We start from the raw sequence: 57,671 nt of genomic DNA, 5'->3' as shown, positions 1-57,671 counted from the left end.
TCATTTGCGATATTAGTCACTACTGCCACTTTGGCATTTGAATAACCTAGCCCATTTTTTACCAGTCCACCTCGGGCTGTTTCAAACACAAATGAATCAATTGTCGGATCTTTTAATAAAGCCTTAGCACTATTCGGGCCTGTATTGTCACCAGAATCGATCAATTCTCCTTTGATAAAAGTACCATCACTACTTGTCATGCCCACATCTTTTCCATTTGATCTCAATATATGATCAATTGCTCTAACAGTAGTTGTTTTGCCGTTTGTACCTGTAACTGAAATTACTGGCGCTCTTGCCTGTAAAGTATCATTTCGTTTGTTAAACAAGTGATCTACAATACTTTTTCCTACTCTTCGAGGATGGCCTTTCACAGGATGTTCATGCATTCTTATTCCTGGGGCAGCATTGACTTCAATAATAGCCCCATTATCATCTTCATCCACGGGTTTCCCAATATCCTTAGCTACCAGATCAACACCGGCTATATCTAATCCAACTATTTTAGCTACCCTGATGGCTATCCGTATAGTTTTATCAGAAATCTCATCAGTAACATCCAAACTAATTCCACCCGTGCTAAGATTGGCACTTTCCCGTAAATATACTAGTTCATCTTGTTGGGGGATGTAATTCATAGTCATATTCTTACGAGCCAATACCATATTAACTACTGGATCCAATTGAATTTTTGATAGAGGTTTCTCATGACCAAAACCTCTAAGTGGATTTTGATTTTCAATATCTACTAGCTCTCTAATGGTATGTTGACCATCTCCCACTACATGGGCAGGGATTCTTTCAGCTCCGGCCACCAATTGATCCCCTACTACTACAAGACGGTAATGCTTTCCTTCAATATGCTGTTCCACAATCGCCTCATCCCCGTAGCTCATAGCTACTTTAAAGGCACTTCTAGTTTCCTGTTCTGAGTTGATATTTAATGTAACTCCTTTTCCCTGATTTCCATCTCTGGGTTTTATAACAATAGGGTATCCAATCTCCTGTACAATAGCTACTGCTTCTTCCTCAGTACTTGCTATTTTGCCATAAGGAACTGGTAAACCTAATTCATGCAAGGAGTTATTTGTTTTGGTTTTATCACAGGCTATATCCACTCCTATTACAGAAGTTTCATCAGTTACAGTAGCCTGGATTCTCTTTTGATACTTGCCTGTGCCCAGTTGGTACATACTAGCTTCATCCAGTTTGAGATAAGGAATCTCCTGTTCCTCGGCAGCTGATAAAATTGCTTCAGTACTAGGACCAATCTTCGTTTCGTTAACTATTTCTTGAATTTCGCTAACTATTTCCTCTACTTGAACGGGATTGTCATTTATGACGTTTTTCACAAGTTCAACGGACTGTTCTAGAGCATATTTGGCACCTTCTTCATTGATCTGTTCCACGATCACTTGATAGATCCCGTCTTCTTGAGTGGCTTTCGTTGTCCCATAATTGGTTCCAATGCCGGCTAAATTCATTAATTCTAAAGTTACATGCTCAATTATATGACCAAACAAAGTACCTTCTTCCAACCGTTCCAAAAATCCACCAGGATATCCTCTAGAACAGACATGCTCCTGCAAAGACGGTAAAATTTGGTGCAACCTACTATTAAAACAGGATACATTATTGGAGAAAACCCCTGCAAAATCACCTAAGTCTAATTCTGCTTCTAGAACCGGTTCATGACTGTATATGTTTTTGCCTGAAATTGTTTTAATATTAATAATTTCCAATATTTATCCTCCTTGCAAGGACAAATTTCTTTTTTTTAAATCAAAGCGTGAGCCTGGAGACAGTATATCCACGGTTACATTAGTAAGGGCTAAGGGGGAGTTATCATCTTCTTGTGAAATATTAGTTTCTTCAATCTCTTTTCCGTCTATAATTGTTACTGTTCCAGTACCCAAGATTTCTATTTGGTCATCTTTATCAACTACTATGGCTGTGTTTTCATCAATTCCCATACCAGTAACAACTGGATTTTGAGCAACAGCTGATAACAATCGTCCAATCCTACCACGTTCTGCAAAATGCTGATCCACTACTGCTCCTTTTAAAAAACCTAATCCATGGGCAAGGGCTACAGAATTTTTAGCAGGAGCTGACTCATCGATTCCTTCCATTATCATAGTATCTGTAATTGCTGCAGCCCCAGCACTAGTACCAGAAATTATTACCCCTTGTGAGTAGATTTCGTGTAACAGCCAGTCAATTCTAGTACCTCCAAGTAAACTTGTAATTCTTAATTGATCTCCTCCTGTAAAGAAGACTCCAGTAGAATTTTGTAATTTCTCCATAACTTCGGTTTTATTTGCATCTCTTCGCGAGTTCACATATAGAATTTCTACTGACTCGGCTCCTAAAGAATAAAACAGGTCTTGATAAGTTTCACCAGTTACTTGACCTTCCTTTGTAGCCGTAGGAATGACTGCTAACTTAGCTTTATCTTTTCCAGCCATTTCGATAAAAGATTTTAAAATTTCACAATCATTATTTTTATCTTCATTCCCCCCAATTATAATTAACTTTCCATGTTCTCTTGACATAGACATAGGCCTCCACTTTTTTAATAGATATTTATATTTTTTCCAAAACCAATAATCATATACAAATGAGCAAAAAAATAAGCACTTCAAAGAAGTGCTTATTTCATCTTTAATAATTTCTCACTATTTACTATTCCTGGTATTCGACCTCTTTTGGCAATAGGCTTACCATTAACCTCTTTAATATCCATTGTCATGTCATTAGCCTTAGACCTCGCTATATAACTACCTACACCAAAGGCATCAACACCTTCATCAATTAAACGGCTAATTTTATCTGGGTTCATTCCACCAGAGGCTAATATTTTAACATGATCAAATCCTTCTTGATTTAGTCTGGCTCTCACTTCTCTGACAAGCCCTGGTGTGACACCTCCTCGCTCTGAAGGAGTATCTAACCTAACACCTGCCAAATCATCATCTAAAGACCTAGCTACCCTAAGAGCTTCTTCGGCTTCATCTTTGAAGGTGTCAACTAAAATTATTCGAGGAGCTTCACCTGGCATTGCTTGATGATAAGCTTCTGCTACTCTCACTGTATCACCTACTATAAGGAATACTGCATGGGGAACAGTACCCATAGGTTTCTGATCTTTCAATTTAGCTCCTAAAATACAACTACACCCGTCAAAACCTCCCACAAGGGCAGCTCTTTCCATTACTGGTGCAACTGCTGGATGTAGATGACGTGCTCCGAAGCATACCAGTTGTTTATCTTCTCCAACAATTTCTCTACACTCCCTGGCCGCTTCTGCCCAGCCAGCTGAGGAGGCTAATATACCGAGCAAAGGTGTCTCATATATTCCTATTTCCTGATAAGGACCTTTAATCCTCATGATAACCTCTTTTTTATCGAAGGTTTCTCCTTCAGGAAGAGCCCAAATCTCTAAATTATGAGCGTCAGCCATCAGACCTAGTGCTTCTTCTGTTCCTGCCATTATACCGGGCCGTGATGGGAAAATCTCCACTGTCACTTCAGTATCACCATAATTCATGTGATTTAAAATTTCTTGGGTACGAACAAAATATATATCAGTTGTACCACCTTTAATAATTTCTTCGTGATTCGCTGACCACAATCTTCGGTTTGTTTTAGGATCCCATTTCTCTACATTATGTAGAGAATCCATTCTATCCATTAGCATTTCTCCTTTCTGATTGTTTATTTACATCCCATTCAATATCAGTATCTATTTTTTAGCTTCTCTTGAAATTTTTTTCTCGACTTAAGTTCATAATACCTTTTATAGATCAAGAAAATTGCAGGTATAGTAATCATTACAGCCAAAATCCAAAACCCATAGCGAGGAGCTTTTTCAACATCTTCTTTTGTATACAATGGGACTGAGACAATTTCCTCTTCTTCCAATAATAGGTCCAAAGATCCTACCTGCTCACCTTCTTCTATGGGAGCCTTTAAAAGTTGTTCTTCTAAATCAACTCTTTGTTCAATTTCAGTAGCCATTTTAGGTATTGGTAAACTCAAAGATTCTTCCACAATTAATTCAAGTTCTTGATTTGAGTTTTCTACTTCAGTAGAAGTTATAACGTCATTTTGTTCAAAAATTTCAACTTGTTCAAAGGCTTCAAAACCAAAATCTAGTAATTCTTTGGCATCCTCAAACAACCTATTTCTAGATGTTGACAATACAACGGCAATTAATGTCATGCCATCCCTTTCAGCAGCCGCAACAAAAGTTTGATTTGCCGATCTTGTATATCCAGTTTTTACACCCAATGCACCTGGATAATCAGCTAACAATTCATTTCTATTAACTAGCAGCCTGTCTTCATCTTCTTCCTCAGGCCAATCCAGAGTTATCCTACGAGTAGAAGCTACACTTCTAAATTTTGGGTTTTTCAAAGCTTCTCTAGCAATCACACCCAGGTCATAAGCAGTAGTTTTATGATTTTCTTCAGTTAAGCCATGAGGGTTTTTAAAATTAGTGTTCTTTGCCCCTAGCTCTTTTGCTCTACTATTCATCATATCAGCAAAGTTTTCTACTGAACCAGCTACGTATTCGGCAATAGCCACTGCAGCATCATTTGCTGATCTAACCATCAAGCCATATAGTAAATCTCGAGTAGTGATTTTTTCATCTAAATTGAGGTACATGCTAGAGCCATCAGTTCCAAAAGCATTTTCACTTACAACTACTTGCTCCCTCAGAGAGGCGTTTTCAATCAATAGTAAAGCTGTCATGATTTTAGTAGTACTAGCAGGGTGCATCTGTCGATGCATTTCTTGGTCATATAAAACCTTACCCGATTCAAATTCCATCAAAACTGCTGTTTCGGCTTCAATTTCAGGAGTCTCGAACTCCTGAGGATACAACTGTTTTGCGGTTACATCCGAAACCGTAAAGGTATTAATCATTAATAAAAAAATCAGTGTAATAATCACCTTTTTATTGCCAGATGTATCACTTTTCAAAAAATTCCCCTCCCTCTCTGTTACTAGTTTATTATAACGGAATTGAAAGTTAACTTTCAATAGTTAAAAGGAATAGAGTTACCAAACTAACAATAATTATATATAAAATATGTTGAAATCTGTACTTTTAATATTTGACATTTAGGGAGGGATTTTACAATGTTAGAAAGTTTCTTTTTAACTTTTTTGCTTGTATTTCTGGCCGAACTGGGGGATAAAACTCAACTCGCTACAATGTTGTTAGCCACACAAAAAAAAGCCCCCGTAGGCGTATTCCTGGGGGCTTCATGCGCTTTAATTTTATCAAGTTTACTAGGAGTGACTTTAGGTACTGTTTTAACTAAATTTTTACCTCCTAATATTTTAAAAATTGGATCTGGTGTAGCGTTTGTTGCCATCGGTATATTTCTAATATTTGGTCCTAATAATTAGTCAGTTAAAATCTTTTTTTGTAAATTGATTGTCATGATTTTGGGATAAATAGTTTCTGTCCTTCAAAGACCATGTCAGGATTTTTAATATCATTAGCTTTTGTGATATCCTCTGGGTCAAGCCCAAATCGATGAGCAATTTCATAAATTGTATCATTCTTTTGAACAACATATACCTTTAAAAAAGTTGTTTGATTGCTGCTTTTCAACTTTTCTTCTGATTGATTATATTCTAAATCTGTAACAAGCTGGTATTGATAGTCTTTAATCTTAATGATGACAAAGTTAATAAAGGCTTGCACGAATACCTCATTGTTGTTTTCTTCATGCTCACTTTCATTAAACTCTAGAATTACAAACTCAATTCGAGGATGAACGTAAACATTATCTTCTCTCTGCATGCCTTTAAATCGTACATCTTTTTGAAAATCAAACTGCATCTCGTTATCTTCAGTTTTCTGGTCGACCTGCTTTGTTGTTACTAGTTCTAATTGCCCTTTTATTGTGATCATATCTTTGTTAATCTCTTTTGTTAAATTTACAATTTGCGCATCTATTCCATCAGTGTTTTCTTGAAGATTTTCTGCAACTTCAAGAGGCACTCTTTTTTCTACTTGTTCAGAAATTTGCTTTGTTTTGGGAATAGTAAAATTGAGGGTTTCAAAATCAACTTCGGCATCAGTGTGTACAACTTCGCTGATAACTTCTTTCTCGATCACATTTTTTAAGCTGATAATAAGACTAATTTCAACATTAATTTCTAACTTTTGTTCCTTCTGATCAGAATATCCAATGGTTTCTATACGTGGGAAAACATCAGCAACCATTTCAGGCTTCAATGAAGGTAAGGAAATTTCTTGATAGAAGTCTTCAGTAAATGATTCTTTTATTCTTTCACCTGTTTCCTCTGCTATAAAAGCGCTCTGCCCTATTATCTTTCCTCCCAGAATTAATGTTTCATTTTCCTGATTAATTTGACTTAACTCAATTCCTGCATCAATTTGTTTGATTTCTTTTGGATTATATGATAAGAGATGGTCGCATTTTAACTGGAAGGATTTTTGTTCACTTTTAACTTGACTCAGATACGTTATACGTTCTCGGTTAGCCTCACCCAGGTCTTCAGCCATTTCTTTCACAATTTCAATGTCCATGGGACGGATTATCTGTAGGAAAATCTCCAAGTAAAATTTAAGTTTGATTACCGAACTGTCTTTTACTTGTTTGTAAATTTTATCTACTCTTACCAAAGGGATGATCTCATGATAATCTCTTACACCCTGTAAATTAATTGTTTTTCTAAAAGACGTAGATAAATATTCGGGTGAAAGATCATCGAGATAGGGAACTTCTCCCTCAAGCTCGCCGGCAATCTCCACCTTGTCCGGCATGGGACTTGCCGTTATATTTTTAACTTCAATATAATTAGGTTTAATTATGTCCCGGTCTGGGGAATCCGGTTGTATCTCTACTGTAACATCTTCCCACACAAAGCGCTCATTGACCACCATCCTGTCATATAACCTATTTGTTGTAATTTCTTTACCCTTAACCATACACCTCCTCCTTTCTTACTAATTCACTATAATTATATGTTATTATATAAATTTTTGTGTTTCTCGGGAAAAGTTTTGAAATTTTAATAAATGGGCACAGCCTAAATTTCCTTGACATATAGTGTATTAACAATTACCAAAGTCCAGTAGCAAAGAGGTTTTCTTGTAAACTAAAGGGGAGGGGAGAAATATGGCAAAAAAATGGACCAATGATGAAATCAAATTACTAAAAAAACTATATCCGAGGGCAAGCAAAACCGAATTAGAACAAACTTTCAATCGAAGTATGGCCGCTATCACTTTTAAAGCCAACAATCTCAATTTGAAAAGGCAAAAATACTGGACAAAAAAAGAAGAGGATCTGTTAAAAAAATATTACCCTGAAATTTCAGATGAGGAATTATCTGAACTATTAGAGAGAAGTGTGGCCAGTATTAGAAATAAAGCAAGTCGGCTAAACCTGAAAAAAAACACCAACCAAAATCCTTCCAAACCTTGGAGCAAAATGGAAGTCGAAAAATTAAAAAGGTTATATCCAACTACTGATAGTCGTGAGTTAGAACGTATTTTTAATAGATCAATGAACGCAATTAGAAATAAGGCCTTTCAATTAAATATAAAAAAAATGCCAAATAAAAAAGGTCCTAAATAGGACCTTTTTTATTTGGCAGCTAAATTCCATTGTTTATCATCTATCAAGGTTAACTCCACAGTTTTTGTCAAAACATCTGCATAATTAAAAGTGAATCTTTGGCTAAATGATGATTCGTCAACTCTTATTATAAATAATGATGGATAGGTGTTTTCAAGAATGCCTTCCTTTTCAATTACTTTTTTTCTGCCACCATTTGCTTTGAGCTTAATCTTCTTTCCTACACACTGCTCGAGGGAATCTTTAATTTCTCCAATGGCATTATAATCTGGCATAGTTTCACCCCTGTAATAATATAACATAGACAGGGGTTGCTTGTCAAGTATTATTTAATTGTAGCAACAAATCGCCATATTTGTCAAGGGTCTTTTCTTAAATAATTTACTTAGTGTATTTATCGGCAACTTTTGTTGCTCCATAAGATTCGGGTTTGATCTTGGGGGAAAATCCACTTCCCAAAACCATCCCCACAACTTCACGGATAAGTTCCTTAGTTTCTCCTTTTTCACCTATATCTAAGTGGATTTCTAAATTTAAATTATTATCTTTCACACTAGAATCTTTTAGTTTCTTAAAAAGTTCTCCAGCTACTTCCACACTTAGTGAAGTTTCATAAAATATCCTGTGCCTCAGAGAAGTGATATGGTCTTCCTGTTTTTTGGTGAAAAAATACCTAGCCCCTTTTCCTTCTCTATGAACTATAATAGCTGTCACAAAACAACATTGATCTTGAAGGTTATGAGAATCGGTTCCAATAATCAAGTTATACTTCTCTTCTGAAGAATCCAGGATATAATTTACTATGTCCCAATAAACTTCTGTTAAGTTTAACTCACCCCTAGATGGGCTTCGGTACATAGCTAAAAACCACTACCTTTCTAGTTTAAATTATTCACTGGAAGATCTTAAGAGTATTTAATTCTATTATAAATGATTTTGAAAATTTGAGCAAATTCATCTACAGTTAACTGCTCTCCCCTTATCCCGGCTGAAAATCCATTGTTTTCAAGTATTTGGGACAATTCGCTTTTTTCTCCCGTAAATATAGATAAAATATTATTCACCAGGGTTTTTCTCCTAGAATTAAAAGCCTGATTGACAAATTTAATAAAATCTTCCTGATAGTCATCATTAATTTTCGCTTCTGACCTTTTAGTTAACTTAACTACTTGGGATTCAACTCTTGGTTGAGGATAGAAAACTGTTTTAGGTACATTAAAAACACCTTCTACTTCATAGAAACAATCTAACAAAACCGTTACTGCTCCATAATTTTTACTGCCCGGAGAGGCAGTAAACCTATCAGCAACTTCCCTTTGTACCATTAAAACCATTACAGAAAGAGGAACTTTTTCTTTGGCTAGTTTCAAAACTAGAGGAGAAGCAATATAATAAGGTAAATTGGATACTGCTTTTAAATTTTTTGGATTAATTTGCTTACTTTTGCACTGTAGCTGTGCAGGACTAAACTCAATAAAATCAGAAATCAATTCTTGATAATCTAGCTTCAATGCATCATTATGAATAATGTTTACGTTATCACAGCTACCGACGGTCTCTTGTAAAATATCTATCATTCTTTGGTCCAGTTCTATAGCAAAAATCTCATTAACATAAAAAGACATATCCCGGGTCAGTGTTCCAAGACCCGGGCCTATTTCCAATACTATATCTTGCTCCTTTAATTCAGCAGCAGCAATAATCTTTTGAATAATATTACCGTCAACTAAAAAGTTCTGGCCTAAGCTTTTTTTAGGGTGAATCTCATAACGTTTAAGTAGTTGTGAAACTTCCTTAGGGGAAAATAAATTCAATTCAACTCACACTCCTGGTTTTAGCATAACCGCTCACTTATATTAATTGTCGTTTTCTAGAACTTTTACTTTGACATCGCCAACACCATGGGGCGCTAAACCAATTTTTTCAGCAGCTTGCTTCGATAAATCGATAATACGTCCACCAACATGTGGTCCTCTGTCATTGATGCGCACAATCACACTTTCTCCAGTAACGGGAAATTCAACGTGAACTAGTGAATTCATAGGTAAACTTGGATGAGCAGCTGTCAAATCATACATATCATAGATTTCGCCACTGAATGTTCTGTTCCCGTGAAATCTTGCCCCGTACCAAGATGCTTCTCCTGTTTCGGTTCCCTTAACTTCTATTACTTCTTTATCTTCAATATATGAATAACCCGGAGGTTCATAAGTCCCTTTTTCGATAATTTCTGTTTGCGGTAACTCTATCACATCGTAATTCTTCTCTTCATTGATAAGTTCATCTCCCAAATACTCCGAACGTATCTCTTTTATACGAGAACCTCTTTGTCCTTCTTGAATTTTTCTGGTTTTACCTTTTAAAAGTTGATCGTTTTCTCTAGTCTCTTCTCCATAAGGTAGAATCTCGACTTGTTCTTCGGTCTCGGTTCTCCATTCATTAATTTCTAATCTCCAATAAATATCTTGGTCACTGTTATCTGCTTTTAGCTCAGTAAGCTTTACTTCATCTTGATCATCGAGCTCTAAATCAATTTTTTCAATCAGGTTTTCCTGTTCGGGTTTACCTTTAACCGTCAGTTCATCCGTTTTTTCACCATCAATTACTACTTCTACTTGGTATTCCTGTTCCATAACTAGAGCTCCACTATCCATTTGCAAAAATAAGAGAAACAATCCAAACAAGAGACTTATTCTCATAGTTTTCATTTTAGTCCCCCCTAAATCCGGAATAAATCTTTGGCATTTTTTGTTGTAGTTGTTACTACATCTTCGAAGCTTTCTCCTTTTATGTCAGCGACTTCTTCTGCAACAAGTCTGGTAAAGGCTGGTTCATTTCTTTTTCCTCTAAAGGGAACAGGAGCCATATAAGGGCAATCAGTCTCAATCATGATTCTAGACAATGGAGCGTATTTAACAACATCCCTTAACTTGTCAGCTTTTTGAAAAGATATATTACCTGTAAAGGAAATGTAAAAACCCATATCCATAACTTGAGAAGCTATTTCTTCATCTCCCGCAAAACAATGAAAAACTCCAAAAACATCATTTTGAAAATCTTTTACTATTTCAAGGGCATCCTCATGGGCAGCCCGGTCATGTATTATAACAGGGAGCTGTAATTCTTTGGCAAATTCTAATTGGGCTCTAAAAATACTTTTTTGCGTTTCTTGGGGTGAACGGTTCTTAAAATAGTCTAACCCCATTTCTCCAATCCCAACAACCACATCTTTATTCTCAGTAACCATTTTCTTTAATTCGTCTAAATAGTTATCCGGAACTTTTTTTGCATCATGGGGATGGACTCCTACTGTTGCATATATTTCTGGATACTTTTTAGCCATTTCCACAGACTTTTGCGATGAGTCGATATTAATACCTACATTAATAATCTGAGAGACTTTCTTTTGTTTAGCCCTTTCAATCACATCTTCCAAATCAGAAGAAAAGCGTTTATCATCTAGATGAGCATGTGTATCAATAATATTCAATTTACCTCACCTGACTTCCTTTAGTGATTTTGTCTGAGATAAAATTGGGTAATTCCAACTGATTTGTACCTTCATCATTGGCAGCTAGGATCATTCCCTGGGACTTAACTCCTTTTATTTTGGCCGGCTTTAAATTAGCCACCAAGATAACTTTTTTCCCAATCAAATCTTCAGCACCAAAACTTTCCTTGATACCCGCAACTACCTGTCTATTTTCAAAACCTAAATCTACATTGACCTTCCATAATTTGTCTGCGCCTTTGATAGGCTCCACATTGACAATTTCAGCTACTCTTAAATCAAGTTTTTGAAAATCCTTAATATCTACTTGTTCTTTCAGTTCTGGATATTTCAGAGAATCCTGTTCTTTCTCTTCTTTTTGTGGTTCTTCACTGTTGTCATTGAAAGACTCTAATTCCTCTTCTATTTCCAATCTTGGAAACAATGGTTTATCCTTAGAAACCCTAACTCCAGAAGGAATTTGGCCCCACTCATACAAAGACTTATAAGTTTGGATTTCTTTGTTATTATCTATTCCCAGTTGACTCCTTATTTGCTTTGGCGTCCTGGGCATAAAAGGTGATAACAATACAGAAATATATCGTAAACTTTCAGATAAATTATAAAGTACTGTAGCTAATCTATCTTTTTTGTTAGGATCTTTTCCAAGAATCCAGGGTTGTGTTTCATCGATATACTTGTTAGTTCTCCCTATTAGCTCCCATAGAGCTTTTAATGCTTCCGAGAAATCCATGCCTTCCATGTGTTTTTCTGTCTCTGTCACTGTTTCTTGTGCATGATTAATCAAGTCATTATCCACCTGTTCTGAAACAACTGGTTCTGGAATCTGACCATCAAAGTATTTGTCAATCATGGCCACGGTTCTGTTTAACAGATTACCCAAATCATTAGCTAAGTCGTAATTTATTCTACGAATTAATGCTTCTAAGGTGAACACTCCATCAGATCCAAAAGATATTTCTCGCAACAAATAATATCTGATGGCATCTGAACCGTACTTATTAACTAAAACTTCAGGATCTACTACATTTCCCTTTGATTTACTCATTTTTCCTTCCTCCAACAGAAGCCAGCCATGGCCAAATACCTGTTTAGGTAAAGGAAGGTCTAAAGCCATAAGGAAAATAGGCCAATAAATCGAATGGAATCTAACTATCTCCTTGGCCATCAAATGTACATCGCATGGCCAATACTTTTGAAATTTTGTATCATCTTCTGATAAGTATCCTAATGCACTTAAGTAGTTTGTCAGAGCATCTAACCATACGTATACTACATGGTCTTTATCCATGGGGACCTCAATACCCCATTTAAAGGTTGTTCGAGAAACGCATAAGTCCTCCAAACCAGGGTTTAAAAAGTTATTGATCATCTCATTTTTCCGTGACTCGGGTTGAATAAACTCTGGATTATTTTCAATATGCTCTAACAAGCGATCGGCATATTTACTCATTTTAAAGAAGTAACTCTCTTCTTTTACCCATTCTACTTCTCGAGCACAATCCGGGCATGTTTTAGCTTCATCAAGCTGTCTCTCCAGCCAAAAAGATTCGCAAGGAGTGCAGTACCAGCCTTCGTACTGGTCTTTGTAAATATCTCCCTGCTCGTAAAAACGTTCAAATATTTTTTGGACTACAGATTTGTGTCTTTCCTCGGTGGTTCTAATAAAATCATCATATTCAATATCAAGTAATGTCCACAGCTCTTTAATGCTAGCTACAATTTCATCTACAAATTGCTGGGGGTTTTTCCCATTTTCTTTTGCTTTTCGTTCAATTTTTTGGCCGTGTTCATCGGTACCAGTCAAAAACATAACATCATATCCCGTTAACTTTTTATATCGAGCCATACAATCAGCAGCCACTGTAGTGTACGAGTGCCCAATATGTAACTTATCACTGGGATAGTAAATCGGGGTAGTAATATAGAATGTGTTATCCCTGGCCATAGCAAAACCTCCCTCAAATTTTTAATAGAAAAAGCCTTCAACCCCCGGGATGAAGGCCTATTCATTAATTTTTATTGGATAAAAAAGCCACAATCCCTTAATTTATAAGATTATACCAAAAGAACAACCTCTGTCAAGAAAGCAATTAACAAGATCTAACTATCCTTAAATTGCCTTTCATGTATTTTTTTGTATTTGCTTTCATTTTTTTCTTTTAATTTATTAAATAATTTGATATACTGTAAATAGATGGAACTGTCGAAAGTTGTCAAAAAAAGGGAGGGTAATAAAATGAAATCTACTGGTCTTGTACGCAGAGTGGACGAGTTAGGCAGAATAGTAATTCCCATTGAACTTAGGCGCAATTTAGGAATTGAACAGAAAGATGCCCTTGAGATTTTTATAGAAGGGGAACAAATTATTCTGAAAAAGTATGAGCCCGCTTGCCTATTCTGTGGCACTGCCGATGAAGAAGAGATGGTTAGATACAAAAGTAAGAACATCTGTAAACATTGTATTGATCAGTTGTCTAATGAATCTTAACCTAATGGTAAATTCTGAACAATAACAAAATTTCCAATCCCAATAACAGACTAAATTTTATTAGTGGCAAGCACTAAAATGCTTGCCACTTAATTTATTTTTCTTTTTCTAATTCTAGAGCTATTTGATAAACTTCACGTTTAGGAATTTCTCTGAGCTGGCTCACCAACTTGATAGCTTGTTTCTTTGTAAAACCTTGACCTATTAATTCATTCAAGTGACTTTTTGCATCTTCTCCTGGCAAGTAGTTTAGCTCCGTGGTGTGATTTGCCCCTTGTATCAATACAGTGCATTCACCTTTTATACTGTTCTTTTCAAGATATTCCAATAATTCTTTAGCTGTACCTCTAATATACTGTTCATGAACTTTTGTTAACTCTTTGGCAATTACAATTTGGCGTTTACCTAATTGCTTACTTAAATCATTAATGGTTTTTTCTAGTCGATTATAGTTCTCATAAAGGATAACCGTATGTGCTGAGCCAATTATTTCAGCTAATATATCCTTTCTTTCTATTCCTTTTTCAGGAATATAACCTAAAAACATAAAGGAATCAGTATCTAAACCAGAACCCGCCAAGGCGGTAATTGGCGCTGAAGGCCCCGGTAAGGCTATGACTTCTATTTCTTTCTGAATTGCTTCTTGCACCAAAAATTTCCCGGGATCAGAAATTGATGGAGTCCCAGCATCTGATACTAAAGCTACATCCATCCCCTGTAGTAACTTCTCAATTATTTGTTGACCCCGACTTTCTTGATTAAATTTATGATAACTTAACATTTCTACATTTATTTCCAAATGATTCAATAATTTCTTAGTCCGCCTGGTATCTTCACAGGCCACTAAATTCACTTCCTTTAAGCAATCAATTACTCTTAAAGTAATATCCCGCAAATTACCAATAGGAGTCGGACATAAAAACAATTTTCCTTTTTTGGTATTGTTCCCCATAGTGTCACCTCTATTCTACTTTTTCCCAGAGAATAATATACTATACAAGGGCAAAACTAAAGCTAAACTAATATCACCTTCTAAAGGAGCATCATTAATGCCTGGTTCATCCGAAAACTCCCGAAAAATCAGTTTAAAGAAGTTATTACAAAACACCTCACCTGAGCTGTTTACTGAATTTGCCGACTTAGGCACTACTGGCACAGATATTGAAGGTGTAACTATTTCCGGGATTACCGACAACTCAAAAGAAGTAACTCCAGGCAAGATCTTTGTAGCTTGTCAGGGCACTAAGGTAGACGCCCACGACTATATAGAAGAGGCGATTGCAAATGGAGCTTCAACAGTCATTCTAGAGAGAGCCGATTACATTGACAAGGTCAAGGATAGCGCCATTCCTTATTTTAAAGTAAGGAATGGTAGGAAGACCCTGGCAAAGTTAGCTTCCACTTTTTACGATCATCCTTCTCACAGATTAATAGTTACAGGTATTACCGGTACCAATGGCAAAACAACTACTACAACATTAATTGATTATATTATAAACCAGCTAGGAGTAAAGTCAGGACTGATTGGAACTGTAAACTGTAAAATTAACGGTGAAGAATTTGATTCCAAATTAACAACACCGCCAGCTACTGAGCTATATAGTTTAATCGAAAAAATGGTTCAAAAGGAAGTAAAGTACCTTACAAAAGAAGTATCTTCCCATGGTTTAAAGCAGGATAGAGTTTCAGCCATTAATTTCGATATTGCTGGAATTACAAATATTTCTTACGATCATATGGATTTTCACGATTCCTGGGATGACTATTTTAAAAGCAAGACAAAATTTTTCCAAATGTTGTCTCCTGATAGCATTTCAGTTTTAAATGCAGATGATCCCAATGCAATCTCCATGGGGGATAAAACCAGGAGTAAAGTGATTACCTACGGAATTTCTTCACCGGGAGCTATGATAACTGCTGAAAATGTAGACCTAAAACCTTTTGAAACTAGTTTTACCTATCAAATCAAAGAAGAGTTGCCTACAGTGACCAATAAACCTGTTAGGCCCCAATCACACAATTTGAAGATCAGAATGCCAGGAAAGCACAATATTTATAATACTTTACTTGCGATTTCAGTATGTATAATGGCAGGGTTTGACCCGGAACAGGTCATCAAAACAGCTGAACAATTTCCGGGCCTATTTCGCCGCTTAGAAGTAATTTATAAAAACAGCTTTACTATTATAGATGATTGCGCACATAACCCTGCCAGTATTCGTTCTGTATTTGAAACAATATCACAACTTCCCTTTAACAGATTAGTTATTGTCTTTGCAATTCGGGGAAGTCGCGGGGATCAAATAAATCTAGAAAATAGCCAGAGACTAGTAAAGTGGGTAAATCACTTACCAGTAAGAGAGCTAATAATTACCACCAGTAAGTCGCACGCTGCCCCAACAAATCAAGTTCATTCATCAGAACAGACCGCTTTTTTATCACCATTGAAAACATCAGGGACACCTTTTAAATTCATTCACAATCTAGAAGAAACAATTGAAACAGCTTTAAATGAAGTTAAACAGGGTGACTTATTAATGATCCTCGGTCCCTATGCAATTAATGAAGGGCAAGAAATAGTCAGAAACTATCTATCAAATTCTTAAGTTAGTGTATAACTTCTTATATTAATCTTCTAACTTTCTAAGCTCATCTTCAATATCTTTTTCCAGTTGATTATTGTGGCAGTGATCTTTAGAATGACACTTGTGTTGACCACCACACCCCCCATTGATCCTTGTGAGTTCGTCAAGGTTATATTCTTTAATAATATGAGTATCTTCCATTTTAACCTGAACAGTTTCTTTAATTACATTAAAATCTTGAACTTCTCCCTTTCCTTCACCAGTATCTACAATTTCGCCTGTTTGAGGAAAGGTCTCTTGGGCTTCTTCATAAATATCGGATTCATATCTAAGACAACACATTAAACGACCACAAATACCTGAAATTTTATTTGGGTTTAAAGCTAAGTTTTGCTCCTTGGCCATTTTAATTGACACAGGTTCAAAATCTCCTAAAAAAGATGCACAACACATGATTCTTCCACATGGGCCAATACCACCTAGCATTTTAGCTTCATCCCGGACACCTATTTGCCTTAATTCTATCCGTGTTTTAAAAACACTTGCCAGGTCTTTAACAAGCTCTCTGAAATCTACTCGACCATCAGCAGTGAAGTAAAAGATTATTTTGCTACCATCAAAACTCTGTTCAACATCTACTAATTTCATTTCCAGGCCGTGTTTGGAGATTTTATCCAAACAGACCTCAAAGGCCTGGTCTTCTTTTTGTTTAATTTCGGCCACTTTTTCTTCGTCTTCCTCTGTTGCCTTTCTCAACACCTGTTTAAGTGGAGCAACAATATCTTCTTCCGTTACTTCTTTGGGACCTGTAACCACTTGTCCGAACTCCAAACCCCTTGCAGTTTCAACAATGACTTTATTACCTACTTCCAAATCTATATCATTGGGATCAAAATAATATATTTTCCCAGCTTTTTTAAACCTTACGCCAACAACGATATATTTTTCCAATATTAGTCCACCTCCTTTATCTTGACCATCATAGCTTCAAGAGCCAAAAGCCTATTCACATTTGTCAATAATTGACCTTTGGTTTCGAGAATTATTTCCATTATTCTAGCCAATTTATTTATAGAATCAGAAGTTTGGTTTTCAGAAAGTTTTTGTTTAAATACAATATTTAAAAGCTCTAAAAACTCTTCACAATTGTCCATTGAATCTATTTTTTCTGCCCAATCAAGGAGTTCAGGTAAAGTTAACTTCTCAAATTTTTCTACAAAGCTATGAGCTTTCTTTATCATATCATAATAACTTTCGTCTTGTAAGATGGCTAAACCTCTTCCGATCATACCACCGGACAATGAAACGGCTAATTCAAGCTGTTCCTGACTTGCATGAGTACGATTACTTAACGCTTTATAAAGTTGTTCCTCAGTTAAAGGAAGAAATTGATGAATTTGGCAGCGCGAAATCACCGTGGGCAGCATTCTTTCAAGTTCATTAACTGTCAATAAAAACACCACGTATTCAGGAGGTTCTTCAAGCATCTTTAAAATGCTATTAGCACCTTCCCGGGTCATATTTTCAGCACTTTCGATTAAATATATCTTTTTCTTTGAGTCCGTCGGGCGATAATTAATATACTGTTTTACTTTTCTAACTTCTTCTATTTTAATTGATTTAGATTCACTTCCAATCGTCACTAAATCAGGGTGAATCGACTTTTTCAATTTACTACAGGAATAACATATTCCACATGGACCTGAATTTTCGTCCACTGATTCACAGAGTAATCCTGCAGCAAAAATTCTAGCAAGGCTCCCCTTTCCTTGTCCTTCAGGACCTACAAACATATAAGCATGTCCGGTATTACCTGAAGTCAACTGTCTTAATAAGTTCTTCACTATTTTTTCTTGACCAATAAACTTATCAAAACTCCATGTCTGAAAGTTAATTGTTTCTTGAGTAGTTTCCATATTGCCACCCAACCCTAATTTTTTATTTGGTTCTTTTTGATTATATCAAGTTATGTTAATAAAAAGCAACATATCCACTATTTTTGTTCTTTGAAATTATGGTATAATATGAAAATAGTAATTATTATAGAGTCTGTTAAGTTGTTATGAAAAATAAGCTCATTTGCTCGCAAGATTTCAAAAGATTTGGCAGTCAAGCGGCATTATTACTATGTAAAAGCCAAAAAGTCCTATTACGATTAGAGTAATTAATCCCAGCAACTTGAGCAGGAGTAGACTGATTCAAAACATTGCTTGTCCTAACAAAGTTAAAAGCAAACACAAATACCGCAATCAACTTGTTGGCTGACTGGAAAGAAGCAAATCCTCTGCGTTGCTTAACCCAGCTTTTGAAAATCTGAAAAAAAGATTCAATTAAGTTATTAGAGATATCATCTTGAAAAGACTCGACTCTGATGTGATTAGAGTTTGGAAACAGAACTTTAATTGGAGCATTGTAAGCCCAGTATCTATCTGTAACGATACTATGAGGCTGTCCAAAATGTTTCTTAGCATAGTTCAGCACTTTAAAAGCAGCCTGGCTATCTCTGTAAGGAGATAGATGAAATGCAAGCACAAATCTAGTTTCAGCATCAATAACAGTCCAGGCGTAGAATCTTTTGCCTTTAATTTTAATTACAGTTTCGTCGACATGCCACTCATCAGAAGAGTCAAGATCTATTGGCTTTAGATATCTAGAGATATAAAGAAACAGAGGAGCAAACTTTTTAGTCCAGTCAGCAATAGTAACATGAGATACTTTAATTCCTTCACAATCAATAAGGAACTGTGAGACACCTCTAGTAGAGCTACCATTGATAAAGTACAGGTAAAGAGCTCGAATAACAGTATGAAGAGAATGTCTCATGTTAGAGAAGTCTACTTTGCCGTCAATATCAAGTTGCGAAGGTTCAGGAATACTTTGAGGTTTAGGGACATAGAAAGAATGATTACAGCTTTTGTCCCAACACCTCAAATTAGAATAAAATTCATAGTCGTGATGTAAAAATGTAGCTTTACCGCATTTAGGGCAAGAGGGATATTTACGAGGTTTATTAGGACCTCTTTTATCCCCGCCTTTAGAAAGTGTCTTAGGTGCAAACTGACTAAAACATTCTTGACATTGATACTTTTGATGACCATGATTATCAAAACCAAACCTATAAAACTTGTCAGAGCAGTTATTATTGCATCTAGGGCATACAACTTTAGTCATGGATCAGTCTCCTTTCTCCCGGAGGGTTTTGATTTCTGTCTAAAACTATCTTAACTCCGGGACGGAGACTGATTCAAATATCATATAACTTAACAGAACTTTATTATAAGCTAGGAGGTTTGTTATGGAAGCTTTAGTCTATAGTTTTTTAGCTGGTATTTCTACAGCCATAGGAGCTATAATAGTAGCTTTTTTTGGACAACCTAGTCAAAGGGCTTTATCTGGTCTATTAGGATTTGCAGGTGGTATTATGCTAGCTATATCAGCCTTCGACTTAATGCCAGAGTCCTTAGAGATAGGTTCGATGTCGTCGACTATTATTGGCTTTTCCTTTGGGGCAATTATGATGTATGCACTTGATAAATTTATTCCCCACGCCCATATGTCAGGAGGAGAAGACATAATTGAAGAAAACACATCCCCTTTGAATAACAAAGAAATTCTTCGTACCGGTTACCTAATTTTCTTTGGAATAGCTCTACACAATTTACCCGAAGGTTTAGCCATTGGTGCCGGATTAGAATCGAGCCCAGAACTTGGACTATATATTGCCATTGCCATCGGTCTTCATAATATACCAGAGGGCATGGCTACTGCAGGGCCTTTAAGAGCAGGAGGTTTACGCTGGATTAAAGTTTTCTTACTCACCTTATTTGCCGGACTTATGACACCATTAGGAGCTGCCCTGGGATTAATCATCTTCAATATATCACCTGTTCTCGTTGCAGGGGGACTAGCTTTTGCAGCTGGTGCAATGGTCTATATAGTAAGTGATGAATTAATCCCACAATCCCATAACCTACATAGTCACATTGCTAATGCTGGATTAATAATCGGTCTGCTTTTGGGTTTTGTATTGACTAGTTAAGCAATTATTTATCAGTAAGCGTCGTAAGAGCTTATTAAGTTGAATTTTTGTTTTTCAAAAATTAAGCTCCTTCTAGATTTATTGATATAAATCCAGAAGGAGCCCTCTTATTTCATCTATTCTTGCAATAACTTCCATTTTCTCTCCTTCATTTTTAACAACCTTTTCTCCCAGTTCAGCTAATTTTTGATCTATTGTTTCAATATGGCGGTACAGTTTTTGGGAACCAAAGCGATTTCTCCCCCTTGATCCTGTTACTTCGTAGGCTTCCCCAATGAATACCTGTAAAAAGTTTTTGATGCTCTGTCTGTAAGAGATAAAACTTTCCCAAGTCATTTGATTCGCTAAGTTCTGTCCTTTTTCATTAATATCTGCAACAAGCCGATCCAACTCTTTATTAAGTTCTTGTTTATGAGCTTTAGAAAATTGGGTTTGAAAATTTTGTTTTTTTTGATTCACCTTTCTACTCCCGGGAGTAGTTACTGTTTTTTTGTTATTGGTTTCTTCACCTCTTTTGCCTATACCGCTAATTCTTGCCATTCTAGCATCCCCCTTATTAACTTCACAACCTGTCTTTAGACCTGCTCAAAATTATCTACATCAACTACGAAAATAGTAGCGCCACCCACAGTCACCTCTACGGGAAAGGGCAAATAAGTATCTGTTGTTCCTCCTACGGGGGAAACAGGGTTTACCATTTGCTGCCTTGAACTACAGTGGTTCTTAATTAGGTCAATAACGTCATTCACCTGATCTTGTGTAACACCAATAAGTAAAGTGGTATTCCCTGCCCTTAAAAACCCACCACTACTAGCAAGTTTAGTTACCCTAATCTCTTTTTCATTCAGGGCATCTAATAAAGGGGGCGTATCTTTATCCTGCAAAATAACAATTATCAACTTCATTTTCATTTTTAACCTCCTCTCCCCGTAATTCATTCAAGTTAATAATTTAGTCAGTTTCTTATCAATATGTCTTCCAAAACATTCCATAACTCTTCGAAAACTTTCTCTTCGGATTGGTCGCCATTAATAATCACTATTCTATCAGGTTCTTCTTCAGCTAGAAAAAGGTAATTTTCCCTGACTTGAGATTGATAATTCACCCCCCTATTTTCAATCCGGTCTTTTTCTATACCTAACCGTTTCGCAGCACGTTCGGGAGTTATATCTATTAAAAATGTTATATCAGGAGTCACTTTATCATAAGCCGGTTGATTTACACGGATAACTTCTTCATGGGAGAGCTTTATCCCTTGATAAGCCACACTGGAATCAACAAAGCGATCACATAATACTATGTTATCCTCAGCTAAGTTGGGAATAATAAATTCTTCAATATGTTGTACACGTGAAGCCGCATATAAAAGTGCTTCTGTTTCAATAGTCATATTATAATGTTTCGGAGCTAAAAGTATTTCTCTAATTGCATCCCCTACACTAGTTCCACCAGGTTCACGGGTTGAAACCACATTAAACCCTAGTTTTTTTAATTTAGAGGTTACTTTTTTTAATTGAGTACTTTTTCCACAACCATCTATGCCTTCAAAGGTTATAAATTTTCCTCTCTTAGACAATCTCCCCATCCCCTTTACATTTCTGAATCATTTTCTTCAACTTCTTTTTTAAAAATATGTCTTAATACTTTTTCTACTTGTTTTTCTTTATTTTTACGTATTACATGTACAGGAATATTTTCCTGGTAAGCTTTTTGGATTTTTTTAGCCCCTTTTCGTTTTTGGGCTTTAACTGTTAACATTATATCAGCTTCTTGCATGTGTTTGGTAAGCTTTGCAGGAACTTGTAATTCTTTAATTAAACGTTTTAATGTATCTTTGCTAACGGCATAGGGATAAATCTTTTGTAATGCGTCATTTTGATAATTACCCTCCGTTTGGGCATCCATCTCATTCCATTCATCCGTGATATTGGAATTTTGGATAATTTCATGCTGACCGTCATTTTTTCTAAGTCTTATCTCTGGACGTGGTGCTCCACCCCTTAAAATATAGTCAACTACTTTTTCCAATGGTGCATGGATCTTTAGAGTATTTCTATCAAATATCTCTACAACTGCATCAAAGGTTGAGGGTGCCTTTCTTTCTAGAACAGTTTTTTGAGAGTTTCTTCTTTTAGCTTCTTCATCTCCGAGAGTTACTGTATCTATTCCACCAATTAATTCTGATAGTGTGGGATTGAGTATCAAATTTTCCAATGTATTTCCATGAGCAGTAGCGATTAATTGAACACCCCGCTCTGCTATAGTCCTGGCGGCTTCCGCTTCTTGATAAGTACCAATTTCGTCTATAATAATAACTTCCGGCATGTGGTTCTCAACTGCCTCAATCATAACATCATGCTGTTTGTCGGGAGTCTTAACCTGCATTCTCCTGGCATGGCCAATGGCGGGATGAGGTATATCACCATCTCCCGCAATTTCATTAGAAGTATCAACTATAATTACCCGTTTTCTAAATTCATCAGCTAGTATTCGTGCTGCTTCTCTTAAAATAGTAGTTTTACCTACTCCTGGGCGTCCAAGAAGAAGAGTTTTATCCCCTCGTTCTACAATATCCCTGATTATATCTGCTGTACCATAAACTGCCTTACCAACTCTACAAGTTAGACCCACAATTTTATCCCTTCTATTTCTGATGGCAGAAATACGATGTAGAGTTTTTTCTATTCCAGAGCGATTATCTAAACCAAAGGGACCTGTGCGATTATAAATAAACTCCAAGTCCTTTTCTGTCACGGTATCATCAGTTAAATATATAAACTCCCTTGGATATCTTGCCTCTGGTTTTCTCCCCAAATCCAAGACTACTTCCACCAAATCTTCCAGGTCATTTCTTTTTTGTAAATTTTCCCTTATATGAGGAGGAAATATCTCCAACATTAATTTCAACTCTTGGTTAAATTCTTCCACAGTAATCACCCTTGTATGTTATAGATTCTAATAGATTCATCTTATCACTTTAATGTAGCTAGAACTGCTGTAGTAAAATCCCTGTATATGTATTTCAGGATTTTCCGTTAATTTATTTAAATATTCATATACATCCCCTGTTATAATTTCTCCTGGTACTAATGCAGGTATTCCCGGAGGATAAGGAATAACAAATTCTTGGGCTACTCTTCCAATAGCTTCAGATAGTTCAATATACTCTCCTTCTTGGTAAACTGCTTCTCTAGGAGTAATCTCAACTTGTGGATAGGGAATATCTGTTTTTGCTACTAATTGTTTATCTACAGTATTATTGACAATTTGATAACTATTTTTATTGTTTACTATTGTTTCCAGGCTATTTATAAGATAATCTAACTCCCTCTCCGTGTGATATGGAGTTAACATAAGCATAATACTATTACTATCTACCAATTCAACCTGAATTCCAAATTCATTTCGGAGTAAATCTGATAATTTATACCCGGAAATATTTAGTTCCCGTAAATCAATAGTTAACTTAGACGGGTCCAATTTAAATCCTGTCGTAATTTGTTCTGGTGTCACCAGTTGTAATCCTGGAATTTCGCAAATTTTATTTCTAATATATTTTAACCTGTTGCTAATAAATTCCTGCCAATGTTTATGATATTTGTCAGCATATTCGATTACAGATTCTAATGATGCCATTAAAGGATATGATGGACTAGTGGTTTGCACAAGTTGTAGCATAAAAGCTAATTTTTCCCGAGAAACCAAATTTTCAATTCCATGAAGCATGGAACTTTGAGTAAGAGAACCTAGAGTTTTATGTGTACTTTGAACCCACAAATCGCCACCATATTCTGAAGCATCAGGAGGCAAATCCTTTGAAAAAATAAAATGTGCTCCATGGGCTTCGTCAACTAGCAAGGGTATATTACTATCCAATGCAACTTTGTTCATATCAATGGCAACTCCGTGGTAACTAGGATTAGTAATCAAAACAGCTTCAGGTGTTTTTGAACTATCAATATTTGTTGAGATAGTGTTATTCAATTCATCTGGAGATATATTGAAGGCTACAGGACTTTCTTTGGGGACCTCAACAGGTATATATTCGGGAATAGCACCAGATAAAATCAAACCATGATAGACGGATCGATGAGCATTTCGGGGAACTGCCAGTTTTTTTCCTGGCTCAACCATTGCAAGGATCATAGCAATAATTCCAGCTGAAGATCCATTAACTAAAAAATGAGTAAAATCGGCTCCAAAGACTTGGGCTGCCCTGGATTGAGCATTTTTAATCACATTTTCTGGAGCATGTAGATCGTCGAGTCCAGGTAATTCAGTCAGATCAGCTTTAAATACTTGTTCCCCCAATAATGATATGGCAGGACTGCCCTCACCACCTATATGTCCTGGTGTATGGTATCTAGAGTATTGATTTTTTATGTACTCATCTATGGCCTGTTGTAAGGAATCCATATTTATGGCCTCCATCATGTTTTTTATTATAATTGTTATTTTTTACTATATAATTTATATCACATTAATATTCTGTACGAAAGGTAAATAATCCTTTAATGGCTCATGCACAAAATAACCCTGGTCCGAAAGACCAGGGTTATTGTAAAGTTGACATTCGTATTAGTGATGCCTTATCCACCTAAAGTATCAATAATTCCCACAATCATTACTATTAAAACACCGAGGGGAATTACATATTTAAGCAATGGTTCCATCCAGTGACCTATTTTTAATCCTCGAGAACCCTTGTTGGCTTCATCAGCAACATTTTTCATCCCCCAAACGTGGCCAGCAAAAATTACAGTCAAGACACCACCTAGGGGCAACATAATACTATCAGAAATAAAATCGTAAAAATCAAGCATATCCATTCCAATGATTGTCACATCTGATAAGACCCCAGCATGGAGTGCCGGTGGGATACCAACTACAAAAATGATAGCTCCTACCACAGCAGCTGCCTTTTTCCTAGGCCAGTTTTTCTCATCTATAACATATGCCGCCACAACCTCGAGAAGTGAAATTGCAGAAGTTAAAGCCGCAATTGACAATAACAGGAAGAATAAGAATCCGAATAGCTCTCCCATTGGCATTTCAGCAAATACTGCAGGTAAAGTAATAAATACCAATCCAGGGCCTTGAGTTGTTTCAAAACCCAGGGCGAACATCGCTGGAAAGATGGCCAAACCTGCCAAAATTGCAATCCCTGTATCTGCACCGATAATTTGAATTGCACTATTAGGCACTTCATCCTTACTAGAAAGATAACTACCGTAAGTGATAATAGCTCCCATACCCAAACTCAAAGTAAAAAAGGATTGACCAATAGCACTTAGGATTGTTTCAGGCTGCACAGCACTAAAATCAGGGCTAAATAAGAATGCTAAACCTTCTCCCGCACCCTCTAAAGTAACACCTCTAAACACAACTATTAATAGTAAGACGACCAAAATCGGCATTAATAATTCCACAATTCGCTGAATTCCTTTAACTACACCTGCTGCAATCACTCCAACAGTTATTACCATAAAAATAAAATGATATATTAATGGCTCGGCTACCCCGGCGATATGCTGACCAAATAATTGTTCATTGGCACCAGCTCCTTCCGGAAAACCAGCAATAGCTTTAAAAATATAAGACATAGACCAACCGGCAATAACGGAATAAAAACTCAAAATTACAAATCCAGTAAGAACACCCAATCCCCCTACGAGCCACCAGGGTGTATTAGGAGCTAGGGCTTTAAAAGCACCTACAGGGTTCTTCTGAGTACTTCTTCCCATAGAAATTTCAGTAATCATTACAGGATAACCGATTAATACTATTGCAATAAGATAGAGAAATAAAAAAGCAGCACCACCGTGTTCACCAACAACATAGGGGAATCTCCAAATATTACCTAATCCAACTGCTGATCCTGCTGCTGCTAGGACAAAACCTAATCTAGATGCCCATTGTTCTCTTGGTTCATTTGGCATATTAACCCTCCTTGTTATCTGTTTACTAAATTAAGTCCAAAATCCATCACCTTATATTTACCACCCCCCTATAAATGTTTGAAATTTTTGGAATTGTCCTACTATTGATATTAGTAAATTATATTATATAGCAGTAATAATATCTATATTTATTCCCTTAATTTTATTTATTCTTTAATAATTCGATTTGTTAAAGAAAATTCCTTCTTAAAAAATAAAAAAATTTTATTTAATTAACATTTCAAAACTTAAAAGTATGCCCTGAAAGAAAAGCACCTAATTATAATGAATAATTAGGTGCTTCTTTAGTGATTTGAACATCGTGGGGGTGACTTTCCTTTAACCCCGAAGCAGTGATTCTTACCATACGAGAATCCTTTTGTAAACTTTCGATATCAGCAGCACCACAATATCCCATACCGGATCTTAAACCCCCAACTAATTGATAAACTGTATCTTGTAAGGTTCCACGATACGGAACCCGTCCTTCTATCCCTTCTGGAACGAATTTCCTTTTGTCTTCTTGGAAATATCTGTCTTTACTTCCTAATTTCATTGAGGTTTCAGATCCCATTCCTCTATAGACTTTATAACTGCGGCCTTGATAAATTTCAAATTCACCCGGACTTTCATCAGTACCAGCAAATAAGCTGCCAATCATGACAACATCAGCCCCTACTGATAAAGCCTTAGCTATATCTCCAGAATATTTGATACCACCATCAGAAATTATTGGTACTCCGTATTCTTTAGCAACCTTAGCACAATCTAATACAGCTGTTATTTGGGGAACCCCAACTCCACAAACTATTCGAGTAGTACATATTGATCCGGGGCCAACTCCTACTTTGACCGCATCAGCTCCCGCTTCTATTAAATCTTTAGTTCCTTCAGTTGTGGCTACATTACCTGCTACTAGTTCCACATCAGGATATGTTTCTTTAACGTATCTAACAGCTTTAATTACATTCTGTGAATGACCATGGGCAGTATCGATAACAATTACATCAACTTTGGCCTCAACTAAAGCTGCTACTCGTTCATCCAGATCCTTGCCTGGGCCTACTGCGGCACCTGCCAGTAACCGACCAGTTTCATCTTTAGCGGCATTGGGAAACTTAATTGATTTTTCAATATCTTTTATGGTTATCAAACCTTTTAAGTTTCCTTCATCATCAGTTAAAGGTAGTTTTTCAACTTTATTTTCCTGAAGAATCTTCTGAGCTTCTGACATTGAGATTCCTTCAGAAGCTGTTATTAAATTTGAATCTGTCATAACTTCTTTTATCGGTCTGTTAAAATCGGTTTCAAATCTCAAATCGCGGTTGGTAATGATACCAATTAATTTACCACTTTCCGTAATAGGAACCCCTGATATACGATAGCGTTCCATTAAAGCTGCAGCATCGGATATTTTATGATTTTGGGATAAAGAGAAAGGATTTGTAATTACACCGTGTTCCGATCTCTTAACCCGATCTACTTCAGTAGCCTGCTTATCAATCGACATATTCTTGTGAATGATACCAATGCCGCCTTCTCTTGCCATGGCTACGGCAAGGCGAGCTTCAGTGACAGTATCCATACCTGCACTCATCAAGGGAATATTTAATCTAATTTTATTAGTTAGCCTGGTTTGAATATCAATGTCTTTAGGGATTATTTGAGATTTAGAAGGGACCAAAAGCACATCATCAAAAGTAAGCCCTTCATTTACAATTTTATCATTGTATTCCATGAGTATTACACCTCCTCGGTTAATTAAAACATATAACAAAATTATTTATAATTAGTTTTCCTAGTCCTATTGACCCTAGTCCTTATCAAACTAGCACGTGATAATTAAAGGCAAGTTTAGCAAAACCCATCTAAGTTGTCAATATAATTAATAGATATATGTAATTGTTCTGTGATATTGTCACCCCTAGAATGTTCTGTGAAAATGTCACTATGACTAAAAAGGTGACATATCAAATGACCCAAGAAGAAATTAAAAAACTAAATATTATCAATCAAACAATTGATGGCTACTTAACCATTAGAGATGCAGCACGAGCTTTGAACCTCAGTGATCGACAAATTAAACGACTGAAGAAAGGAGTGCAACTAGAAGGACCCAGTTTTGTCATACATAAAAGCCGAGGTAAAAAGCCTGATCATTCTGTTCCTGAAAGTACTGAAAAACATATCATTTCTCTAAAGTTAGAAAAATACCCAAATGCAAATTTCACTCATTTTACAGAACTTTTAAACGAGCGAGAAAAAATCTCTATCAGTAGGCCAGTTGTTCATAGAATTCTTAGTAAAGCTGGAATTTCTAGTCCTAAAAAACATAAAAAGAGTAAGAGTCACCACAGACGCAAACGCAAGGACAGAATGGGACTTTTAGTACAAATAGACGCCTCACCTTATGACTGGTTTGACACTGGCTTTGATTGTGATTTACACGCTGCTATCGATGATGCCACAGGAGCTTTGCTAGGATTATTTTTTGTTGAAAATGAATGTCTTGAGGGATACTTTCAGATTATGCATCAGTTAATTTCAAACTATGGTATTCCTGCAAGTCTTTATAGCGATAAGCACACTATTTTTAGATCACCTAAATCGGACAAGCTTTCGATTGATGAACAGCTCGCAGGTAAACAAGTTAAGCCTACTCAATTTGGTGCAGCTATGGAAGAGTTAGGAGTCACTATTATACCTGCTAACTCTCCACAAGCAAAAGGACGAGTTGAAAGGCTTTTTGATACTTTACAAAGCAGACTGCCCACACTTTTTAAGCTACACAATATAACTACCATGGAGAAAGCTAATGAATTTTTACAAAAAGATTTCTTGCCTGATTTTAATAAAAGATTTGCCCTAAAGCCCGAAAATGAGCTATCGGCTTTTACCTGTTTAAATCAAGATATTAATCTTGATCATATACTTTGTTCTAAATTCAAAAGAACTGTGGACAACAGTGCCACTTTCTCTTTTGAAGGAAGTTACTATCAAATTTTAGATAAAAATAGTCAACTGGTTCCTAAATCTAAAGTTACTGTCCTATCTAATCCTAAATTTGGAGTTAAAGTAAAATATAAAGATATGGTGTTTGAAACTCAAATTGTGGACAAGCCTTCAACTACTAAAATGACCAAAAAAGTTAAAACAACGCAATCACCTAAAAATAGAATAGTCCCAGATGAAAATCACCCTTGGAGAAAACAAAGTGAAAGAACAAATCTTAACTACGACCTGACTGATCAAGAACTTTTAGATACTATACTAAATACCAGGGACCGAGTTTAAAACTCGGTCTACCTTCCTGGGGGGTGACATTTTCTCTGAACAAATTTATGCGTTTTTAGGTGACATTTTCAAAGAACATTGACATATAATTAATAGATATATCGCCCTAAATTCTAGGAAGTTTTTTAGGACCTTCTTCTGACCAGTAAATCATCAACTCATCTCCATTTTTAATAACATCGGTAAACTCTGCTGGCTCTCCGTTAATTTTCATGACTAGATCTCCTTTTTTCATTGAAGTCTTGAAATCCACTACATTAAATATATCCATAAATATATGGGAGTCCTTTTCAGGTAATTGAAGTTCTTCTCCATTCACATTAATCTGAATTTGTTCCGGACCTTTGTCTTTATTTTCCCCTTTAGTTGTTTCTGATTCTACAATTTCATCAGATTTTGAATCATTTAAAGACTTTTGTTTAACAATAATTTCTTGTTGTGGTTTTATATTTTCAGTATCATCTAAAAATCTGTTATTTTGACTATCATACAAACAGTACTTAGTATTATCAATTTCTAAACGTTTCATAAGCTCGTCCACGGTATTAATCACTCGTGTTTCAATTTGGCAATCTTGATTTATATAAAGATCAAGACCTTTTTTTTGGTCAATTCTTTCCTTATCAATATAAATAGCTTGTGGAAAATTAATTTGATCATCATTAAAATAAAAATATTGATTAGTTGTTTGTTTTAATATTTGTGATATTTTCACTGATGCCTTGGGCCCTTTTTGTGCGGGTTCGACTGTAATTTCATCTCCTGTTTTTAATTCTGTTTCCAAGCTAGCAGGTTCACCGTTAACCTTAATTTGGGCTGTTTTACCTTCCTGACCAGGATAATATATTTTTTCACCATTTAACCAGACAGTTAGACCTTCTCCAGGTTTGGGAATCAAATCTTTCATAGGAAATCTTACAGATACCAGGGCATTAGCAACTTTAATGTCACCGTGTTCAAATAATCTTACAAGTTCATTATTTACTGTAACATCTATAAATCCAAAATTTTTATTTTGTACAGAACTTAAAGCAATTCCAAGGGGAGTAACTCCCTGGGGTCCTTTTAAGCCTTTTCGTAAATTTTTAACCTTTTCCCATTTCTCATAACCTTTTACAGCAACTTTCTCCTGGGGCAAATCTAATTTACTAGCTAGCTTTTCGGCCAAACCAGGTAATTCACTACCGCCCCCCACACAGAAAACGGCACTAGGAGCTCCATTATTCACTTCTAAAATAGCTTCTCCAATATTTTTGCTTAGTCTCTCTAATTGTGGTTCTATTATAGTCTTGAGTTTCTGTTTTGTTATTTCCTGCTTGTTACCCAGAATATCGTAATAACTCAACTTTTCTTTTTTATTTTGAGACAAGAAAAATTTGATTTTCTCTCCGGTGTCAAATTCTACTAATAATTCTTTACATAGTTTGTCAGTTATTTCATCTCCTGCTAAAGGAACCATTTGATAAGCTACCACACTTCCTTTGTCAGTAATGGCAATATCTGAGGTACCTGCACCAATATCCACCAGGGCTAAATTTAACATTCTTATTTTTTCTGGAATAGCTAAGCTAATAGCAGCTATTGGCTCTAAAGTAAGATTAGAAATGGATAAACCCACTTGATTCATAACGCCTTCTAACCCATCTACTACTACTTGTGGTAAAAAAGTAGCTATTATTTCTACACCTAATGTATCTCCTTTTTGACCAATAGGATTGATTATATCATGGCTATTTAGGGTATAATTGATGACAGAATGAGCTACACAATAATAATTGGGGTCATGAATATTACGACTACTCATTCTTTCTTGTAGCTGATTTTCAGCAGCTTTCACAGCTTCTAGTTCCAGGGCATATACCTGTTCAGGATCAATCCTTTGTTCAGGGTTCAAACTAGTCTCTAAATAATACTTTTCTGTTTCGAGAGATCTTCCAGCAGCAGCTATAGCAGCACTGCCAAACTTGTTATCAGTTTTTTTCTCTAAAGTAGTCTTAACATCCTGAACAACTTGAGCTACACTATCGATATCATGAATTTGACCATCGTACATACTCCTCATCTCATGTTCCCTAATTTCAAAACTTCGGACTTTTATTTTGTTTTCGTTATCCGGTCTACAAACCAGGCCAATAACAGATCTTGTACCTATATCCAGGGCAAATAAATCATCAGACATAGCTTCATGCCCCCTTTATCTCTATTAACCAATTTTAGTTAATTTGTTATTGATTGTTTAGAAATAGTATAACATTTTTCACCCTATAAGGACTATTTTTTAAAAAAATATTTCTTAATTTCTTGGTTTTGTGGTAAGCTATAAGTATAGGAGAAATTTTAAGGAGGTTGGAAAAGTGGGAGTTGTGGGAAATAATATAGGCCAAAAAATTAAAAGAGCTCGTTATGAAAAGGATATGACTCAAGAGGAATTAGCCGGTAAAGATTTTAACCGCAGCTTTTTAAGTCAAATTGAAAAAGGACTTGTTAAGCCATCTGATCGGGTTCTGTCCATCATAGCTGACCGTTTAAATTTACCACTAAGCTACTTTTATGAACCTGAAGACCCTGATAAGGATGATGAGCAAGCTATAAACGCTTTAAATAAAGCTAGAAATCTTATTCAATCTAATAAAATGGATGAGGCCTTAGAACTTATCACGAAATCTTTGAAACTACAAGATATATCACCTAAATATGCCGGTCTATTAATGAAGGAACAAGGTGAGATTTATTTCCAGGGAAATAACATTCAAAAATCTCTTTCTTCTCTAAAAAAAGCCAAAATCATTTTCGGAGATCATAAATACCACCATGAATTATGTTCTACCTTAAATCACATAGGCGAAATTTATAACCAATCTGAATCATATAAAGAAGCAACTCAACACTTACAACAGGCTATCAATATATTAGAAGACCATTTCGTCATGGATAATATATTATATCTAGATGTTTACTTTAATCTAGCCTTGTCTTATTTAGGAGAGCAAAAGTACCATGAGGCAATTAACACTCTCACTCAGGCAATTCCCTATTCATCTAAAACAAACAATTTTTATAATTTTGGAGAACTGCACTATTTATTAGGTAGATGTTACCAAAAGACCGGAAAATTTGCTAAAGCTAGAGTTGCCTTTGAAACAGCTATAGAACAATTTGTAATGTTTAATAAAAATAAATATACAGGAAAGACTCAGCTGGCTTTAGGTGAACTTGAAGAAACTGAAGGGAATTTAACTTCAGCTGAAAGATATTATTTAAAAGCTTTAGAACAATTCACATTATTAGAATCTAATGATCAAAGGGAAAGGTTAAAGCTAAAATTATTGAATATTTATTTACAACTAGATAAAAAAGAGAAAATTAAAGGCCTAGCTCCCTTTGATCTGGAGTTAGTTGATAGCCTATCTGAAAAAATTGATCTATCTTATGAGCTGTCCAAAATTCATTTGGAAAAAGAAGATTTTGACAACTGCTTTATAGTATTACAATTTTTAAACGATCTAGTGGATAGAGCAAGACGTAGAAAAATATTTTCCGACAAGAAATTATTATTTTACTACAGCTGGATGTCCCATCTCTATTTAAATATGGAATACTACGAACGAGGAAGAAAGTGTTTGAAACAATGTAATTCAATTATTAAAAAACTAGGGGAATAAAAAATAAAATTAACTACAATGTATAAAAAGGATCCTGCCTAGTCAAGCAGGACCCTTTTAGTTATAGCCTTAATTTATTTCTTTTTCTCTTTCTCTACTTTTATGGCAACATCAGGACATACTTGTTCACAGATTCCGCAGTAAATACATCCTTCCGCGTCAATTTCTACTGCAGGTGTACCATAAACCCCCAATTGATCTGACCAACTGATCACATTTTTAGGGCATTTTTCCATACAAAGGCCGCAGCCCTTGCATAGTCCTGGAAATAAGTGCCATTTACCTTTTCCTTCTTTTTCATAGGTTAATTTTTGATAGTTTTCGGCTGCACTCACAATCAATACCCCCCTCGTTAAATCTTTTCTTCTGCTGATTCCTTGGCCAGTTCCATACCTCTATCGAAGGCTTCCATATTCATTTCTCTCAATTTAGGGTTCTGTTCAAATTTTCGCTGTAGTTTCTTTTCAATAGCATTTTTCACTGCTTCAGGAGGTAGCACTTTCGATAATTCAATCACGGCACCAAGCACCATGATATTAAATACTCGAGGATGAAACTCCTGCTTCGCGATATCATTAGCGGGAATGCCTAGTATCTTCTTAGCTTGTCCTAAACCAGAACCTTCATTTTCTCGTTCTTCGGGCATATCTATCAAGGAACTATCATAAACAAAAATTGTATTCTCTCCCACGTACTTTTCTGTTCTATCAACAGCTCTACCGCTAAGAGCTACTACAATGTCCCCTTTAGTAAATTTAGGTGACCCGATTTGTTCTTCCGCTATCTGAACATAAGCTACAGACACACCACCACGCTGCTCTACTCCAAAGTTTGGAATATATAGTGCTTGCTTTTCTGTATCATTGGCAGCCTCTGCAAAAATGTCGGCAACTGATTGGACTCCCTGGCCTCCTTCACCGGCCAGAGCAATTTTTGTCGTATTATCCAAGCTTAACCCTCCTTTTTCGGTGTCAAAAATTCTCCAACTTCAAAGTACTTACTCATATCATTTTCTACGAAATCCCATGTTTGAGTTGCATTAGTTCTCCAGTTAGTAGGACATGATGCTAAAGCTTCTACGAAGGAAAAACCATTACCTTCCAATTGGTTAGTTAGTGCATTTTTGATATATTTTTTCAGATTTCGCAGGTTCGAAATGCTTCCTCTTGCCACATAGGCACCGTCCTGACATATTGCTGACAGCATTTCAGGCCCTTTAGTTGGATTTCCAGTTTCTTGGACATCCCTACCGTAAGGAGAAGTTTCAGTCTTCATATCTGGTAAAGTTGTGGGAGCCATTTGTCCCCCGGTCATGCCGTAGTTAGCATTATTAACCAAGATTATTGTAACTAATTCATTTCGAGTAGCTGAATTTAACAAGTGCTGGGAACCGATAGCGTAACCTCCACCATCTCCCATGTAGGCAATCCCTACCATCTCGGGGCGAACTCTCTTAATCCCTGTGATTACTGGAGTAGTTCTTCCGTGATGAGTTTGAATTGAATCTACATTGAAAAAGTCCCAGGCTAATAGAGAACATCCGATATCACAGCCAAATACTGTATTACCCTGAATATCTAATTCGTCAATCACTTCCCCCAATGCCTTTAAAACTAAGCCATGTCCGCATCCAGGACAAAATTTATGGGGTTTTGTTTCTTTACACCAAGATTTTGGCATACTAGGTTGTAGTTCAGTCAATGGAGAACCTCCTTCCAAATAGTTGGTTTAGTATGACTTAACTCTTTCAACAATCTCTTCCGCTGTAACTCCCATTCCTGGTTTATACAGAGTGTCCATCTCAATAGTTTCACCGTATAAAGCATCAGTAACTTGACGCTTAAACTGCCCATGGGCAGACTCAATAACTAATAGCTTGTCAGGCTTAGCTACAGCTTGTCTAAGTTCTTGCTCTGGGAAAGGTCTTAAAGTAATCGGTCTAAATGCTCCAGCTTTAATACCTTGTTCCCTTAAAATGTCGACAGCAGCTTGGCAAGCTCTGTTAACTACACCATGACCTGTTAGAAGTACCTCAGCATCATCGGTTTTATACTCTTCGTATTCTACCACTTCAGGTGCAATTTCTTCATAAGCTTTGGCTAAGTCCATAACTACTTCATAAAGTTCGTCTTCTGTATTATAGGTGTTTCTCAAGTGAGCAACTTCCCTGTCAATTCCAGGGACGCCTTCCATACCCACACTTGCTTCAGGTTTAATCAATTCAATTCCCTTTTCTTCTGGGTCGTACATTGTTAAAGGTTCTCTCATTTTTGCTTGATAACCATCTCCCAAGACAAAGGCAGGGAATCTGTATTTCCAAGCAGCGTTAAAGGATTTGATAGTATAGTCAAATAGTTCTTGATGGGTAGCAGTTGAATAAACTATTCTAAATCCTTCACCATTACCACCATAAGAGGTCATAGTAACCTCCTGTTGTGAATATATAACAGTGGCAGTTGAAGGCCCTCCTCTTTGAGTGATGGCCATTACCGTTGGTACCCTCATCATTTCAGCCATGGAAATGGCTTCTTGGAATAAGGTGTTTCCAGGCCCGGCAGTGGCTGAAAATCCTTTTTTACCAGCTAATACACCGCCAACAGTAGTAAAACCTGCAGAAATTTCGTCTTCCGTTTGTAAAAACTTTTTGTCGTACTGAGGCGCCAAACGAGTCCAGTAGTGCATAATTTCGTTTTGAGGTGTAATGGGATAACCGTACATGATATCGGCTTTTGCAGCTAATGCACCCCAGGCAACTACTTCGTTACCAGTCATAAACGCCTTTTGATCTCCCGTAATAGGTTTATCTGACAAAATGTCCACCTCCTGTAATTAATACTTGATTTAATAATCTGCTGAATTGCAGGTTATATAGCATACTGATGGGGACAGTGAATCCTGTCCCCATCAGGTATTGCCCTATTCTATACCTAGTTTAGACAGGGTTAAAACAACTTGTTTTCAGACAGTAACTCATAAGTTCTACGTTTCTGTTTAGCATCTTGTTCTAGTTGATCAAATAATTTTTCTGCTATCTCCGGGAATTCATTTGCTAATGCGGCATATCTCACTTCACCCATGAGAAAGTCTTTAAATGATTCTGTAGGTTCTTTGGAATCTAGAATAAAGGGATTCTCATTCTGCTCAGCCAGTTCCGGATTATATCTCCATAAATTCCAGTAACCGGAGTCCACTGCTTTTTTCATCTCTTCCATAGCCGCACCCATGCCAGATTTAATTCCATGGTTTATACATGGAGAATAGGCAATGATCAAAGATGGTCCCGGATAAGCTTCAGCCTCGTTAATAGCTTTTAAAGCTTGGTTCATATTAGCACCCATGGCAATTTGAGCAACATATACATGGCCATAAATGGCCTGCATCAAGCCCAAATCTTTTTTCTTGGTGTTTTTGCCAGAAGCAGCAAATTTAGCTATAGCAGCCATGGGGGTAGCTTTTGAAGACTGACCACCTGTGTTAGAATATACTTCTGTATCAAAGACCAGCATATTTAAATCTTCACCGGTGGCAAGAACATGGTCTAAACCACCATAACCTATATCATATGCCCAACCATCACCGCCAAAAATCCACTGGGATCTTTTGACCAGATAGTCTTTTCTATCTGCAATTTCCTTAACCACCGGATTATCTTCTTTCTCCAATAGGGGTAAGATTTCATCTCTAGCTTCTTTTGATCCAGCTCCACTATCCTTATTGGCAAGCCATTTTTTAAATGCCTCTTTTAATTCGGATGAAATATCTTGCTCCAATGCCTCTTCCATTAAGATTGCTAATTTTTCTCTAATTTTTTTATTTGCTAGCACCATACCATATCCAAATTCAGCATTATCCTCAAATAATGAACTGGCCCAGGCAGGCCCCCTGCCATTTTGATCTTTACAATAAGGGGTACTTGGAGCAGAGCCTCCCCATATTGAAGAGCAACCAGTGGCATTGGCAATTAACATTCTGTCACCAAATAATTGGGTGATTAATTTAGCATATGGGGTTTCCCCACATCCGGCACAAGCTCCGGAAAATTCAAGTAATGGTTGAGCAAACTGACTACCCTTAAGATTATTAACACTCATATAATTATCTTTAATGCTAACTTGATTGACTGCAAAGTCCCAGTTATAAGATTCTTTATCAGTTTGTTCCGGCCTAGGTTTCATTATTAGGGCCTTTTCTTTTGCCGGACAAACTTGTTCACAGTTACCACATCCAGCACAATCAAGTGGACTAACCTGAATTCTATACTGTAGTCCCGATAAAGCTTTACCAAGGGCTTTTTTAGTTTCAAAGTTTTCAGGTGCCTTGGAAAGTTCTGTTTCATCTAATAAGAACGGCCTGATTGCAGCATGGGGGCAAACTAAAGAACACTGATTACATTGAATACAGTTATCTTTTTGCCATTCAGGAACTTTAACTGCAATAGCCCTCTTTTCATAGGCAGCTGTCCCTTGAGGAAAAGTACCATCTTCACGGCCGGAAAATGTACTAACGGGCAGTTGATCTCCTTTATGTTTATTCATAGGTTCTGCCACATTTTTTACAAATTCGGGAATATCCTTATCTGCTGCTACTTCTTCTTTTTGTGCTGCATTTCGCCAACTGTCAGGTATTTCTACCTTTTGTAGGGCGTCAGCAGCTCTATCTACCGCTTCCCAGTTCATTTTAACTACTTTTTCACCCTTTTTGCCGTATGCATCTTCAATAGCTTCTTTCATGTATTTAACAGCATCTTCATAGGGAATAACTTCAGTCAGCTTGAAAAAAGCAGATTGCATAATCATATTAATTCGGCCACCAAGCCCTATTTCATCTGCTATATTAACGGCATTAATTATATAAAAATCTATATCATTTTCAGCTAGGTATCTCTTCATTTTAGCTGGTAATCTACTCTCTAATTCCTCAACAGACCAGGTGCAATTTAATAAGAAAGTTCCTCCTGGTTTCAATCCTTCTAACAAATCGAATTGATCTACATAAGTTTCTTTATGACAAGCTACATAATCGGCTTCGTCAATTAAATAGGTAGAGCGAATAGGCTTCTTACCAAATCTCAAGTGAGATACTGTAACCCCACCTGATTTTTTGGAATCATAGGAAAAATATCCTTGAGCATACATATCAGTTTTATCGCCAATTATTTTAATTGCTTCTTTATTAGCACCTACAGTTCCATCAGAGCCAAAACCCCAGAACTTACAGCGTGTTATACCCTCATCACTAGTATTAATGCTTTCTTTAACTGGCAAACTGGTATTGCTAACATCATCTTCTATTCCAACTGTGAAGCTGTCTTTAGGCTTGTCCTGCTTTAAATTATCAAAGACCGCTTTTAAATGAGAAGGATTAGTATCTTTTGAACCTAGACCATATCTTCCGCCTATAATCAAGGGAGATTTTTCGCTATTGTAAAACAATGTCTTAACATCTTCGTAAAGAGGTTCTCCCAGGGCACCAGGTTCTTTTGTGCGGTCTAGTACTGCTATTCTCTCAACAGATTTTGGTAACACTTCAAAGAAATATTTATCTGAGAAAGGTCTATAAAGTCGAACTTTGATAATACCAACTTTTTCACCTTGCGAATTCAAATAATCAACAGTTTCTTCCAAAGTTTCTGTGACTGAACCCATTGCAATAACAACTCGTTCGGCATCAGGATGTCCATAATAATTGAATGGTTTATAGTCTCTACCAGTTATCTCACTAATTTTGTTCATGTAATCGGCAACTATATCTGGAACTTGATTATAAAATGGATTAATTGATTCTCTTGCTTGGAAATAGATATCAGGATTCTGAGCAGAACCTCTAAGTACTGGGTTTTCAGGATTTAGAGCTCTGTCTCTAAATTCTTTAATAGCTTGATGATCAACCAAATCCTTCAGTACTTGATAATCAAGAGCCTCAATTTTTTGAATTTCATGAGAGGTCCTAAAACCATCAAAAAAGTGCACAAAGGGTACTCGAGACTTTATTGAAGCTAAATGGGCAATACCTCCTAAGTCCATTACTTCTTGAACACTACCTGAAGCTAAAAAAGCAAAACCAGTTTGACGTGCTGCCATCACATCTTGATGGTCTCCAAAAATTGAAAGCGCCTGTGCCGATAAAGCTCGAGCACTAACATGGAAAACGCCTGGTAGCAATTCTCCAGAAATTTTGTACATATTGGGTATCATTAACAGTAATCCTTGAGAGGCCGTATAGGTGGTTGTCAGTGCACCTGCAGCCAAAGAACCATGGACGGCTCCTGCGGCTCCTGCTTCAGACTGTAATTCTGTTACGAGTACTTCCTGATCAAAAATATTTTTCTTACCATACGCACTCCACTCGTCAACTTTTTCCGCCATGTCTGAAGAAGGAGTGATGGGATAAATTGCTGCTACATCAGTAAGTGCATAAGAAACATAAGATGCAGCAGTATTCCCATCCATAGTCTTCATGATTTTTTTCACAACTTTCACTCCTTACTTATAATTTTTAAGCAGTTAAAAAACTGCTTAGTTAACTGGAGTAAAAAGCCGGTTACCACATACTTTCTTCCATGTACCTCTCAATAGGCCATAACTCGTGACCCCAATCTAGTGTTTTAGCTTCTGATAGCATGGACTTTTCAATAGCTGTTGCTATAATAGGCAAATCAAGCTTGGAAGCTGCCTCTTCTACTTTTTCCTTACCCTCTATGATGGTTTCTAAATCTGTCATGGCTCCAAGATGAGTATTATGGACAATCCCATCAACTTTTCCCAGACTTTCTATATATGAGACTATTCTTTCGGGTTGAGAAGTCATGGGACGTGAAGTATTTATAACTACATATATTTTCAACTCTTTGTCCTCTAACGCACCTTCTATTAAGTTAAATATTTTAGCTCCGTGTACACCGTATCCTACATCTAAAATAATATCACCTGAACGTCTAAGTACCCAACGCATTTCAGGCTTTAACACTGAACCGGCTTCCCCTAAACCCATAGTTTCATGGGTTTCCCAGGCAACAACAGATAAGCCTTGTTCTTCTAACTTTCTTTTAATTGGTCGGAGAGTATAAAAAGGTTCTACTGTATCTAAATCAACAAGGGTGACTTCACGACCTTGTTTTTGTAAATCAAGGGCTCGATTGATTGCGTTTTCACTTTTCCCACTAGCATACTCCCCTATGAAAGCTTCTACATATCTCATTATTTATCAGCCCCTTAAGGTTGTCTATAAGTGCTGCCACTATCTCTGTAACTGTTGCATAACAAAGTACATTGAATATTATAACAGTTTAAGAAATAGCTGACTTGTCGGTTTAAAAATTATAACACCCTTCAAATTTTGAGTATAACAGAAGTCGCCTTAAAGAGCAATATATATCATAATTTAATTTGTATATCATATTTTATCACACTCCTCCAACTAGTAACATAGTAGCAACTAAAAGAATCATCCCCGGTAAACCCAAAAATCCTACAGTTAAAGCTGTAATTACATTTATAGCAATTTGAAAATCGAAGAAAATTCCAAAAGCTGTATTAACTAAAAACAAAACTACAGCACCCAAAACTATTCTTAAAAAAACCTTAAAAAAAATTTTTGCCGGCTGTAATATTAACCGAGCCAGTAAATAAACAAATAATAATCCAAAAATTAGTGACAACCAAAAGTTCAGCTCTCCCTCAAACAAAACACAGCCCTCCCCTTGCAATTAAAGTTGTACTTATATTATATGTACAACTTTTCAGGACAGGTTATTACTTTTTTTCAATTCTAATTTGCCCTCAACACCCATTTTTTTAGCTTGATTGATTAAGTATCTGTATTTACGCTCACTAGCTTTAATTAAATAAATTGCATGTTCAATTAAACCTGGATCAGTTACGCTATTAAAATATTTTTTAGCATTTTCTATTTCCTGTTCAGTTCGCTTTAACTCATTTAAAAGTTGATCCTCCCAAGTTAAATCTTCATTGCTTTCAATCAAATCAAAATGGTGATAGAGATAACAAAGATATGCTACAAGCTTATCTTTGTATTCTACAAAATTATTCAATTTACTCATAACCTTTCCCTCCTTGAAACTTTTCCCTTAACTGATAAAGTTTGTATTGAATATACTACCCTATTACCAAAACAGTTATTAAAAAAGTTGTATTATTGCATAATCCCATCAATTGAAAATTTACAGTATCAACAATTAAATATAACAGTTTCTAAAAAAAAAGAGTTGCAGGATGTTTGTACATCCTACAACTCTTTTCGTCCTTCAAAGGCTTGTTGTAATGTCATTTCATCAGCATATTCTAAATCTCCCCCCATAGGGAGTCCATAAGCTAATCGAGTAACTCTTACTCCTAATGGTTTGACAAGTTTATTTAAATACATAGCCGTAGCTTCACCTTCAACAGTAGGATCGGTAGCTACAACTAGTTCAGTAATTCCTTCTCCTTGGATCCGATCCATTAAAGCCTTCAAATTTAAATCATCAGGGCCAATACCTTCCATAGGAGAAATAACTCCTTGCAGCACATGATACTTTCCTTGAAAATCTTGAACTTTTTCAATTGCAGTCACATCTCTGGCATCTTGCACTACACAAATCAAATTACTATCACGACTTTCATCCTGACAAATTGTACAAGGATCTTTATCTGTTAAATTATTACAAGTGCTGCATTCAAAAACTTTGTCTCTAGAGTCCTGCAGGGCTGTAATTAAATGATTCACTTTGGTTTCGTCCATTGAAACAATATGAAATGCCAGTCGTTCTGCAGTTTTAGGTCCAATTCCGGGAAGATATGAAAGAGCTTCAATTAAGCGATTAATAGGTTTCGGATAATTAGACATTTAGAACATCCCCGGAGGTAGATCCATGCCTCCGGTTACTTTTTTCATTTCCTCACTAACCATTTCATCTACATTTTTCAAACCATCATTCACTGCTGCCATAATTAAATCTTCCAACATTTCACTGTCTTCAGGGTCAATTACATCAGGGTCTATGGAAATATCAACCACTTCTTTATGACCATTAACAGTTGCTTCTACGGCGCCACCACCTGCTGTGCCGGTTCTAGTCTGATCTTTTAATTCTTCTTGAACTTTTTGCATTTCACTTTGCATTTTTTGTACTTGTTTCATCATTTTTTGCATTTTACCGCCCATTTTCAAATCCCTCCTGCTTAAATTTGTTTATTATATATTTCAACCTTATCGGGGCCGAATTTTTGTTTAGCTATCCCCGTAAGGTCATCCATCTCTTCATTTTGGGAGTTACCTTTGTGATCATTTCCCTGTTTAGTATTTTGCTTAGATAGATCTGTTTCCTCAACAATTATACATTTAACCTTAATATCTCCAAAAAACTCACTTAATACCTCCTCTAGGAGGCCTTTTTCTTTTTGTTCCACCCGTTCCTTGTGTAGTTTATGCAGCTTTTTAAACCCTAGATACAGTGTATTTTCTTTAACATCCACCGGTTTCCCTTCAAAAACTAGTGCATGAGCAGTAACTTTTCTCTGTTTCAATTTTTCCAGCACTGCATCCCATTGCTCTGTAACTATTTTTAAATTCAAATCATTTTGTACTGTTGCCTCTTGTTGCTCTGTCATCTTATCTTTTTTTGTCTCTGATTGTTGAATATCGCTGTCTTCCCTAGATAGTTTACTACTATCATTATTCTTATTACTTTGGTCATCTGTTTGTTTTGGTAGAGAACTCTGATCCTGGAGCTTTGCATTCTCTTTATTCTCTGATTCGACTGACTCGATAGATGTTGTCTGTTGCACTTTTAGTGATTTATCATTTGTTTCTTCATTATTTTTTTGTTTTGTTTCCTTTTCTTTGTATTCTGCCTCAAAAGAAGTATTATATTTGTTAATTATTCGATAAAAAGCCATTTCAACAATTAATCTTCGATTTTGCGACCATTTCATTGCCTGTTGCTTTTCTGAAAGAAAATCTATCATAGAAATAAGTTCGTCCTTAGTAAAGTATTTATGAAGTTTTTTTACACTATCAACACTACCCCATAACAATTGATCAGATGGCCCTTTTAATTTAAATAACAATAAATCTCTTAAGTATACAATCAAATCATTTAAAAATTGGCCAAAATCTTTTCCACTATCCGAAAGCTGTTGGACTATGTTTAGAATTTGGGCTAAATCTCCCTCTTTCAAAGCCATTAATAAATCATAGAAGGTATCCTCGGAAACTGTACCAGTAACCTCAAGTACATGGTCCACTTTTAACTGCTCACCCGAGCCTAGAAATGATAACGACTGATCCAATAAGCTCAGGGCATCTCTCATACCGCCATCAGATTTTTTAGCAATTATTGAAAGACTCTCTTTAGTAGCTGATAAATTTTTACTATCTATAACATTTTGCAATTGTTTTTCAATTTTAGATGTAGAAAGCCTGTAAAAATCAAATCTTTGACATCTTGACAACACTGTCATGGGAAGTTTATGTGGTTCAGTAGTAGCTAAAATAAAAATAACATAATCTGGTGGTTCTTCTAAGGTTTTTAGTAGGGCATTAAAGGCTTCAGTAGTTAACATATGGACCTCATCGACAATATAGACTTTATAGTTTCCTTCAGAGGGTGAGTAAGCAACATGATCTCTAATTTCTCTGATTTCATCAATTCCCCTATTAGATGCTGCATCAATTTCCAAAATGTCCATAAAAGTCCCTCGATCGTGTTCAATACATCTTGAGCACTGGCCACAAGGCTCGTTATCCTGACTGTGATCGCAGTTTAAAGCCTTGGCGAATACTTTTGCAACACTAGTTTTTCCTGTTCCTCGTGGACCAGAAAATAAATAGGCATGGGATATACGACTCTGACTAATAGCGTTTTTAAGAGTAGTAACCACATGCTCCTGTCCTACCAAATCTCTAAAATATTTTGGACGCCATTGACGATAGAGGGCTTGATAATCCATAGTATCACAATCTCCTTTATTATTATCATAAACAAATCCAAAAAATTCTCATTTTATTATATCATATTATCACAAATTGTGATTAAATTTGAACAAAACAAAAAATCCCGGTCCCTTTTACCTGGGAATCCGGGTAGATTGCTATTATAATTATATATAATAAATGGCCGTGCACCCGACTTCGACCCACTCGGTCAAGCGTTACCCAAACAGTTAGCTCCGGCCAGGTGACCCTATGGCACCCGCAAATTCCCACTTACCGCTGCTTCCTTCCGGATCTGACGGGATTCATGGGTTTGCGTCGCATAGGACCCAGCCTTCAACACCACTTATTTGGGCCAGACCTTCACCGAGCCAGGCCTCAGCCCGGGAATTCGACCCTGCTATAGCGGATTGCAGGTACAGGGCACCGCTACCTCCCCGTCTAGCACGGCCAAGATTGGCCAATTATAGTTAACATAATATTATTTTGTAAGTAAAAATAATGGCGGAGAGAGAGGGATTTGAACCCTCGAGACGGGGATCTACCCGTCTACTCGCTTTCCAGGCGAGCGCCTTCGGCCAGACTCGGCCATCTCTCCGCGCTACTCTCCATTATAACTAATTTTATAAATTATGCAAGGTTAAATTTAATCCAATTTTAATTTTTTCTCTAATAGTGGCGGAGAGACTGGGATTTGAACCCAGGAAGCAGGCAACTGCTTACTCGATTTCGAGTCGAGCGCCTTAAGCCAGACTCGGCCATCTCTCCACCATTATTAGAGAAAAAACTAGTATCAAAATTTTAATAACAATCTGGTTATATTTAAAATTAATTCTTTTTTCTCTTTCTTAATTCGTGAAAAAATTGCTTAATAATATCTTTTGATTCTTCTTTGCAAATTCCTTCAACAATATCAACTTGATGATTGAGTTGGGGGTTTTGTAACAATTGTGATATTGATAATTCTCCCCATGCTTTTGGGTCTTCAGTTCCAAAAACCAGCTTGGTTATCCTAGATTGTAAAATCGCTCCTGCACACATAGGACAAGGTTCTATTGTCACATATAAGGTACAATCCAGTAAACGCCATCCACCTAGATAGTTACAAGCCGATTGGATTGCAATTATTTCAGCATGACTTGTTGCATCTTGACTAGTTTCTCTTTTATTGAAACCAGTTGCTATTAACTGTTCATCTTTTACAATAACTGCACCAATAGGAACTTCTCCCTTATTATATGCCAGTTTGGCTTGATCTATAGCTTGCTGCATCCAATATTTGTCTGTATTATTATGGCTAGGCATAATTAACTACCTCTATATATTTATTAAATATAATATCCAACTTATTTCCTAAGCAGTATATCACTTTACCATATTTAAAATGCAATGTAAAGTGTATTGATTGCCCTGGTTAAATTTAATAGAGACAAAAAATACCAGGCATCGGGCCTGGATTTTTATTACTATGGTGCGCCCGGGAGGATTTGAACCCCCGGCCTCCTGATTCGTAGTCAGTTGCTCTATCCAGACTGAGCTACGGGCGCATGTTTTTATATCTAAATTAAATGGCGGAGAGAGAGGGATTTGAACCCTCGAGACGGGGATTAACCCGTCTACTCGCTTAGCAGGCGAGCGCCTTCAGCCAAACTCGGCCATCTCTCCGCGTTTTTCTGGCGGAGGGGGAGGGATTCGAACCCCCGGCACTCGAAGAGTGTCACTGGATTTCAAGTCCAGCGCCTTCAGCCGGACTCGGCCACCCCTCCTGGGATATTTGTTTTTATACCAACTTCTCAAAGGACATTAAAAAGTATAACACAGGGACTTTTAACTGTCAAATCAATTTTAAAATTTATGAAATCACGTCTCGACCATTAAAGTAAGGCTTAAGCACTTCAGGAATTGTAACAGTTCCATCGGGATTTTGATAATTTTCCAATATAGCCGCTAGTGTTCTTCCAACAGCTAATCCAGATCCATTTAAAGTATGCACAAACCTGGCTTTTTCCCCTTCTTCTGGCCGATATCTTATATTAGCTCTCCTAGCTTGAAAATCTTCGAAATTACTACATGATGATATTTCTCTGTAAGTGTCGTAACTTGGTAGCCAAACCTCTAAGTCATACTTTTTAGCTGCAGCAAAACCTAAATCACCAGTACACATCAATGATATTTGATAAGGTAGTTCTAATAATTGTAACACTCTTTCCGCATTTGCCACAAGTGAATCAAGCTCTTGATATGATTTTTCTGGTTCTACAAATTTTACCATCTCTACCTTGTTGAATTGATGCTGTCTGATAAGACCTCGAGTATCCCGTCCATGGGCACCTGCTTCTTTTCGAAAACATGGTGTAAAAGCGACTAAATATCTAGGTAAAAAATCTCCAGGTAGAATCTCGTCACGATACAAATTGGTCAAAGTAACTTCAGCAGTGGGAATTAAAAAGTATTCCATATCTTCCAATTTATACATATCATCTTCAAATTTAGGAAGTTGCCCTGTGCCAGTCATTGAGTCCCTATTGGCAATAAAAGGAGGCATCATTTCTACATAACCATGTTCTGTTACATGTACATCAATCATGAAATCAATCAAGGCCCTTTCTAAACGAGCAGCATCACCTACATAATTTACAAATCTTGTACCAGTAACTTTGCCAGCTCTCTTAAAATCAAGTAAGTTCAGGTTTTCAGCCACCTCCCAATGAGGTTTAAAGTAATCCTTTTTAACTGGTTCACCAACCTGCTTGACTACTTGATTATCTTCGTCATCGTCCCCAACAGGCACATCTGGATTAGGTATATTAGGGATACATAATAGATGATAATTAAGTTGTTCATCAACTTTTTTCAGTTCATCGTCCATTTCTTTTACTTTATCAGATACCTCTTTCATTTCAGCAATTTTGTCTTGTGCATCGTGTCCCTCTTTTTTCAATTGACCTATTTCTTTGGAAACAGTATTACGCTTATTTTTTAATACTTCTAAATCTGTTAATATCTTCCTACGCTGTTCATCATATTTCAAAATTTCATCAACATGATCATCTTCACCTTTTTGGACACAAGCTTTCCTTGCCTCATCAGGATTGTTTCGAATATACTTGACATCTAGCATGATTATTCCCCCCTAATATGTATTATTGTCCAAGCAATTAGACAAAAAACCCTCGTCACCAAATTAGGGACGAGGGTCTGCTCGCGTTGCCACCCTAGTTGGGCAATGAGCCCCAACTCTAACCGGTTAACGCCCGGTAACGTAACTACTTACTACTTCGGATTCGGCAGTTCCCTCAGGGGTGGATTCATCAGCTGAAATTACCGGTTTTCAGCTACCACCGGCTCTCTGGAAATTTCATACTGATTACTGACCCCATCAACGGTTTTTATATATTCTTTTATTGCTATAGTCTTCCAAAATTCAGATTAGTTATTAATGAATTATACTAATTGTCCTTTAAAAAATCAAGAAATTAAAGACAGAAAATATTTATGAATTCTGGAACCATAGTTAATTTGATTGAAAGGATAGACTTAAGGCATAATCCTGTATATTATTTATGTTTTAATAGGATTGGATTCAATCCAACTATGAATGCATGTCCATGTGTTTTGTAATAGCACCTTGTATACAAATTAATCTAATTTTTATAAAATTTTCCTATCAATCTTCTAGTTCTTATACACTGTATCAATTTACCAGCCTCGATTTTGCATCCTTTCCTGTTCTTCCAGATCGGATACATTAATTCCTACCATCGCTTCACCCAATCCTGAAGAAACATCAGCCAACACATCATAATTATCGTAATTTAATGTTGCTTCTACAATAGATTTTGCTCTTTTTTCAGGATCACCTGATTTAAATATACCTGAACCTACAAAAACTCCATCGGCACCTAATTGCATCATCAAAGCTGCATCGGCAGGTGTAGCTACTCCACCAGCAGCGAAGTTAACTACAGGCAATCTTCCCTCTTCTTTAACTTGTTTAATAAGGTCATAAGGTGCTCCAATATTCTTAGCTTCAGTCATTAACTCATCATCAGGAAGATTTTGAACTTTTCTGATACCATCCATAACAGTTCTTATATGACGTACAGCCTCTACCACATTACCCGTTCCTGCTTCCCCTTTAGTTCTCATCATAGAAGCGCCTTCTCCAACACGGCGTAAGGCTTCTCCTAAATTCCTAGCACCACATACAAAAGGGACAGTGAATTTGTTTTTATCAATGTGATAATATTCATCGGCTGGGGTAAGCACTTCACTTTCGTCTATATAATCAACGCCTAAATTTTCCAAAATACGAGCTTCCACAAAATGACCAATTCGTGCCTTGGCCATAACTGGGATACTTACAGCATCCATGATCTTTTTAATAACCTCAGGATCTGCCATTCGTGCTACTCCACCACCAGCTCTTATATCTGCAGGCACTTTTTCTAAAGCCATCACTGCTACAGCTCCTGCTTTTTCAGCTATTTTAGCCTGTTCGGGAGTTGTAACATCCATGATAACTCCGCCTTTTTGCATTTGGGCCATACCTTTTTTTACTGTTTCTGTACCTTTTTCTATATTCATTAATAATCCCTCCTTTTCTATTCAACATTGATTTTACTACAATAGTTAGTCATTAACAAGATTGATATAAAGTTATTTTAGTTATGATTCCGAAAAATCAGTTGAATTCCTATCCTTTTCTTGCTGCCTTGCTAGTGCTAGATAAATCAAATCAGTTAATAGTTGAGAGTAGGATAGTCCCGATTCAGTCCATAGTTTAGGGTACATGCTAATTTCAGTAAAGCCAGGCATAGTATTGATTTCATTGATATAAACCTCTTCTTGATCTTCTAGGACAAAATAATCTACTCTAGATAATCCATAACAGTCTAATACTCTAAAAGCTTCAACTCCCATGTCTTCAATTTTAGTCTTAAGTGTTTCTGAGAGAGGTGCTGGGATAACTAGTTTGCTTTTATTATTAATATATTTTGCATTGTAGTCATAAAACTCATTTGCTGGGATTATCTCTCCTGGAACTGAAGTCTTAGGATTATCATTACCAAGGATACTTAATTCTATTTCTTTTCCTGGTATAAATTCTTCGGCTAAACATTTCATATCGTATTTAACAGCTAAATCAATACCTTGAATTAGTTCTTCTCTATTTTTAACTTTGGAAATTCCAACACTAGACCCTAAATTAGCAGGTTTAACAAAAATAGGATATGAAAGTTGTTTTTCTATGCTAAAAATAATTTCATCCCGATCTTGTTCCCATTCACTTCTTTTGAATGAATAGTAATTAGCAACTTGTAATCCATGACGTCTTAATATTTTTTTCATCATGACTTTATCCATGGCCAAAGAAGATCCTAAAACTCCTGAACCCACATAAGGAATTCCACAAAGATCTAAAAAACCTTGAACAGTACCATCTTCTCCAAAAGTTCCGTGAAGCACTGGGAAAATCAGGTCAATCTCACTAATTTTTTCAAAGGGATCTAATTTCCAAAGAACTTTTTTGGATGGATCAGGTAGAATACTTACAGCATAATTTCCCTGATTTTTTATACCGGTTTCCAACTCTTCCAAGGGTGCTTCCCCTGAAATCCATTCTCCATTTTTACGAATTCCTATGGGAATCACTTCAAATAATTCTCTATCTAAAGCGTTCAAAATCGAATTCGCAGACTTTAGGCTAACTTCATGTTCTCCAGAACGTCCTCCAAAAAGTACTCCAACCCTTAACTTTTTCAAGCTAAAACACCTCCACTACCTAAAAACATAAATTTTGTCTCTTATGGTATTTAGTTTATGCAAAGTACGTTATTACATTTCTAGGTTCCTTAATTTCATCAATTGTTAATTTTATCCCAAATTAAAAACCGGGCAGGGGACTTCCCCACCCGGTCCCTACCAATTGTATTAAATTTTAATATAAGTCGATAACATGGTCAAATCAAATTTGATTGCTAATAACTTCCAAAATTTATTGGTTTTATTTTATGCTTCCTTCTCTGCAGTAGTCTCTTCAATGATCTCATCTCTAACATCATCAGGTACTCGCTCGTAATGGCTAAATACAGAAGTGAATGTCCCTCTACCCTGAGCCATAGATCTCAAGTCAATTGCGTACCTTAACATCTCTGCTTGGGGTACATAAGCTTTTATTATTTGATAATCACCATCAGGGTCCATTCCCTGGATTTTACCCCGTTTACTATTTATATCACCCATAATATCTCCCATGAATTTTTCTGGAACTCTTACTTCTACTTCCATTACTGGCTCTAAAAGTACTGGTTGAGCATTCTGCATTCCTTTTTTGAATGCGTTGGCACCTGCAACTTTGAAGGCCATTTCAGAAGAATCAACACTGTGGTGAGAACCATCGTATAGGTTAGCTTTAATATCAATCACAGGATATCCTGCCAAAACTCCTGTCTCCATAGCCTCAAATATTCCTTTTTCTACAGCCGGAATATATGTTTTGGGAATTACTCCGCCAACAATATTGTTTTCAAACTGAAAACCTTCCCCTTCTTGTAAGGGTGAAAATTCAATAAACACATGGCCATATTGCCCTCTTCCACCTGATTGTTTTTTATATTTTTCTTCAGCATTAACTGTTTTAGTAATTGTTTCTTTGTAGGGAACCTTGGGAGTTTTCAACTCTACATCTACTCCGTACTTTTTCTTCATTTTCTCAATTATTATTTCAAGCTGCAATTCTCCCATTCCAGAAATTAGTGTTTCTTTAGTTTCGTCATTCTTCTCTAAATTTAAAATTGGATCTTCTTCTAAAAATTTAGACAAACTTGTACCGACTTTTTCTTCGTCACCTTTATCTTGTGTGACAACAGCAAAAGAAATGACCGGATCTGGGAATTCAACTTCTGGTAGCTTAACTGGTTTTTCAGAATCTGATAGTGTATCCCCTGTAGCAGTTTTCTGTAATTTACTAACTGCAGCTATATCTCCAACAGAAACAGTATTCACTGGGATTTGTTCTTTTCCTTTTAAATAATACAACTTACCAATTCTTTCAGAGGTTTTATTATTAGAATTATATGCTTCTTTGTCGTCAGAAAGTTGGCCAGAATATACTCTGAAATAATTCAGTCTACCCACATAGGGGTCTGCCACGGTTTTAAAGACAAATGCACTGAAGGGTCCCTCTTCAGATGGATTTATCTTAACTTCCTCCTCAGTCTCAGGATTAAAACCTTGATAATTTAAATCAACCGGACTAGGAATATAGTATTTAAGGCAATCCATCAACTGAGTTACACCAATATTCTGAATTGCTGAGCCACAAAGGACGGGAATAAGTTCTCCTTCTTTTGTAAATTGTTTCACTCCATTGATGACCTCATCTTCTGTTAAAGATTCGCCCTCTAAATATTTTTCTAGCATTTCATCATCACATTCTGCCACAGCTTCCATTAGCATTTCCCGAAAATTATCTGCTTCTTCTTGATATTCTGAAGGAATCTCTTCTTCGCTAAACTCCTTGCCATCTCCTTTATGGTAATTAGCTTTCATCGTGACTAAATTAATTACACCTTCAAAGGAATCTTCACTTCCGATTGGTATCATAACGGGAACAACTTGATCCCCAAAATTTTCCCTTAATTGTTCTAAAGTCCTATTAAAGCTGGCATTTTCTCTTTCCATTTTATTTATAAATACCACTCTTGGTAGGTCATTTTCATCAGCATAATGCCATACTTGTTCTGTCCCAACTTGCACACCAGAAGCAGCACAAACTACTATTAAAGCTCCATCTACGATACGCAAAGAACTTTTCACATCGCCAATGAAGTCAAAATATCCCGGGGTATCCACTAAATTGAGCTTATGACCTTTCCACTCACAAGGGGCCACTGAAGTATTGATGGTAATACCTCGATCTACTTCTTCTTTATCAAAATCTGTAGTAGTAGTACCATCTTCTACATTACCTAGTCGATCAATGGAGTTGGAAGAGTACAGTAGAGCTTCGGTTAAGGATGTCTTGCCCGCACCACCATGAGAACATAATCCCACATTTCTAATTTGATCCGGTTGATAACTCTTCATGTGAAAATTCCTCCTTTGTAGCTTTTTATTTAACTTTTCTAAAATTTAATTTTAATAATTTTTTCACTAATTTTCGTAAAAAATACTGACAACTAGAGGTTTAAAATTCCATGCTTTCAATGTATTCGCTTAGTCTATTTTAAAATCCTTCTGAAAAAGTTAAATAATTTTCTGATAAATTTTAATTTCCTGGGAAATAACCAATCAGTCTTTAATATAAGGAGAAATTTTAGGGCCTAATTTGGGAATTAATTGTATTTCATTTTTTTTAATTACTTTGAAGCTGATTCCCAATAAAATATAAAATAAAGCCCCTGCCATTATAGCAAGTAATGCTGCCAATCTTATTCCTATTAAATCTAAAGTTAAAATCTGAGTTGAAAAGGCTATGATACCCATAAATAGACTCAATATTGCTGGTTTTAAAATATCCTGTACCAGAGATATCTTTATCCCTGTTATTTTGATGATATAAAAGAGATTAAACATACTAGAAACTGCATAAGAAATTAAAGTTCCTATAGCTGCACCATTGACATTTAAATAAGGAACAGCTGTTAACCAGTAAGTTAAAATAGCTTTCAAAAATGTACCTATGATTAAATTTTTAACAGGTATCATGGGTTTATTTAACCCTTGTAAAACTCCTGTTGTTGCAAATTTTAATAGTAAAAAAATTACTGATGGTGATAAATAGCGTAAGGGAGTAGCTGCCTCTGGATCATTTGGAAAAATTAATAATATAATTGGGGTAGCTAAGACAAATAAACCAAAAAAAGAAGGAAAACCGATTAATAAAGAAAAACGGATTGCTAACCTAACTCGACCTTTTAACTGGTCATAATTTTGTTTTGTTACTGTTTCAGAAATCCCAGGTACTAGGCTCATGGAAAGAGCCATTCCCATAGTTCCTGGAAACATGGTCAGTGGTGCAGCATATTGTGTTAAGTAGGCAAATTTACTAGTGGCTTCGCCTTGAGTAAAACCAATTTCCATAAGTCGATTAACTACCAAACTGGCATCTATCAAATTCATAATTGGCATGATCATATTTCCAATTATAATTGGAAAAGCCAATACCATAATTTGTATTGCAGTTTGTTGAATTCTAGAAATACTAATACTTGAATTATTAATTTGTCTTTTCACTATATCCTTGGAATTGAAATATTGCCAGATTAAGTATCCCAATCCTGTTAAAGCTCCAACAACATTTCCAAAAACTGCACCTGCAGCAGAGTAGATTTTGCCATAAGGAATTAATAAATAAGCAAAGAAAAGAATCCCAAAGACACGGACAAACTGCTCCAATAACTGACTCACAGCAGTATAAGTCATTACTAGATGTCCTTGAAAATACCCTCTTAACGCTGACATAACAGAAACCAAGATTATTGCTGGTGAAACAGCCTTTAAACTGAGTTCAGCCCTATGATCTCCTGTAATTGCATGAGCAATTATAGTCGAGCCAAAATATAATACCGTAGTAAATATTAGTCCTGTAGTTAACAACAATAATAGAGCAACTTTAAATGTGTCATTAGCCGCCACATAATGACCTTGAGATAATTCATTACTAATTATTTTGGAAATAGCTACAGGAATTCCGGCCATAGATAGTGTTAATAGAACCGTATAAACTGCGTAAGCCATGCCATATAACCCCATGGCTTCAGTACCAATTATATTGGGCAATATAAGCCTGTATACCAATCCAAATATTTTCGCTATTACCATTCCAGAGCCTAGTACTATTGTCCCCTTAGCCAGTGAGTCTTTTTCCATGACAGTAAATCCTTTCAATTATTTTCTAAATAATATTATCTTAGTATTTTCCACAATTTTTAACTTCACTATTATAATTCACCTCATCATTACTTCTCATTTTTATAATATCCACAACTAAATATAATAGCACCTTATGTTAAAACTCAAATTTTAAGTAATGCGACTAAACTATTTAATTTAAATCATATATTTTATATTAATTTATCCACTGATCTATCCCATGGGACTGTGGATAAAATTCTAATAATCTAAGTATATTGTATATTTGTATCAAACATAAAAAAAAAGCAGTTTATTAAAACTGCTATCCTATAAAAAACAACATATAAAAAAGCCCGGCGAAGACCTACTCTCCCAGGAGCTCACGCTCCCAGTACCATAGGCGCTGGAGGACTTAACTACTGTGTTCGGCATGGGAACAGGTGTGGCCCCTCCGCAATTTTCACCGGGCTTACTTTAGACTTTAATCAAATTTAAAATTTTAATCTCAAGCTTAAGTAAATATTCCAGTTGTAAACCTAGAACTATTTATTTAAACTTAAGTTTGTTCTTTGAAGACTGCACATTGAGAATAGAGGGTCAAGGCCTCGACCTATTAGTACCGGTCAGCTAAAGGGATTGCTCCCCTTACACCCCCGGCCTATCGACCAGATCATCTATCTGGGGTCTTACCCTGGACGAGCGCCAGGCTGGAGACCTCATCTTGTGGAGGGCTTCGCGCTTAGATGCCTTCAGCGCTTATCCCGTCCGGACGTGGCTACCCAGCGGTGCCCTTGGCAGGACAACTGGTACACCAGGGGTCCGTCCGTCCCGGTCCTCTCGTACTAGGGACGGCTCCACTCAAGTCTCCTACGCCCGCGACAGATAGGGACCGAACTGTCTCACGACGTTCTGAACCCAGCTCACGTACCGCTTTAATGGGCGAACAGCCCAACCCTTGGGACCTACTTCAGCCCCAGGATGCGATGAGCCGACATCGAGGTGCCAAACCTCCCCGTCGATGTGGACTCTTGGGGGAGATAAGCCTGTTATCCCCGGGGTAGCTTTTATCCGTTGAGCGACGGCCCTTCCACACGGAACCGCCGGATCACTAAGCCCTACTTTCGTACCTGCTCGAGATGTCTCTCTCGCAGTCAAGCTCCCTTGTGCCTTTGCACTCTGCGCGCGATTTCCAACCGCGCTGAGGGAACCTTTGGGCGCCTCCGTTACTCTTTGGGAGGCGACCGCCCCAGTCAAACTGCCCACCTGACACTGTCCCGGAACCGGATTACGGTTCGCGGTTAGAATTTCAGTACTGGAAGGGTGGTATCCCACGGATGGCTCCACCGAGGCTTGCGCCCCGGCTTCTACGCCTCCCACCTATCCTGTACATCCAATACCAAAACCCAATGTCAGGCTGCAGTAAAGCTCCACGGGGTCTTTCCGTCTAGTCGCGGGTAACCTGCATCTTCACAGGTATTTCAATTTCACCGGGTCCCTTGTTGAGACAGCGCCCGAGTCGTTGCGTCTTTCGTGCGGGTCGGAACTTACCCGACAAGGAATTTCGCTACCTTAGGACCGTTATAGTTACGGCCGCCGTTTACTGGGGCTTAGGTTTGAAGCTTCGCCTTACGGCTAACTCCTCCCCTTAACCTTCCAGCACCGGGCAGACGTCAGCCCCTATACTTCGTCTTACGACTTAGCAGAGACCTGTGTTTTTGGTAAACAGTCGCTCGGGCCTCTTCACTGCGACCCCCTCGGGCTCATGTATAAACAATCACCCTAGCGGGGCACCCCTTCTCCCGAAGTTACGGGGCCTTTTTGCCGAGTTCCTTAACAAGGGTTCTCCCGGTCGCCTTGGGTTTCTCACCCTGCCCACCTGTGTCGGTTTACGGTACGGGCACCCAAGAACCTCGCTAGAGGCTTTTCCCGGCAGTGGGGGATCGGTGAGTTCGCTACTTCTAGTTTCACTCCCCATCGCGCCTCAGATCGTTACAGGGACGGATTTGCCTATCCCTGCTACCTCGGTCGCTTGGACGCGGATAACCAACACCGCGCTCAACCTACCCTACTGCGTCACCCCATCACTCAAACGGTTCTTAGGTGGTACTGGAATTTCCACCAGTTTCCCATCGCCTACGCCTTTCGGCCTCGGCTTAGGTCCCGACTTACCCTGAGCGGACAAGCCTTCCTCAGGAAACCTTGGGCTTTCGGCGGACAGGTTTCTCACCTGTCTCTCGTTACTCATGCCGGCATTCTCACTTCCCTACAGTCCACCGCACCTTCCGATGCGACTTCTACCCGTAGGGAACGCTCCCCTACCCTCGCGTGGCACTTAACCTAAGCCTCTAAATTTGGCTTTAGCTGGTTTGATTTGGTGGTTTTTTGCTTCGCTTACAACTATCAAAATCGCTCGCAAAACATCCACGAAATTTCTAGTGCTTTGCTTAACCTAAAAGATTAGGTTAAGTGCCACGCAAGCCATAGCTTCGGTGACAGGCTTGAGCCCCGGAAATTTTCGGCGCAGGATCGCTTGACCAGTGAGCTGTTACGCACTCTTTAAATGATGGCTGCTTCTAGGCCAACATCCTGGTTGTCTCTGCGATCCCACTTCCTTTTCCACTTAGCCTGTACTTGGGGACCTTAGCTGATGGTCTGGGCTGTTTCCCTCTCGACCATGAATCTTATCACCCATGGTCTGACTCCCGAGGTTTTAAATAGTGGCATTCGGAGTTTGACTGGGTTCGGTATCCGGATGGGGACCCTAGCCCAATCAGTGCTCTACCTCCACTATTCAACCCTCGAGGCTAGCCCTAAAGCTATTTCGGGGAGAACCAGATATCTCCGAGTTCGATTAGCATTTCACCTCTACCCACAGCTCATCCCCTGACTTTTCAACGTCAGTGGGTTCGGGCCTCCACTCGGTTTTACCCAAGCTTCACCCTGGCCATGGGTAGGTCACTCGGTTTCGGGTCTACGATCTAAAACTATGCGCCCTATTCAGACTCGGTTTCCCTACGGCTCCGGACCTGTGGCCCTTAACCTCGCTCTAGATCGTAACTCGCCGGCCCGTACTACAAAAAGTACGCGGTCACACCTTACGGTGCTTCCACTGATTGTAGGCATACGGTTTCAGGTTCTATTTCACTCCCCTCCCGGGGTGCTTTTCACCTTTCCCTCACGGTACTTGTGCACTATCGGTCGCCAGGGAGTATTTAGCCTTGGGAGGTGGTCCTCCCTGCTTCCCACAGGGTTCCTCGAGCCCCGTGGTACTCGGGTGAGTACCAGTAGCTTACAATTTACTTTCGCCTACGGGGCTTTCACCCTCTCTGGCCCGGCCTTCCAACCGGGTTCGGCTAGTAAACTGTAATACTACCTCCTTCCTGACTGAAGGATCGGTACTACCCTCAACCCCCGTGCAGCAACGCAGTCAGACTTCTACACTGCACAGGTTTGGGCTCTTTCCCGTTCGCTCGCCGCTACTTGGGAAATCGCTTTTGCTTTCTGTTCCTCCGGGTACTAAGATGTTTCAGTTCCCCGGGTGTCGCCCCGTATGGCTACTTAATTCACCATACGGTACCTGGGATTTGTCCCAGGTGGGTTCCCCCATTCGGAAATCCACGGGTCGTTGCCTGCTTACGGCTATCCGTGGCGTTTCGCCGCTGGCCGCGTCCTTCTTCGCCTCCTGGCGCCAAGGCATCCACCGTACGCCCTTATTACCTTGACCTCTCT

General features: G+C 37.3%; 47 protein-coding genes, 5 tRNA genes, 2 rRNA genes, 1 other RNA gene and 1 other annotated feature (1 of these 56 only partly in view). Of the genes, 7 read left to right on the top strand and 48 right to left on the bottom strand.

Going from position 1 to position 57,671, the window contains the following annotated elements; all coding sequences use genetic code 11:
• From cphA to NTHER_RS00310, 4 genes are all read right to left on the bottom strand, one after another.
• Nucleotides 1-1,742, bottom strand: the 5' portion of a protein-coding gene (gene cphA / locus NTHER_RS00325) for a cyanophycin synthetase (RefSeq protein ID WP_012446545.1). It extends 943 nt beyond the left edge of the window; 1,742 of the gene's 2,685 nt are visible here — the first part of the coding sequence; it begins with the start codon at nt 1,740-1,742; its stop codon lies beyond the left edge, outside the window.
• Nucleotides 1,743-1,745: 3 nt separating this feature from the next.
• Entirely contained in the window at nt 1,746-2,555 is an 810-nt protein-coding gene (locus tag NTHER_RS00320; RefSeq protein ID WP_012446544.1) for a cyanophycinase, read from the bottom strand.
• Nucleotides 2,556-2,653: 98 nt separating this feature from the next.
• The gene (locus NTHER_RS00315) at nt 2,654-3,694 is read right to left on the bottom strand and encodes a nicotinate phosphoribosyltransferase (RefSeq protein WP_012446543.1); all 1,041 of its coding nucleotides are present in this window, start codon (nt 3,692-3,694) and stop codon (nt 2,654-2,656) included.
• A 44-nt stretch (nt 3,695-3,738) separates the two neighbouring features.
• Entirely contained in the window at nt 3,739-4,989 is a 1,251-nt protein-coding gene (locus NTHER_RS00310) for a D-alanyl-D-alanine carboxypeptidase family protein (RefSeq protein WP_012446542.1), read from the bottom strand.
• A 159-nt stretch (nt 4,990-5,148) separates the two neighbouring features.
• Here NTHER_RS00310 and NTHER_RS00305 point away from each other — a divergent pair, with 159 nt between their 5' ends.
• Complete coding sequence (locus tag NTHER_RS00305) at nt 5,149-5,421, top strand: TMEM165/GDT1 family protein (protein ID WP_012446541.1); 273 nt, start codon at nt 5,149-5,151, stop codon at nt 5,419-5,421.
• A 31-nt stretch (nt 5,422-5,452) separates the two neighbouring features.
• On the opposite strand, the gene NTHER_RS00300 is transcribed toward NTHER_RS00305, so the two are convergent.
• Complete coding sequence (locus NTHER_RS00300; RefSeq protein ID WP_012446540.1) at nt 5,453-6,976, bottom strand: LysM peptidoglycan-binding domain-containing protein; 1,524 nt, start codon at nt 6,974-6,976, stop codon at nt 5,453-5,455.
• 190 nt (nt 6,977-7,166) lie between these two features.
• Here NTHER_RS00300 and NTHER_RS00295 point away from each other — a divergent pair, with 190 nt between their 5' ends.
• Complete coding sequence (locus NTHER_RS00295) at nt 7,167-7,628, top strand: hypothetical protein (RefSeq protein ID WP_012446539.1); 462 nt, start codon at nt 7,167-7,169, stop codon at nt 7,626-7,628.
• A gap of 8 nt (nt 7,629-7,636) precedes the next feature.
• On the opposite strand, the gene NTHER_RS00290 is transcribed toward NTHER_RS00295, so the two are convergent.
• From NTHER_RS00290 to metG, 6 genes are all read right to left on the bottom strand, one after another.
• Nucleotides 7,637-7,903 (bottom strand): Veg family protein, encoded by a 267-nt coding sequence (locus NTHER_RS00290; protein WP_012446538.1) that lies wholly within the window; start codon nt 7,901-7,903, stop codon nt 7,637-7,639.
• A 106-nt stretch (nt 7,904-8,009) separates the two neighbouring features.
• The gene (locus NTHER_RS00285) at nt 8,010-8,486 is read right to left on the bottom strand and encodes a ribonuclease H-like YkuK family protein (RefSeq protein ID WP_012446537.1); all 477 of its coding nucleotides are present in this window, start codon (nt 8,484-8,486) and stop codon (nt 8,010-8,012) included.
• 47 nt (nt 8,487-8,533) lie between these two features.
• Nucleotides 8,534-9,442, bottom strand: a complete 909-nt coding sequence (gene rsmA, locus NTHER_RS00280) for a 16S rRNA (adenine(1518)-N(6)/adenine(1519)-N(6))-dimethyltransferase RsmA (RefSeq protein ID WP_012446536.1) — start codon at nt 9,440-9,442, stop codon at nt 8,534-8,536.
• Between the two features lie 42 nt (nt 9,443-9,484).
• A complete protein-coding gene (locus NTHER_RS16080) occupies nt 9,485-10,336 on the bottom strand; it encodes a septal ring lytic transglycosylase RlpA family protein (RefSeq protein WP_012446535.1) in 852 nt (283 codons plus the stop codon).
• Between the two features lie 11 nt (nt 10,337-10,347).
• Entirely contained in the window at nt 10,348-11,118 is a 771-nt protein-coding gene (locus NTHER_RS00270) for a TatD family hydrolase (RefSeq protein ID WP_012446534.1), read from the bottom strand.
• Nucleotide 11,119: 1 nt separating this feature from the next.
• A complete protein-coding gene (gene metG / locus NTHER_RS00265) occupies nt 11,120-13,087 on the bottom strand; it encodes a methionine--tRNA ligase (protein ID WP_012446533.1) in 1,968 nt (655 codons plus the stop codon).
• A gap of 291 nt (nt 13,088-13,378) precedes the next feature.
• On the opposite strand from metG, the gene NTHER_RS16320 reads away from it, so the two are divergent.
• A complete protein-coding gene (locus tag NTHER_RS16320) occupies nt 13,379-13,630 on the top strand; it encodes an AbrB/MazE/SpoVT family DNA-binding domain-containing protein (RefSeq protein ID WP_012446532.1) in 252 nt (83 codons plus the stop codon).
• 94 nt (nt 13,631-13,724) lie between these two features.
• Here NTHER_RS16320 and rsmI read toward each other — a convergent pair whose 3' ends face one another.
• Nucleotides 13,725-14,582, bottom strand: a complete 858-nt coding sequence (gene rsmI, locus NTHER_RS00255; protein ID WP_012446531.1) for a 16S rRNA (cytidine(1402)-2'-O)-methyltransferase — start codon at nt 14,580-14,582, stop codon at nt 13,725-13,727.
• Between the two features lie 97 nt (nt 14,583-14,679).
• On the opposite strand from rsmI, the gene NTHER_RS00250 reads away from it, so the two are divergent.
• Nucleotides 14,680-16,236, top strand: coding sequence for a Mur ligase family protein (locus NTHER_RS00250; protein WP_012446530.1), 1,557 nt, complete (start codon nt 14,680-14,682; stop codon nt 16,234-16,236).
• A gap of 21 nt (nt 16,237-16,257) precedes the next feature.
• On the opposite strand, the gene NTHER_RS00245 is transcribed toward NTHER_RS00250, so the two are convergent.
• From NTHER_RS00245 to NTHER_RS00235, 3 genes are all read right to left on the bottom strand, one after another.
• Complete coding sequence (locus NTHER_RS00245) at nt 16,258-17,166, bottom strand: PSP1 domain-containing protein (protein WP_012446529.1); 909 nt, start codon at nt 17,164-17,166, stop codon at nt 16,258-16,260.
• A gap of 2 nt (nt 17,167-17,168) precedes the next feature.
• Nucleotides 17,169-18,131, bottom strand: coding sequence for a DNA polymerase III subunit delta' (holB, locus tag NTHER_RS00240; RefSeq protein WP_012446528.1), 963 nt, complete (start codon nt 18,129-18,131; stop codon nt 17,169-17,171).
• A 193-nt stretch (nt 18,132-18,324) separates the two neighbouring features.
• Nucleotides 18,325-19,386, bottom strand: coding sequence for an IS6 family transposase (locus NTHER_RS00235; RefSeq protein ID WP_012446527.1), 1,062 nt, complete (start codon nt 19,384-19,386; stop codon nt 18,325-18,327).
• Nucleotides 19,387-19,510: 124 nt separating this feature from the next.
• Here NTHER_RS00235 and NTHER_RS00230 point away from each other — a divergent pair, with 124 nt between their 5' ends.
• Complete coding sequence (locus NTHER_RS00230) at nt 19,511-20,254, top strand: ZIP family metal transporter (RefSeq protein WP_012446526.1); 744 nt, start codon at nt 19,511-19,513, stop codon at nt 20,252-20,254.
• Nucleotides 20,255-20,332: 78 nt separating this feature from the next.
• On the opposite strand, the gene NTHER_RS00225 is transcribed toward NTHER_RS00230, so the two are convergent.
• The 7 genes from NTHER_RS00225 to guaB all read right to left on the bottom strand — a co-directional run bounded on the left by NTHER_RS00225 (nt 20,333) and on the right by guaB (nt 27,931).
• Entirely contained in the window at nt 20,333-20,794 is a 462-nt protein-coding gene (locus NTHER_RS00225; RefSeq protein ID WP_012446525.1) for a YaaR family protein, read from the bottom strand.
• Between the two features lie 35 nt (nt 20,795-20,829).
• On the bottom strand, nt 20,830-21,159 hold the full coding sequence (locus NTHER_RS00220; RefSeq protein ID WP_041367241.1) for a cyclic-di-AMP receptor: 330 nt from the start codon (nt 21,157-21,159) through the stop codon (nt 20,830-20,832).
• A gap of 50 nt (nt 21,160-21,209) precedes the next feature.
• Nucleotides 21,210-21,830, bottom strand: a complete 621-nt coding sequence (gene tmk / locus NTHER_RS00215) for a dTMP kinase (protein ID WP_012446523.1) — start codon at nt 21,828-21,830, stop codon at nt 21,210-21,212.
• A 14-nt stretch (nt 21,831-21,844) separates the two neighbouring features.
• Nucleotides 21,845-23,182, bottom strand: coding sequence for an AAA family ATPase (locus tag NTHER_RS00210; RefSeq protein WP_012446522.1), 1,338 nt, complete (start codon nt 23,180-23,182; stop codon nt 21,845-21,847).
• A gap of 36 nt (nt 23,183-23,218) precedes the next feature.
• Nucleotides 23,219-24,670 carry an aminotransferase class I/II-fold pyridoxal phosphate-dependent enzyme gene (locus tag NTHER_RS00205; RefSeq protein ID WP_012446521.1) on the bottom strand — a complete coding sequence of 484 codons (1,452 nt, stop codon included), beginning with the start codon at nt 24,668-24,670 and terminating at the stop codon, nt 23,219-23,221.
• A 173-nt stretch (nt 24,671-24,843) separates the two neighbouring features.
• Nucleotides 24,844-26,193 carry a sodium-dependent transporter gene (locus NTHER_RS00200; RefSeq protein ID WP_012446520.1) on the bottom strand — a complete coding sequence of 450 codons (1,350 nt, stop codon included), beginning with the start codon at nt 26,191-26,193 and terminating at the stop codon, nt 24,844-24,846.
• Between the two features lie 280 nt (nt 26,194-26,473).
• A complete protein-coding gene (gene guaB / locus NTHER_RS00195; protein ID WP_012446519.1) occupies nt 26,474-27,931 on the bottom strand; it encodes an IMP dehydrogenase in 1,458 nt (485 codons plus the stop codon).
• Between the two features lie 164 nt (nt 27,932-28,095).
• Here guaB and NTHER_RS00190 point away from each other — a divergent pair, with 164 nt between their 5' ends.
• Entirely contained in the window at nt 28,096-29,487 is a 1,392-nt protein-coding gene (locus NTHER_RS00190; RefSeq protein WP_202943851.1) for an ISNCY family transposase, read from the top strand.
• Between the two features lie 106 nt (nt 29,488-29,593).
• Here NTHER_RS00190 and NTHER_RS00185 read toward each other — a convergent pair whose 3' ends face one another.
• Nucleotides 29,594-31,666 carry a cell division protein FtsA gene (locus NTHER_RS00185; protein WP_012446517.1) on the bottom strand — a complete coding sequence of 691 codons (2,073 nt, stop codon included), beginning with the start codon at nt 31,664-31,666 and terminating at the stop codon, nt 29,594-29,596.
• A 175-nt stretch (nt 31,667-31,841) separates the two neighbouring features.
• Here NTHER_RS00185 and NTHER_RS00180 point away from each other — a divergent pair, with 175 nt between their 5' ends.
• Nucleotides 31,842-33,149, top strand: a complete 1,308-nt coding sequence (locus NTHER_RS00180; RefSeq protein ID WP_012446516.1) for a helix-turn-helix domain-containing protein — start codon at nt 31,842-31,844, stop codon at nt 33,147-33,149.
• Nucleotides 33,150-33,223: 74 nt separating this feature from the next.
• On the opposite strand, the gene NTHER_RS16195 is transcribed toward NTHER_RS00180, so the two are convergent.
• The 25 genes from NTHER_RS16195 to NTHER_RS00060 all read right to left on the bottom strand — a co-directional run bounded on the left by NTHER_RS16195 (nt 33,224) and on the right by NTHER_RS00060 (nt 57,666).
• Nucleotides 33,224-33,484: a 4Fe-4S dicluster domain-containing protein gene (locus NTHER_RS16195; RefSeq protein ID WP_012446515.1), complete on the bottom strand. Its 261-nt coding sequence runs from the start codon at nt 33,482-33,484 to the stop codon at nt 33,224-33,226.
• Nucleotides 33,485-33,501: 17 nt separating this feature from the next.
• Complete coding sequence (locus tag NTHER_RS00170) at nt 33,502-34,098, bottom strand: 2-oxoacid:acceptor oxidoreductase family protein (RefSeq protein WP_012446514.1); 597 nt, start codon at nt 34,096-34,098, stop codon at nt 33,502-33,504.
• Nucleotides 34,099-34,100: 2 nt separating this feature from the next.
• Nucleotides 34,101-34,829: a thiamine pyrophosphate-dependent enzyme gene (locus NTHER_RS00165; RefSeq protein WP_041367238.1), complete on the bottom strand. Its 729-nt coding sequence runs from the start codon at nt 34,827-34,829 to the stop codon at nt 34,101-34,103.
• 48 nt (nt 34,830-34,877) lie between these two features.
• Entirely contained in the window at nt 34,878-35,960 is a 1,083-nt protein-coding gene (locus tag NTHER_RS00160) for a transketolase C-terminal domain-containing protein (protein ID WP_012446512.1), read from the bottom strand.
• A gap of 131 nt (nt 35,961-36,091) precedes the next feature.
• Nucleotides 36,092-39,619: a pyruvate:ferredoxin (flavodoxin) oxidoreductase gene (gene nifJ / locus NTHER_RS00155; RefSeq protein WP_012446511.1), complete on the bottom strand. Its 3,528-nt coding sequence runs from the start codon at nt 39,617-39,619 to the stop codon at nt 36,092-36,094.
• Nucleotides 39,620-39,689: 70 nt separating this feature from the next.
• Nucleotides 39,690-40,346 (bottom strand): hypothetical protein, encoded by a 657-nt coding sequence (locus tag NTHER_RS00150; RefSeq protein WP_012446510.1) that lies wholly within the window; start codon nt 40,344-40,346, stop codon nt 39,690-39,692.
• A gap of 205 nt (nt 40,347-40,551) precedes the next feature.
• Entirely contained in the window at nt 40,552-40,833 is a 282-nt protein-coding gene (locus NTHER_RS00145; protein WP_012446509.1) for a pro-sigmaK processing inhibitor BofA family protein, read from the bottom strand.
• 54 nt (nt 40,834-40,887) lie between these two features.
• Nucleotides 40,888-41,208: a DUF2508 family protein gene (locus NTHER_RS00140; RefSeq protein WP_012446508.1), complete on the bottom strand. Its 321-nt coding sequence runs from the start codon at nt 41,206-41,208 to the stop codon at nt 40,888-40,890.
• Nucleotides 41,209-41,393: 185 nt separating this feature from the next.
• On the bottom strand, nt 41,394-41,993 hold the full coding sequence (gene recR / locus NTHER_RS00135) for a recombination mediator RecR (RefSeq protein WP_012446507.1): 600 nt from the start codon (nt 41,991-41,993) through the stop codon (nt 41,394-41,396).
• Entirely contained in the window at nt 41,994-42,311 is a 318-nt protein-coding gene (locus NTHER_RS00130) for a YbaB/EbfC family nucleoid-associated protein (RefSeq protein ID WP_012446506.1), read from the bottom strand.
• Between the two features lie 17 nt (nt 42,312-42,328).
• Nucleotides 42,329-44,098: a DNA polymerase III subunit gamma/tau gene (gene dnaX / locus NTHER_RS00125; RefSeq protein ID WP_012446505.1), complete on the bottom strand. Its 1,770-nt coding sequence runs from the start codon at nt 44,096-44,098 to the stop codon at nt 42,329-42,331.
• 167 nt (nt 44,099-44,265) lie between these two features.
• An RNA gene (gene ffs / locus NTHER_RS15515) (signal recognition particle sRNA large type) lies at nt 44,266-44,531 on the bottom strand.
• 52 nt (nt 44,532-44,583) lie between these two features.
• Nucleotides 44,584-44,679: transfer RNA gene (locus NTHER_RS00120), tRNA-Ser, on the bottom strand.
• Nucleotides 44,680-44,757: 78 nt separating this feature from the next.
• Nucleotides 44,758-44,849: transfer RNA gene (locus tag NTHER_RS00115), tRNA-Ser, on the bottom strand.
• Between the two features lie 60 nt (nt 44,850-44,909).
• A complete protein-coding gene (gene tadA, locus NTHER_RS00110; RefSeq protein WP_012446504.1) occupies nt 44,910-45,386 on the bottom strand; it encodes a tRNA adenosine(34) deaminase TadA in 477 nt (158 codons plus the stop codon).
• A 164-nt stretch (nt 45,387-45,550) separates the two neighbouring features.
• Nucleotides 45,551-45,628 (bottom strand) — tRNA-Arg (locus NTHER_RS00105).
• 22 nt (nt 45,629-45,650) lie between these two features.
• Nucleotides 45,651-45,746 (bottom strand) — tRNA-Ser (locus NTHER_RS00100).
• A 9-nt stretch (nt 45,747-45,755) separates the two neighbouring features.
• Nucleotides 45,756-45,847, bottom strand: a tRNA-Ser gene (locus tag NTHER_RS00095).
• An 86-nt stretch (nt 45,848-45,933) separates the two neighbouring features.
• On the bottom strand, nt 45,934-47,202 hold the full coding sequence (serS, locus tag NTHER_RS00090) for a serine--tRNA ligase (protein WP_012446503.1): 1,269 nt from the start codon (nt 47,200-47,202) through the stop codon (nt 45,934-45,936).
• Between the two features lie 62 nt (nt 47,203-47,264).
• Nucleotides 47,265-47,473, bottom strand: a binding site (T-box leader).
• Nucleotides 47,474-47,780: 307 nt separating this feature from the next.
• Nucleotides 47,781-48,668: a pyridoxal 5'-phosphate synthase lyase subunit PdxS gene (gene pdxS / locus NTHER_RS00085; RefSeq protein WP_012446502.1), complete on the bottom strand. Its 888-nt coding sequence runs from the start codon at nt 48,666-48,668 to the stop codon at nt 47,781-47,783.
• 81 nt (nt 48,669-48,749) lie between these two features.
• Nucleotides 48,750-49,847: a D-alanine--D-alanine ligase family protein gene (locus NTHER_RS00080; RefSeq protein WP_012446501.1), complete on the bottom strand. Its 1,098-nt coding sequence runs from the start codon at nt 49,845-49,847 to the stop codon at nt 48,750-48,752.
• 246 nt (nt 49,848-50,093) lie between these two features.
• Complete coding sequence (gene fusA / locus NTHER_RS00075; protein WP_012446500.1) at nt 50,094-52,172, bottom strand: elongation factor G; 2,079 nt, start codon at nt 52,170-52,172, stop codon at nt 50,094-50,096.
• A gap of 204 nt (nt 52,173-52,376) precedes the next feature.
• Nucleotides 52,377-53,975 (bottom strand): putative polysaccharide biosynthesis protein, encoded by a 1,599-nt coding sequence (locus tag NTHER_RS00070; protein WP_158438182.1) that lies wholly within the window; start codon nt 53,973-53,975, stop codon nt 52,377-52,379.
• Between the two features lie 318 nt (nt 53,976-54,293).
• Nucleotides 54,294-54,410, bottom strand: a 5S ribosomal RNA gene (rrf, locus tag NTHER_RS00065).
• A gap of 125 nt (nt 54,411-54,535) precedes the next feature.
• Nucleotides 54,536-57,666: ribosomal RNA gene (locus NTHER_RS00060) — 23S ribosomal RNA — on the bottom strand.
• Nucleotides 57,667-57,671 lie beyond the last annotated feature (5 nt).

The organism is Natranaerobius thermophilus JW/NM-WN-LF (genome assembly GCF_000020005.1).
In the GTDB taxonomy this organism is placed as follows: domain Bacteria; phylum Bacillota; class Natranaerobiia; order Natranaerobiales; family Natranaerobiaceae; genus Natranaerobius; species Natranaerobius thermophilus.
Note: the sequence above shows the minus strand (reverse complement) of the source record. Positions and strands in the feature narration are given on the sequence as shown.

Excerpts from the sequence above, each read along its gene's own strand:
- NTHER_RS00320 (WP_012446544.1), bottom strand. The coding sequence starts at position 2,555 with ATGTCAAGAGAACATGGAAAGTTAATTATAATTGGGGGGAATGAAGAT.
- NTHER_RS00315 (WP_012446543.1), bottom strand. The coding sequence starts at position 3,694 with ATGGATAGAATGGATTCTCTACATAATGTAGAGAAATGGGATCCTAAA.
- NTHER_RS00305 (WP_012446541.1), top strand. The coding sequence starts at position 5,149 with ATGTTAGAAAGTTTCTTTTTAACTTTTTTGCTTGTATTTCTGGCCGAA.
- NTHER_RS00300 (WP_012446540.1), bottom strand. The coding sequence starts at position 6,976 with ATGGTTAAGGGTAAAGAAATTACAACAAATAGGTTATATGACAGGATG.
- NTHER_RS00295 (WP_012446539.1), top strand. The coding sequence starts at position 7,167 with ATGGCAAAAAAATGGACCAATGATGAAATCAAATTACTAAAAAAACTA.
- NTHER_RS00290 (WP_012446538.1), bottom strand. The coding sequence starts at position 7,903 with ATGCCAGATTATAATGCCATTGGAGAAATTAAAGATTCCCTCGAGCAG.
- NTHER_RS00285 (WP_012446537.1), bottom strand. The coding sequence starts at position 8,486 with ATGTACCGAAGCCCATCTAGGGGTGAGTTAAACTTAACAGAAGTTTAT.
- NTHER_RS16080 (WP_012446535.1), bottom strand. The coding sequence starts at position 10,336 with ATGAAAACTATGAGAATAAGTCTCTTGTTTGGATTGTTTCTCTTATTT.
- metG (WP_012446533.1), bottom strand. The coding sequence starts at position 13,087 with ATGGCCAGGGATAACACATTCTATATTACTACCCCGATTTACTATCCC.
- NTHER_RS16320 (WP_012446532.1), top strand. The coding sequence starts at position 13,379 with ATGAAATCTACTGGTCTTGTACGCAGAGTGGACGAGTTAGGCAGAATA.
- rsmI (WP_012446531.1), bottom strand. The coding sequence starts at position 14,582 with ATGGGGAACAATACCAAAAAAGGAAAATTGTTTTTATGTCCGACTCCT.
- NTHER_RS00250 (WP_012446530.1), top strand. The coding sequence starts at position 14,680 with ATGCCTGGTTCATCCGAAAACTCCCGAAAAATCAGTTTAAAGAAGTTA.
- holB (WP_012446528.1), bottom strand. The coding sequence starts at position 18,131 with ATGGAAACTACTCAAGAAACAATTAACTTTCAGACATGGAGTTTTGAT.
- NTHER_RS00235 (WP_012446527.1), bottom strand. The coding sequence starts at position 19,386 with ATGACTAAAGTTGTATGCCCTAGATGCAATAATAACTGCTCTGACAAG.
- NTHER_RS00230 (WP_012446526.1), top strand. The coding sequence starts at position 19,511 with ATGGAAGCTTTAGTCTATAGTTTTTTAGCTGGTATTTCTACAGCCATA.
- NTHER_RS00225 (WP_012446525.1), bottom strand. The coding sequence starts at position 20,794 with ATGGCAAGAATTAGCGGTATAGGCAAAAGAGGTGAAGAAACCAATAAC.
- NTHER_RS00220 (WP_041367241.1), bottom strand. The coding sequence starts at position 21,159 with ATGAAGTTGATAATTGTTATTTTGCAGGATAAAGATACGCCCCCTTTA.
- NTHER_RS00205 (WP_012446521.1), bottom strand. The coding sequence starts at position 24,670 with ATGGATTCCTTACAACAGGCCATAGATGAGTACATAAAAAATCAATAC.
- NTHER_RS00200 (WP_012446520.1), bottom strand. The coding sequence starts at position 26,193 with ATGCCAAATGAACCAAGAGAACAATGGGCATCTAGATTAGGTTTTGTC.
- guaB (WP_012446519.1), bottom strand. The coding sequence starts at position 27,931 with ATGGAATACAATGATAAAATTGTAAATGAAGGGCTTACTTTTGATGAT.
- NTHER_RS00185 (WP_012446517.1), bottom strand. The coding sequence starts at position 31,666 with ATGTCTGATGATTTATTTGCCCTGGATATAGGTACAAGATCTGTTATT.
- NTHER_RS00165 (WP_041367238.1), bottom strand. The coding sequence starts at position 34,829 with ATGCCAAAATCTTGGTGTAAAGAAACAAAACCCCATAAATTTTGTCCT.
- NTHER_RS00150 (WP_012446510.1), bottom strand. The coding sequence starts at position 40,346 with ATGAGATATGTAGAAGCTTTCATAGGGGAGTATGCTAGTGGGAAAAGT.
- NTHER_RS00140 (WP_012446508.1), bottom strand. The coding sequence starts at position 41,208 with ATGAGTAAATTGAATAATTTTGTAGAATACAAAGATAAGCTTGTAGCA.
- recR (WP_012446507.1), bottom strand. The coding sequence starts at position 41,993 with ATGTCTAATTATCCGAAACCTATTAATCGCTTAATTGAAGCTCTTTCA.
- NTHER_RS00130 (WP_012446506.1), bottom strand. The coding sequence starts at position 42,311 with ATGGGCGGTAAAATGCAAAAAATGATGAAACAAGTACAAAAAATGCAA.
- dnaX (WP_012446505.1), bottom strand. The coding sequence starts at position 44,098 with ATGGATTATCAAGCCCTCTATCGTCAATGGCGTCCAAAATATTTTAGA.
- tadA (WP_012446504.1), bottom strand. The coding sequence starts at position 45,386 with ATGCCTAGCCATAATAATACAGACAAATATTGGATGCAGCAAGCTATA.
- serS (WP_012446503.1), bottom strand. The coding sequence starts at position 47,202 with ATGCTAGATGTCAAGTATATTCGAAACAATCCTGATGAGGCAAGGAAA.
- pdxS (WP_012446502.1), bottom strand. The coding sequence starts at position 48,668 with ATGAATATAGAAAAAGGTACAGAAACAGTAAAAAAAGGTATGGCCCAA.
- fusA (WP_012446500.1), bottom strand. The coding sequence starts at position 52,172 with ATGAAGAGTTATCAACCGGATCAAATTAGAAATGTGGGATTATGTTCT.